This window comes from Acidovorax sp. LjRoot66 (assembly GCF_964253305.1).
Classification (GTDB): Bacteria; Pseudomonadota; Gammaproteobacteria; order Burkholderiales; family Burkholderiaceae_C; genus Acidovorax.
The window spans coordinates 607,069-664,429 of record NZ_CAXUQU020000001.1 but is presented as its reverse complement, the minus strand read 5'-3'; the positions used below and the strand labels follow the sequence as shown (position 1 = coordinate 664,429).

Below are 57,361 nucleotides of genomic sequence, written 5' to 3'. Positions count from 1 at the left end.
CACCACCTGGCTGCGCGTCTTGGGAGTTCCCACGGGCTTCGCCGACGGGTAAAGGCGAGGATTGATCTGGTTGAGCTTCATGCTGGTCTCTCCACCACCAAGCATGTCGCCGCTGGCAATGGCTTGGAAGAGCTCTGCACGGACCTGCTCACGCGTCTTGGGAGCGGAAGGATCCGAAGCGAATGCGGGTGCTGCGGCCAGAGAGAGTACGAGGAGTGCGGTCTTGAATTTCATGATGTGGTTCCTTTTGAAATGATTGAATGACGATTGAGTTGACTACTTAGGGCAGTTGGCGGGCATCCACCCAACCAGCTTCACCACCCATATCGCGCATGCCGTCGATGGTTACCGGGCGCTCGTTCGCGGCTTGCAGCTCCTGCATCACCTGAGCGCGTGATTTGTTAAGGGCCGGACCTTTGACCAGCGGATAGGTGGCTGGAAAGCCTCGACTGATCCAGTACAGCGAACCGTCTTTCTGCGCTGCCAGGACTTCGTTGCGAACGGCTTCGCGGCTCAGGTTGCCGCCCACGTGGCCAGGTGCGAACACTGCACCTTCTTCTTGGACCGGGCTCGTGTGGTACGCAGACGATGCGAACGAAGTGGTAGCGACTGCGGCCAGGCCGGCGACGATGATTGCGTTACGGACTTTCATGAGGATCTCCTGTGGCACTGGATGTCTCGATATGAGCCATCTAGGTGATGCGTTTTGTGCACCACGGAGACAAGTCTAAAAATCCGGCACCCACCACAACGTGACCGCCGCATTACAGTTTTGAAAGGTGGCGAGCCATCAGCCGACTTCCTGAGAGGGCGTACTGGCTTCAACGTGCAGCACACTCTACCGTTGGGTACATGTGATTTGCCCGCGCCCTGCGGGTTAGCACGCGTTGTGTGGCGAGTTGGCCGAGGAGCTCCACATGCGGCAATGCACTGGTCTCCGGCGCAGGCGTCTCAAATTACAAGGAACTTGCCCTTCGGCGCAAAGACCTCTGCATGTCGTGCGGTGAGGACGCAAGTGTGCTCATCGAACATTGCTTTCACTTACATCGCGGGCCTTGCTAGGCGCATCTGTAGGCGAAATAGTGCGAGGGCCTCAACGCGTGTCCAGCGAGCTGCAACCATCGCGGGTGCGTAGTCCGGCGCTATCAGCCAAGAGTCGACGTCAGGGCGCCTGCAAAGCCGCAGCCCGTCCGCGAACACCGCGAGCAACAAGCTTGGAAGCTTTTGTGACCAGCCAAAAGCACTCTGACCTCGTCGCAAAAGCGCAGACGCCATTACAATTTTGCGCATGCGCTCCCGCCTGCTTGCTCTTTTGCTCGTGCTTTTTCCAATGCAACTTTGCTTTGCTGCAGTCGGGCCATTTGGCGATCCTGTTGAGCCAGTCCCGTTGTCCGCCGCGGCGCTGAACTGTTGCGCTCATATGGAGTTGGGTCAGCATGAAGTCGACCAGCCTGTCCGAATAGGGAATGTGGTTAGCGACGTGGAATGCGGCACATGCCACTCACAGGGTGTTGAGGCGCTGCCGGCGCGACGTCCCTTTGCGGCGGCCACCACTCAGGAGCGCTTTGGCGTCGCCGCTGGCGAGCGCCTGTCACAGGCCCCGGCCAGCCGGCCCGAACGCCCTCAGTGGCGAGCCCTGTCCTGACCAGGGCATCGGTCACCAGACTCTCCGATCCCTGCCAAGGGTTTCAGCGCCGCGTGTGCTGAACTCGTCGCATGTTTTTGGGATTTCTTCATGATCACTGCCATCGGGCCGCGCGGCTCCGGAATCACTACGGGTGGTATCACTTCGTATAGTGCTTGCCGCTTTTTCCACTTGTTCAGGAGGTATCGATGAATCGGACCTCCTTGCTGCTACTTACGGCTTGGTTGGTAGCAATGGCAGCAACAGGCAGCGCATTGTTCATCGGCGAAGTGATGGGGATGGTCCCCTGCGTGCTGTGCTGGTACCAGCGCATTGCCATGTTCCCGCTAGCGCTAATCCTAGGTATGGCCTTGTACAGCGAAGACCGGCGTGGCGCCACTTATGCCCTGCCTCTTGCGCTAGCGGGCGCGGCTGTAGCCTGCTATCACAGCCTCTTAGTCGCACGCCTTGTGCCTAAAGCATGGGTTCCGTGCGGTGCAGGGGTCTCTTGCGCCGATCAGAGGCTCGACTTCTTCTATGGCATTGAACTGCCCTGGCTTTCGTTGGCGGCGTTCATTTTCATCGCCGTTTCACTCTCTCTATATCTGCGAAAGACAGTCAAATGATCCACCGTAAATACATCATTGCCCTCGTGTTGGGAGTTGCACTCGCCGCTTTCCTGATCGGAGCGAGCGTCTACCAAAGCCGCATTCACGCCAGTCAGAAGCAGCAAGCTGCCGCACACACCGAGCGAATGGTGCGCATGCATTCGCCGGTAATCGGCCCACGCGAGGCGCCGGTGACGATTGTTGAATTCTTCGACCCCGCCTGCGAAACCTGTCGCGCTTTCTATCCTGTCGTCAAAGAATTGATGCAGCGGTATCCTTCCCAGGTACGGCTGGTCATCCGGTATGCACCGTTCCACAAGGGCTCGGACGAGGTGGTCAAGCTACTGGAGGCCGCCCGGCGGCAGGACAAGTACGTCATGGTGCTTGAGTCACTGCTGGCAGCTCAGCCACAGTGGGCAGACCATGGAAATCCCAATCTGCAGTTGGCATACATGGCAGCTGAGCAGGTGGGGCTGGACATGACGAGGGCTAGGGCCGACATGGCAGCACCCACGCTGGACGCCGTACTGCAACAGGACGTGGAGGACCTTACCGCACTGCGAGTTGACAAAACCCCCACTTTCTTTGTGAATGGGCGGCCATTGCCCAGCTTTGGGGTCAAGCAGCTAGCTGACTTGATATCAGTGGAGGTGACCAAGGCTGCTAAGTGAGCTAAGGCATCGTTGGACAATGACAGGCCCCGCGGCCGCCCAGGTCGCGCCCGGGGGTGCGGTGCGCCGTCGCAACACCGCCGATGACAAATGCAACGGCAGCTATCGATGCGAAGGCCCGGACGGAGGTGAGAGAGCTAGGCATGGGGCGAGTCGCTAGCGTCAGGCGGAACTTGCTACTTCCGACTTTGAAGGTGCAGGACTGTCGTCTGCGGCACCCCCTTTGCCTTTGTAGGCAAGCAGTCGAAGCGCGTTCACTACAACAAGCAGTGTCGATCCCTCGTGGAAAAGAACTGCCGTCCCGATCTTCAGCCCGAAGATCGTTGCTGGGATGAGTACGGCAACAACGCCCAGGCTCACCCAAAGGTTCTGCTTGATGATGCGGCTCGTGCTGCGTGACAGCCCTACTGCGAACGGCAATTGAGCCAGGTCGTCGGCCATAAGGGCTACATCGGCGGTCTCAAGCGCAACATCTGATCCGGCTGCGCCCATAGCGATCCCGACAGTGGAGTTGGCCATAGCGGGTGCGTCGTTGACCCCATCACCCACCATTGCCACTTTGCCATGTGCTTTGCGCAAGTCCTTGATGGCATCGACCTTCTGTTCCGGCATGAGGTCACCACGAGCCTCGGTCAGTCCTACCGACTTGGCAACCGCGTCTGCGACCTGCTGGTTGTCTCCAGAGATCATGATCAGGCGCTCGATCCCAAGCTCTCGAAGTTCGGCCATCACTTGGGCCGCAACCGGGCGCGGCGTGTCCATCACGCCGATCACGCCCAGGAATCGCTGCCCTTTGCGGACAACCATGGTGGTCCTGCCGGAGGCCACCAGCGTCTCATTGGCCTTAACTACGTCGGCAGGCATTTCCGACTGGGGCAGTTCTGAGAAGAGTATTGGCTTGCCTATGTGGACAGCCTCACCGTCGACCTGTGCTTGAACACCCCGGCCAGTGATGCTTTTCACGTCAGACGCTATCAGCGGTGTCGCCTGGCCGCTCAATCGCTCGCGTGCACCTTTGACGATAGCTGATGCCAAGGGGTGATCGCTGTGTTCTTCCACTGCCAGGGCTACAAGCAGCAACTCATCTTCAGTCGCGCCATCAGCCGCCACTGCGTCCGTCAGCTTGGGTTTGCCTTCGGTCAAGGTCCCGGTCTTGTCGAAAGCAATAGAGGTGAGTGTTCCAAGGTTCTCCAGGGGACCGCCGCCTTTAACCAACACGCCTCCGCGCGCAGCCCTTGCTACGCCACTGAGCACGGCACTGGGCACCGAGATTGCGAGCGCGCACGGGCTCGCGGCGACAAGTACGGCCATGGCTCTGTAGAAGCTCGTAGCGAAAGATTCGTCGATCACGAGCCATGCGAACATCAGGAGACCCACGAGACCGAGAATCGAGGGAACAAAGATTCGCTCGAAGCGCTCGGTGAACTGTTGAGTCGGCGAGCGCTGAGCTTCAGCCTCGGTCACCATCTTTACTACCCGTGCCATCGTGGACTGGTCGGACTTGCGCGCTACCATCACGTCCATGGCGCCTGAGCCGTTGATGGTTCCGGCAAAGACGCGGTGCTCAGCAGGCACCTTCTCGAAGTTGGCGAGTGCCGCCTTCGCATCCTCCATTGGGCGCTTATCGACCGGGACGCTCTCACCTGTTACCGGCGCTTGATTAACGCTCGTGGTACCAACTACAACAATGCCGTCTGCAGGCAGGCGTTCATTGGGACGTACTACCACAATGTCGCCGATTTGAAGGTCTTTGAGGGGCACCTCCTTGGTGCTACCGTCGCGTCGAAGCATTGCGGTCTCAGGTGCGAGCTTGGCCAGCGCCTCTATAGCCCGCCGGGCACGCCCCATCGCATAGTGCTCCAACGAATGGCCGAAGCTGAACAGGAACAGCAGCAACGCGCCTTCGGCCCACTCTCCGAGCGCTGCGGCACCGGCGGCAGCTACCAGCATCAAGGTATCAATCTCGAAGCGACGAGCGCGGAGGTTCTCAACGGCCTCTTTGACCGTGTAGTAGCCACCGAAAACATAGGCCGCGACGTACAAGGCCGTCGGCACCCAATCTGGTGCGGTATCGCTGCGGCTGATCAGCCAACCCACGAGCAGGAGTGCACCCGACAACAACGAGAAGATGAGCTCGGATTTCTCGCCAAACAGTCCGCTCTTACTGTGGTCGTGGCCAGCGTGGCCACCGCCCTCTGTCTTCTCATGCGCGTGGTCGTCATGACCATTGCTTGAGTCCCCCTGAGGAGAGCCCTTGCGCTTTTCGCTGCCATGATCATGGCCATGATCGGCAGTTTGATTTGAGGATGCTGCAGGTTGGGTTCCGGCGTCATCGCTTTCCTGGCTACTGACCGCTACCTGCTTGAGGGAATTCATAGGCCCTTGCGGCACTACTTGGCCGCTCATTCCCAGAGAGTCGATCGCATCGAGCAACGTCCGATCCGTGACCTTTGATCGGTCGTACTCGACCCGAAGCGCACCTGAAGCCGCTACGTCGGCCTCCAGCACCCCAGACACTTTTCGCAGTTCGTCGGCTGCGCGACGTGCAGACCTGGCATGCAGGGGGCTACTGGTACGAAAGGTGAGATGCGCGTACTGAGAGGAAATCTCTGCGCCAACCGACTCTACGAGCTCGCGGACACGCCCGAAGGTGACCTGATTCGGATCGAAATGAACGCATAGTTGCGGTGAGTCGCCTTCGATGCCGACGATATGTGCCTCCTCAATACCCGGGCGCCCTGTAAGAGCGTCGGTCAGCAACACTACGCACCGGTCCTGGGCGCTGTCAACGCCTGGCAATATCAGCGGTAGATCAAGACGAAGCTTTTTGGGTGAACTCATTGCATTTGCCTTAGATGTTCTGGTTGGCCAACACGAGTGCAATCGTGAGACCTAAGTTTGAAAGTGGCTGACAGCCTCATGCCAGTCCGGCGGAGCCTAGGAAGCGTCAGCTGGACTCAGCGTTTTTGGAGAGGCTGAATTTGAGGCGGCAGCACGTCCTCCTGCGCCGCCAACGATTGAGCGAGTGGAGGATGGCTTGGACTTCCGGTTGGAAGCGTGCGCGCGGGAACAGTCGCCTTCGCACGGAATCTGCTGAGAGGCCTCAATGTTCTAGGTTCAACGAGCGACTGCAATTCACTCGCGGAACGCAGCGACCAGTGCGGAACGTAGCCCGCACCCAACTTTTGTCCGCGCCTTGTGCAAGCCCCACCGAGGGTGTCTTCCCCAGTTGGCCGATCGTGAATTTTGGAGAACATCCGACCCCCTTCGTTGTAAACAACAAACCGAATTGCTCGGCAAGGAGTCGTGATACGCGGAAATTTCTCGCGTTTGGTGACTGTCTCGCCGCTCTAGGCGGAGACAGTCCAGTTGGGACGTTCTATGGAGTAAGGGATGTATGCCGGTTGCCTTGCGCTCGACACCCCCCAAAGAGGATCACCGGGTTCTGGGCTCGACAAATTGGCCCACCACATCACGGGTGGAATGGATGCGAGATGGCAGTCAGGACAGTCGGGGTCTGCGCCGCCGAAGGCATTCTTCGCCTCCTTGTCTGATTCTGACGTCTTGCCAGACTTGCCCTGGTGTTTGTGCACGTGGTGACCGAAATGGCTTGCAGCGGACTGCTCTTCATGCTGGCAATAGCCCGTCGCGGCCCCCCAGACAAACTGGATCGGCAGCAGCACAAGCATGATGATGAAGAGGACGCGGCGCACGGTTGCAATAGTAGCAGGGCAGGTCTGCAGCTCGTCGTTCACAAAGACAACCCGAAACAATCGCAGGAATTGTGGCGCGCAGTGGACCAGACGGCACCTGCAGCCGCGCTCCATGCGCATATAGCAGCATGGCCATCTCCGAATGACCAAGTGCTATGCCGTCTCACAAGTCCTTGCGGTCTCCGAGCGCCCTCGCCCTTTGATCCAGCACATATCCCTGCCCGTGAGAGGTGTGAAGCAGTTTGGTCTGAAAAGGCTCATCCATTTTCTGTCTGAGCCTGCGTATTGCAGCGTTGATGAGGTTTCCCGCGCGCTCGAAGGGCATGCCCCAAACTTGCTCGAACAAAAATTTGCGTGACACCACCTCGCCGCCATGGCGTAGAAGAATCAGCAGCAGCGAGAACTCCTGGCGCGTGAGGTCGAGTCTGTGGCCTGCGCGCTCAACGCGCGTGCGCGACACATCCAGCACCAAGTCTCCAACTGAAAGCCGCAGCGGGTTTTCTGCAGCGCCAGGGCGGCTATACAGCTGCAGTGCGATGCGGGCGTTCAGTTCCGAAAATGTGATCGGCTTGAGCAGGTAGTCCGTTGCCCCATTCTTGAGACACAGTAGCTTTTTTTCCAGTTCTCCGCATGTGGTCACCACAATGATCGGAACTGGTGTCTTCTCGCGCATCTCGCGCAATAGTGCAACTCCATTTCGCCGAGAGATGTCCAACTCCAGAACGACCAGATCGTAGTCAGTTTTGGCAAGCTGATGGCACGCATCAATTCCATGCTCTGACGTAGAGACCTTGAAGCCCTTTTGGCCGAGGCCCCGCCTTATGCGATCAGACCAGTTGCGATCAGAATCCGCCACCAATATATTCATCTAGCGCTCCTGCAAACAGTGGGCTAAATAGGCCCTTCAAACGAGCGCCTGGTCCAAGATCGACTTTTGCCGCTGTGCCCATCGGGTACCGATACGTATCGCGTCTCGCTGAAGGGACGTCGCACGAGCAAAGACCAGATCCTCATCAATTCCAAGGCGTAGAAAGATCCGTCTTTGTTGCTGGGCACGGGCCTTCAGCGGGCCCTCCATAGACACTAGCTCGCTGTCGTCGCGCGCGAACATCGAGGCCGCAGCTTCGATGCATTCGAGTGCCCGACTCGACACCGCGGGGACGGCTCGCGGCTCGGAGAGGCTGATCTTGGATATGTAGTGATTCTTGCCAACCATGAGGCCCCAGGGCCGCGATGCATTGGAGGGATTGATCGAGAGCGCCTCCAGTTTCGTCAACCCAAATTCACGTGCGAGGCGAAGACGCATCGCAAGCAACGGGGCGCAATGCTCGACGTCCTGCAGGGCAGCCGAGACGTCGGACTCCTCGCCCTCGACGGGAAGGACCAGCGACTTGAGCAGGATCTTGGCCAGTGCATCCCCTTTCGAGGCCGCGTCAAACAATAGCGCTACGCCACGCTCCATCGCCACAATGTGATTGGCTTCTCGCAGCACCACCGCCCCCAAGCGCCTAGTGGCCTCCGGCAACCCTTGGCGTGCTGCTTTCTCAAGACAAAAGCGCGCCAGGGTGGGATTGCCGACGGAGCTGCGATAGTCCGAACAGATGCGAAAGAGGTCCAGCCACGCCTGCGGTATGCCGCTATCGCCTGAGCGAAGGAGCAGTGCTGCCGCCTTGCGCAGATTTGGGGCGGTTACCAGTTGACCGGGCTGCAGATGTGCACAGTTCAATGTCGCGAGTGCTCGCCCCAGCAGATAGCACGCGTATGCGTCTCCTTCGGCCGCACAGTGCTCAAGACTGGCTTCGACAATCTGCAGAGGTAGTCCCTTGATACATTCCCCACGCTTCTCCGCTTGGCGGATGACCTCAGTCACGATTTTGTGAACTGACGCGGGAATAGGCTCATGCAACCCGGACGCTTGTTGAAGAATTGCCCTTGCGCGACCGAAGTTGCCGTCAGCGAGAGCTTGACTGGCCTCGTGTGCGGCCAATTCAAAAACAGAAAATCCGTATATCTTTGCGATGACTTTCAGAGTTTCGAGAGGACTGCGCGACAAAACTGCTGCCATGCAGAGTTTCACACGGTCCCCGGCGGCCTCGTCGCATTTTTCAAGCAAAGTGAAGGCTTGGGAGGCGTCAGCTCGAATTAAGAGCCACGCAGCATATTTGAGCCGGGCCTCCTCATCAAATGCAGCAGCTGCCGCAACTAGGTCCATTTGTTGAAAAGATAGAATTTCCTCCAAGGTCAGCGATCTTGCCATTACCTTTGAAACGCGCTTTATTTCATGTGGCAGCAAGCTTTGCAAGTACTCCAGTCCTACTGGAATATCTTTGACAAAGCCTCCTGAGCCTAGTAGGTACGCCTCTCCCAGCTTCAGTCTTGCTTCTCCGTCTCCGTATTTAGCAAGTGATCTCAGTCGAATACTTTCGCGTCGCATATTGGCCCTTTCCCTTTGCTTATTGCCGCGCAGGCGGGCAGCTAATGGAAGAGGATCCTACGGGGTGATGAAAACATGGGCATGTCTGGAAGATTAAGTTTTTGTAATGTTGCCGAGATAAATCGGTTAGTGATGCAGCGGATGCTATTAATTTATGCCGTTGGTTGTTTCGAAGACGCACAATTTCATTCTTCACTGCAAATTCGCTTGCGCATACCCCATTGATCGTCGTCAACGCGAAATAATTTTGTGCTGGAACCTACGATTCCCTTCGATGCTTCAGTTGGCATCGATTCACAAATCAATAGATCAAGGAGTCGCAATGACTTTGAATCGGAAAATCGCCCTCGCGGTGCTGGCCACCTGCTCCGGCAGTGGCGCATTCGCACAGTCTTCGGTCACTCTCTTCGGAGTCGTAGACGTCAACACTCGCTACGTGAAAAACAGCGAGTTGCCGAGCAACATCACCATGAACAACAGTGGCCTGTCATCCGGCCGCTTCGGTTTCCGCGGTGTTGAGGACCTCGGTGGCGGCCTGAAAGCGGGCTTTTGGCTGGAGTCTGATGTAAACGCCGACACGGGCACCACCAGCGCTACTGGCAAGCTGTTTCAGCGGCGCTCAACCGTGAGCCTGCTGAGTTCCATGGGCGAAGTGCGCCTGGGTCGTGATTTCACACCCGCGTCTCAACTTGTGGTGCGCTATGACCCCTTTGGTGTGATCGGCCTGGCCGGATCGAACGTCACGAGCCGTGTGCCTGCTGCGTTCGCCTCATACTACCGTCATGACAATGCGGTCCAATACTTCACCCCCGTGTGGAGCGGATTGCAACTCGAAACCATGTACGCCCTCGACGAGAGCGCAACCACCAACGCGGGCCGCCACATGAGCGCCCGCCTGGTGTACGACAACGGCCCCCTGAGCCTGTCGGGCGTATACGGCACCACCACCGTGAATGCCGCTGGCGCGAAGCTCAAGCAAACCGGTCTCGGCGCTGCCTACGACTTCGGCATGGTTCGCTTGATGGGCTTCTACCAACGCGAAGAAGTGCCGTTCGGCACGTATGGCACTGCAGTAGCTGGCCCCGAGTCGCGCTTCCTCCTTGGCGTGACAGTGCCTGTCGGCCGCGACCAGGTTCGCGCTTCGTGGGTGCGCACTGACTCACGCGGTGGCACGGCCGCTTACAACGGCAGCGATGCGGACAAGTTCGCCATCGGCTATATCCACAACATGTCGGCCCGCACCGCGTTGTATGGCACGGTTGCATACGTGAACAACAAGGGCGGAGCCAACTTCAGCCTCGCTGGCGGCGCAACGGGCCTTGCTGCCGGTGGCAACTCCACCGGCGCTGAAGTCGGCATCCGACACAGCTTTTGATTCCAGGGTAGTTGGTTAGCGAGTTCATTTCATTTCAGCCCCTGGGTACTTGTACCCAGGGGCTTTTTTTGCACCGGCCCCGCATCGGCTCAGCGAGAAATCGTATCACGTCTGCTGCAAGTACAGTGAGTGCCTCAAAAGGAGATGCCATTGAAAAATTCCAAAAAACCGATTGGCGCCGTGCCGCCCGTCGAAGACCTCTCAGTCACCAACGCGAAACTCGAGGATGACGATGGCGATCTCACAGACATGCTGGGGGAGTTGAGAGTGTTGCTACCCACTGCTCAGTTGCTCTCCGCATTCCTCATTACGGTACCTTTCAGCTCTGGGTTCGCGACGGTCATCCCTTCGGAAAAGCATGTCTTCCTGGCCACCTTCGTTTTTTCCATCATGAGCCTGATCCTTTTGAGTGGCCCAGCTGTTCAGCACAGGCTGGCCCGACCCCTTACGAACAGGGCCAGATTCAAACGCCTTGCTACCCGTCAAATCGTGCTCGGATCAGCAACCCTGGCACTGGCGTTAGTTCTTGCCACGCAACTTGTGTTGTCAGCAGTTCTGGGCCATACGGTTGGCAATGCAGTGTCAGGCTTCATTGCAGCACTGATCGTGATCTTGTGGTGGATTTGCCCAAAGATTTGGAAGGCGAGTGGACGAATTTAAGCCGTTAGGGAAGGTCTGCACAAAGCGGTGCGCGACAAGATAGCAAGTTGATTTGAGCCAAGACAGGCTACCAGGGCTCAGATCCACAGGTCCTGGCGGTCCCTCAGCCCGCACCGGGCTTTGATTTGCGGGCAATCGCGCCGCATTTGCCCTTTTCAGGCGCACTCATGCCTGCCCACTCAACAGTTTGCTGCGCACCATCCACAGGTTGGACAGTGCAAACAGCGTGAACAGCTGGGCCGTGTTCTTCTTGAGCCCACGGTAGCGCACCTTGACATGGCCGAACTGGCGCTTGATCACCCTGAAGGGGTGCTCCACCTTGGCCCTGATGCTGGCCTTGACCCGCTCCAGTTCGTCGATCAGAACGTCCAGCGGATCGTCTTCTTTGAGCTGAGCGCGCTTGCCCGGGCGCATGGCGATGTGCCAACGCACGTCGGCCTTGGCATCGGGCCTCTTGGCTGCCCCCTGGTAGCCCGCATCACCGAAGGCATCGACCTCCTGGCCATGCAGCAGGCTGGCGGCCTCCACCACATCGTTGACGTTGCCCGCCGTGCCCCGCACGGTATGCACCAGCCCCGAGTCAGCATCGACTCCGATGTGGGCCTTCATGCCGAAGTACCACTGGTTGCCCTTCTTGCTCTGGTGCATCTCGGGGTCCCGCGCATGGTCTGGGTTCTTGGTGGAGCTGGGCGCAGCAATAAGCGTGGCATCGACCACCGTACCCGCGCGCAGCAACAGGCCCTTGGCCTCCAGCAGTTCGTTGATGGTCGCCAGGATCTGGGGCGCCAGCTTATGCTCTTCAAGCAGGTGGCGGAACCTCAGGATGGTGCTCTCGTCGGGCAGGCGGTCATCCCAGCCGCCCAGGCCTGCAAAGTCCCGAAACAGGGGCACGTCGTGCAGGGCCTCTTCCATGGCGGGATCGCTCAGGGTGAACCACTGCTGCATGAAATGGATGCGCAGCATGGCCTCAACGGCAAACGGTGGCCTTCCCCGCCGACCTTCCGGCATGTAGGGGGCAATCAACGCGACAAGATCACCCCAAGGAACGACGCGTTCCATCTCGCCCAGGAACTCGCGCTTGCGCGTGCGTTTGCTGGACGACCCCAATCCCAGGCTTTGCTGCTTCATGCTGATATCGTCTCAGCAGGCGAGGTTCGTGGCCAGCACAGGCTGCCGTGATTTATGCAGACCTTCCTTAGATGTCGGGCCCAGAACGCCTTCTTTTTGAAAACGGAGCAGTTGACCCACTTGAGCTGGAAAGACCGATGAATGTAGGCGCGCCTCCATTGCGCTATAAATGGCTTTTCAATCAGACCTGCCTTTGGAGACCTTTGAACCGTGCGGGCACCGATGAATCTGATCAGCTAAACCAATCTTGGACTATCAGCTCACCGACAAAAAGCACCTTGGGGTGCTCTATTTGAAGACTAAAAGCAGCAAGTTTTTCACCATGTGGAAAACTTCCCGCGGCCCATCGAATGTTGATAACCCGCTTACAAGACCCAAGGGCGCTGGGTGGGGCGACGGTGCTTCGTTGGAATTGAGCACAAGCTCAGTGCTCTTGGACAAGGATCAATGGTTCGAGTGCTCTTCTGCGCAAAGTAGAGCCATTCATTGCCAGGCCGCGCTCCTGGGTTCGGGCAGACCACAAATCCATCGGCAGGAACTGTCACTTCGCGGCCGTCGTGGCGCTGCCCGATCACCTGCCCGGCCACCACGGAGTCGAAGCTTTTCCACGGCCGGGCGAGGCAGTCACCGTCATGCTCGCGGTCGACCATATCCGCAGGGCGTAGGACCTGGAACTCAGAAGCCTGCGGCTTGGGCGCCAGCGATTGATGACATCTCTACCTACATTCAGACTGGCTTTAGCTTTGGGTGGCAAATCCCAGCCTTGGGAGGTGCTTGTGGGCCTCAAGGCGGCGCTAGCTGTAATCAGGCGACTGACGTACGCTTTGTAAGGCTGCCTTAAATTAAAGGGGTTGCACGAAGTGCAACCCCTTTAATCAACTACTTAGCAATGGCTACCCATTGTGAAAGCGCACCCAGATCAACCAACTGCCAGTTCGAATCTGGACCAAAATAAAACACTTTTGGCGTGCCATTTGCAGTTATTGCCAAGTTCGCCCCGTTATTGTATTTGCGAAAAAAATACCCTTCTCTCGAAACCACATAGGTAAATTCATCACCCTTACCAAGTATGGCAGGAAAGCTTTTCTCCGCCCAAAGCAGCACCTTCTCCGCATCTGCGCTAGCGTCAAACCCTTTAACGGAATAAGGTGTAATGGCTTTTGAATTTATGCATTGCCCGAGATTGCTGTCGAAATATGGAGCGCCTGAGTACCCAGGATAAAAAGCATTGTTTGTATAGCACTGCCCAGTGCCTAAACGACCGTTCTGATTATTGCCCCAGCATTGTATGTAAGAACCTTCTTCGATGACAGCGCACGCATGGTTTGCACCCGCGCTAACGGATCGCGCTGAATTAATCCCAATTACGTATTTCGATGGTCTTACTTCATTGCCAACTCCCAACTCACCATTGGCATTGGATCCCCAGCAGCTTATCTTATTGTTTGTCAACAGTGCGCACGTGAAGCCCTTACCAGCGGCCACTGAGGTTGCCGACTCGAGACCAGATATCTCAGTCAAGTTCGACCCAACTGACTGCTGGCTGCCAGCTTGCCCAAAATCATTTTTTCCCCAGCAAGCAACCACGCCATTCACCCGAACAAGGCATGTATGGCCATCATATGTAGAAACATCTACCGCGTCGTTTACTGCGGGGACTAACCGAAATTCATTAGGACTTGACGAGGCGCCAGGAAGCTGGCTGCCCGAACCGATGCAGCCCACCTGGCCGGCGAGTAAAACCACGCAAGTTACGTTCTTTCCAGCAGATATTTTTTTTGCGCCAGATAGTTCTGGAATTTTTGCGGCTTTCCCGCCTTGTATGCTGCCTACATCCACAGCGCCAAGTTGACCTTGCGATGCATCCCCCCAGCAAAATACGTCGCCGCTACTTACAAGCGAACACGCATGGCTTGACCCGGCGGTAATTTGTAATACATTAGTCAAACCCAAATAATCACTTTTAGTTTGGGTCGGATTAATAGCTCCCCAGCACCTCACCGTATTATCGTCAGCGAGGCTGCAAGAAAAATTCCGACCAACCCTTACATCTTTAGTCACAATCGAATCCAATCCCGAGACAGGGACTGGGTCTGGGCGATCTTGACGAGAACCGTCACCGATCTCCCCGTCAGCATTTAATCCCCAGCAGAACACCTTGCCGGCAGATGAAACGGCACACGTGTGTGTTTCACCCGCGCTAATCGTTACAGCCGACGCTGGAAGGGTTACGATGACGGCTAAAAGTGCCCCTAAAAATGCTTTTAAGCGATAGTGCAGCATTGTCTACCTCCCCAAAAAATCTGAATGTAAGCCATTAAAATACTTGGCGGTTGAAATGTTGCATTTTTTAAGTGATTGGCGTCACTCAATGTACCTAAGCGCAAGCTGCAGCACATCGGCAGAAAGAAAGCTTGAGCTTCCACCAAGACGCACGGCGTAATATACGAATCCGACCGCATCATCTTCACTCGAGATGACTGGCAGGCGACTCCCTACCTTTCACGGTATGGGCTACAAACTCGGCGGTGTCTTAGTGGTCCTGGTAGCCTCAAGAGAGCGACGGAGACAGGGAATATATCCAGGTTGCGCAACCGGACAAGGTGGCCATATCTTGCATTGGTGGCAACAACTATGGCGACTGCCCAGTGGCGGTCGACGTGCGCATTTCTGATTGTTCTCTACACATCCAGCCGGTGATCCCGGCCACACGTGATTTGATGCAGCGTCCATAGAATGGCCGTAGACCACGCAGAGAGGATGAGGACCAATGCATCACGACAATGTCACTTCTCGTTTCGACGCTCGGCTTTTCAAAGGGGCTGTTGCCATGACAGTGCAGGCATTGGTCGCAGCATTGACGCCATGTGCGGTACAGGCTACGGCTGCTCGGTGGCGGATACCAACCAAGTGACCTGCTGGGGCAGCCTAGCGTTGCCTACCCTGGGCACCATTCCAGTGAGGGACGTGCAGGTGGGCCGCGACTTCAGCTGCGCGAGGCTGAACGGCATCGTCAAATGCTGGGGCAACAATGACTTCTCCCAACTGGGCGAATCGGCCACCAACCCTGAAGGCCAATGGGCGCGCGGGCCTGAGCAGGCGCAGCAGATAGCTGTGGGGACATCCCGGATGCAGGGAGGAATATGGCAAACAGGAAAACGCGCTACCTCATAGATGGCCGGCTACCCGATGTCCGCGATCTGGAAATGACCACGAGAGCCGAACTGAGTGTCCAGCTCCGGCCGTTTAGGAGGCCACACGATGCTCCCAGACTTACCCGAATTTAAGGGCACATTCAGCGCAGCGCTTGTTCGCTATGTGAGCAAGCGCGCGCAGGCTCAACTCGGGGTTTTCGCCGAGGTGCCTCGACAGATCCTCCATGAAGGGCATGCAACCCGCATCGCTCGTGCTAATGGAGATATCGAGGACTCTCCTCTATTCGATGCGGGCGCCCAAGCCACGATATCCGAGGATGACATGGCCCGGCTCAGTCGCGAGGAGCGGCTGGAGCTGCTCAACTTCATAGCCGACAAGCTGGCGGAGGACATGGCTGGCAAGCTGTATGGCGCACTTTCTAAAACTCTAGACCGAGCTGGCCAGACGCTTGATAACCGCGGAAAGCCCTTCAACGCTGAGACGATCTTTGCTCTCTTCGAGCGGCTGGAGATTGACTTTGATCGGCATGGTCAACCTAATTACCCAACATTGTCCTTGGCGCCGGAGTTACAGGAATCGGCGAAACAAGCATTCGCTCAAATCGAGACCGATCCGAAGTTGAGGGAGCGCTTTGCAAACATGATTGGCGAGAAGAAAGCGAAATGGCGTGATAGAGAAGCTGCTAGAAAACTGGTTGGATAAGGCGAGCGAACGCAGCTACCAACCTGTGTTCGTTCAGATGTTGTCTGCGCAGGGCTATGAGGTCCTGCACAGCACGCGTCACTGCCTTCTTGAATTTGGGAAAGACATTCTGGCAATCGGGCCGGACGGTGTTGGCTGCGCTTTTCAGCTGAAAGGTGATCCAGGCAAGCGAATGCAGATCGCCGAGTTTCGATCTGGTATTCAATTCCAGCTTGTTCAGCTCATGAGCCAGGCACCGGCCTACCCAGGCTTTCCAGCAGGAACCTATCGATCCTATCTGGTCAGCAATGGTCAGTTCGAAGAGGAAGTTCAAACCGCAGTGCAGCAGATGAACAATACCTCCTTGCCTTCCAAAGTAGAACTTTGGAGCCGGGGCATGCTGCTCGAAATGTGCCGCACGAACGCACAACAATTGTGGCCTGGCGAGCTATCGGACACCCGAGCACTCTTAGAGCTTTACATGCTCAACCCGAGAGGAAAGCCGCCAATCAAGCTTCTCGATGGACTGCTCACCTCGGTCGTGAAACTCGATGCGCTTGAGCCTATTGGGCGACCGGAGTTCATCCGGACTGCCAGTAGTGCCGCGTGGCTCACGGGTCTCGCGATCTCCAGCTTCGCGGAGGAGCAGAATCACTACGCCGTTGCGATTGCATGGACCCAATGTTGTGTAGCACTGATTGCGGCGGCCGAGAAACACGCCTCCGGCGCATTGACCAGCATCGCATCGAGCTTCGAGCTAGCCAAAGCGGCGCTGCTGGATTCACTGACTGCTCTGTGGGACGAAGTAGAGGGAAGATCGCACCTGGGCCAAGGTGACCCGCTCGCAGATCTAGAGGTTTCGGGCTGGCGAATCTCGGTGCTCTTTGGCCTACTGTCGTGCCTTGCATTCGCGGACGAACAGTCACCCATCCTGAATGACGATCGCAGGACAAGGCTGCATAAATGGCTGACCACAAATTCTCACCATCCCGAGCTATGGGGTGAGGGTGCGATTGCGCAGATTGTCCCGTGGATTCTGTGGATTAGAAAGCATGATGCAACAAGCCGACCCGATCGGGAAATTCACGAGCTTGCCCGTGCCTTGTTTGCCTTGAACCAGCCTGACAGCAAGGGGGCATTGCTGTCACCGTACTACGATGGGGATGAAGTGCTCACTTATCGCTTCGGTTTACAGCAAAATCCCTTCGATGAGCTGGAGACGTTTGCAGGACGCGCCCATACCGCGGAGGTGGTCATTCATCTACTCGTGCGGACCAACTTGAAGCAGGCCTGCAAGAGCCTCTGGCCCGACTTCACGAGACTCAATCACCATCGCTTTCATGTGGAGAGCGCTACGGGCTATTGCAGGTTTCGATCATTGAAGGGGGTTGAGGAGACGAAAGTTTACCCCCCGGAATACAGCTGGAGCGAACTCAAAGAAGATGCATTGGGTGGCACAGAGCAGCACAAGGTCCCCACCGCGTTGGCCAAAAACCCTTGGCTGCTTGGGATGTGGTGGCAGGCTGCACCTCACCGCCTGAATGCCGACAGTGTCCGCCTCTTCTCAGATGAGGTGCTTCCTGGCTGGGGAAGTTGATTGCGACCAATCTCGCCGTTGCCCTCACAGCGGTAGTGGTCACCACCGCGGATTGACATGTCGATAACGTACAGCCAAACCTGAGGGTTTGCCTTGAACACGTGCGGCTGCACTTCTGGCCGGCAGCTCACCTTGACTGCCGGGCCCCCAGTAGCAACTTTGTTCGCTAGTCAGCCGGCAATTACCAGCTATCGACTTCTCAGAACATGCTTAGATCTAATGTTCCTACCTGAAGCATCAGGCGCGACTTAAACTCTTATCAGCTTGGTAACTTCAGCCAGCGCTACCGTGAAATGAGAGGTGAGCGCAAAAAACAAATGCTTGAGGCGCAAATTTCTTAATATTAGCCTTCATGACGCACCACTCCTTAAGGTTGATTGAGAATATCAGATTTTGATTGCGATGAAACTGCCGCTACATTTTGGCAAGCGGTTGGAAGCGCAACTGAAGATTCGGCTCGGTCCAAGTGATCGTGTGGCGCAGCGTGCGCGAGCGTCAGCGCCAGGCGCTGCTGGAGTCGCGCATGCTGGCCGTGAAGGGCATGTCGCAGCGCAACGGGGCGATGTGAAATTTTATTGCAGACCGGCTGGTGGACCGCACGCCTTGGCTGGGGCGGCTGGGGTCGGAGAGCAGGGATTTTCGATAACTATTTTCTTAAATGGCGTTGGTTGTGACGCACCAAGGCCATTATTCTGCCTCTTCCTCACTTCTTCAATCTCTTCTCCAACTCTCGGACAAGCGCTTTCAGCCGCTCAATTTCTGCCAAACTCTCTTTTTCTCTTCGAGATCTAGTATTGTGATGTTGAACGAGTGCGCTTGATTCATGGCCCGAAGTATACGGCCGGACTGAATTTGGATTTTTATGACCAACCTTCAAGGAAACAGAACGCATCACTGTTTCTGCGCTGGTATCTAATCCAAGACTTCGTCGATCTTCATACTCCTTCGTCGTCGCCGCCACAAGATATTTAGATCTAAAGGAATGTATAGAAAATCCTTTTGGAGCTCCACACACCCGCAATGCTTTAGAAACTATTGCCGTAATCGTGCGATCATCCAACGGACTACATGTTCTATCGGAAATGAAAACAGCGCCAGCAGTCTTCGACTCACTTAATCCTCGAATTCTAAGCACCGATGCCCTCTGATCCAATATAAACCTACAAATGTTCTGATGCAGATCAATTGGTATTTCGTAGTAATCACCGTAATCAAATTTTTGTCGGGCAGGCCGAAGCATTACCGTATCGTGACTGGTGTATTCGAAGTCCGAGCCGGTGAATTGAGAGATGGTTAGCGATTGTATCGAATTCCGCCTAAACCCCGTATATGAGGCAACATCTATGAGCAAGCTGTTCCTATGCTTAATATGTATAGAATGATTGGATTCAAAAAAGTGCGCATGCAGGGCATCAACAGTATCTTCAGTTGGAATGTATCTGGGAACCCTGTGTTTACTATTGCGTGTTTTCACCTCCAACAGAACCGGATAGCGATCAGAATATTTGTAATCCGCATTATTTTTCGACAATGAAGAAACACTACTACCCAGCAAGCAGCTATAAACGTGGCAACCAGCGGGACCTATCATGTGCCGGGCTGCCCTGCCATTCTCCTCCAGCCATTTCAACCAATCGTACACGCGTACCAGTTTTGCATTGACAGTCTTTCTCGCTTTGTCCGCAACAGCCGGACTTGGCGATTTTGAGTTTGGCAATCTTTCAAGCATGTAGTCGCGAAAATCCTCCAAAAACTTATCATTTAGATTTTCAAGCTGGACCTTTCTAGATGCCATGTACCCTAAGAATACCCTTAGATGGCCTATTTCTTGATGAATAGAAAGCCGCTTCAGCCCAAGTCTCTTAATGAGCATGTCCGCGTAGTCGACGACATCGTTCACAATTTCATGCTTACTGAAGTCGTACATAAGGACGCCAAACCCATCACCCAGCTCGACAATCGAAACTAAATATCTATTTTTCACAGCGATCGAATTCCTGTGATTTTTCTGACCGCCTGGGTCAAGCGCTTATTTTCGTCCCTTAAATTTTCCGTTTCAGACCGCAACTCTTCAGTGAATCGATGGTGTTCTTTTTCAAGAGATTTATACCTTTCCTCTGCCACATGCAAATTACGTAGAGCCTCTTCTTTTTGAAAGCGCGCCTTAACAAGCTCTCGCTCGCATATCTGCCGCATTTCCTTTTGCAAAGCGCCGCTTCTCCTTGCGGAAGCAAGATTTTCAGATTTCCGCCGATACTTTTTAGCGCCTGCGAAGTGCTGTTCAATATGAGTCATCGCGCCTTCCGCAGACAATTTTAGATCCGGATATCTCAATAGGGTCAAACGCGAATTTCGTGTTACTTGCAGCCCCTTAGAATCTCGTACCTCCCACATATTGAATTGTCGCGTCGTCCTCGGGAGGTCTTTCAAGCTACCTGGATCAGCACTTTTTTCAAATTCTTTTAGCGCACTCAACAGCAAATGCACTTTCTTCTCGATATTTATTTTCGCAGCGAGCTCGGTGTCCGCTGCAACTTTTGGCTTGACTCCAGGAACAGTATTCGTACGGTCGCCCTTTTTGCGCAGTCCGGCCTTTTTCATGTTGCGCCCCCAAGCCGCGCCTCATGAAATGAGATAACCTTTAACAGATCGACTAACTCCTCAGAAAATAACCTTTCTTTGAGCGTGCCTGCATGGCTGGTGATTAGTCCTTCTAGTGACTTCGCATCAGTTTTAAGGCTCTCTAGATGCACTTGAGCGGTATCTGAGTAAGCGCATCTGCCACATGTCGCTGGCGATGCGTTTTCCCGAGCGATTTCCCCACCTCCGGGACTACAAGCTGAATGCTTGCGGGAGTTGCCTGCCATGCAATTACCCCACGGGTAGGGGTTTGTTTCATGCCCTCGGGCTATTAGAGTGTCGGCCAGTATTTTCTTTTGTTGACTCGAATCGAGGGCCCCATATCTTAAAGCACCTCCAAGCTTGCGGTGAAAGCGCGCCACAAGCTTAGAGAATCCTCCAGAAAAGGTCCGAGCCGTATCTACAACCTCTGATACATATTTTCTCAGTTTTTCATCTCCAACTTCTTGGACGATCTCAAGCAGCTCCAAATGGAAAGATGCAGCTTTTGAATTCAGTGTTTTTTTTGGAGATGACCATTTTGCGATCGCAGTTCTCTCGTGTGGCGTGTCTGCGGTATCGCTGACATAATGCAGTGCTTGCGTTACATCTTGGTGTCCATATTTTTGAGACAGTGCCACAAGCTGTGCATTTTCATAGCGGTAGTGGTAAAGAAGCCCGTATCCTCTGCGAAACATGTGAGGTGTAACCCGAACTTGCTCTCCAGTTGCAGTCAGTATGAAATCGCTCATAGCAATGCGCGTAGTTCCATTCCCAAACGAGAACCATTTATTGAAATCATCACCAGTTGCAAGAAAATTTGGGATGAGAAACAGTTTTCGCTCTCTTCCTTTAGTTGGCTTTTCAGGTTCATCTGCAAGGAGCCATGCAATATTGGATATCTGCCCCAACACTTCCAATGCCATCCTAGTAACGTCGTTTATGTAATGCGGCCTATAGTCATTAATATGTTTTTCCATGTAGAACTCACATTCAAATATGCCGAAAATTTTGTCAACATTTTTAAGTGCGGAAGTGTGTAGGCCTATTGCCCGACCAATGATCTCGTCCTTCCTCCGGCCATTCATTGAGACAAGAACAATGAAGCAAGCAGCGTACAAATATGTAAGAATCAGATTTACTGAGCGCTCCTTTCCGGAGCAGTTCGCTTTGAGGTAATTTGTGATTCGATATCCGGTCTGCTTTTCCAGCAGAGCTCTCTCCGGAAGCTCTCGCAGTAAATCCAACCTATCGCCGCTATTTTGGTGATCAGTTTGAATTAAGCCTTGACCGGAAGCGATTAATTTTTGCTGCGCCTTACTAAGAGCCACGACAAATCTAACCACAATCGGAGAGATATCGTAAATCCACCAATATGCGTGCACAAGCAATTTAGCCCAAGTATCAGGATCCATATTAGTCGTTCGCGAACCCTGCCTCCCCTTATTCATAGAAAATTTATGGCGACTACCCCCTGGTAAATTGATAATTGCCTTTTGCAGATCTACTTGCGCGAGAACATCCAAAGCATTAAGTACTTGGTAAACAACAGAACGACTGGTCACTGGGCGGATTCCAAGTTTGTACCGCTTTATGTCTCCACTGTTTTGAAGACTTTTATCATCAGCCGCCTGCAGAATTATTGCTTTAGCGACATTTATATCATTCCCACCGATATTTGTTCCGAGAATTTCCAAGAAGCTTTTATGGACTGAAATCTTCTTCTTATTTCGCTCTCTATCCAGATAATCTTCAGCGGGGATGGGATTGGCGGACAGGATGCTGATAGCCCTAGCCTCGATTGCCAACACCTTCGTCCACCCCCCGCTGACAATATCAAGGTAGAAACGCTCCCACAATTGAGCCGGGACATCTCTAAGATTAAAAAATCCATTAACCCAAGCAAATTCCGCAACCTTGATGAAAATCTTAGACCACCTAAAAATCAGGGAATGAAATGACTTCCCCTCAGTAAGTTTATTCGCATAAATATCTATTCCACGGAGATACAGATCGAATAATAATTCATTGTCGACGATGCGAGAAGAGCGCCGATTTATTGCAGATGAAGGGAGCAGCCCAAACTCAATACCCGTACTTTTCCACGGCTCATCATTCGAGCGATGAAGCACATCACGCACAAAGACTTGGCGAGATTCATAATCAACTCGGATATTCGAATTAGATATTCTAAAGGCCACATCTTCTTGCCTGGCCGTCACCGGTTTAAGTTTTTCACGGTTTATCATTTACTCACCCTATTAATTAGATGCCTGTAGGGACCACGGGCAACCGCTCCGAAGAGCCCGAACGTAAAAAGCATGTTTGGTAGATGATTTTTCTCAAACGCAGCTGGATTTTCATCTAACAGTCTTTTCCAACTTCTCTCGTAATAACTCTTAGTTAGAACCAATTCTTCAATTCGGTCGCTGTCGATGTGGATCACCCTATTTTTACATCCACCGTCTTGGTGACAATGCTTAGCTGAGCAGATGCCAGAATTGAGCCATTCATCAGCGGGCGGGGATGCAGGCGCAACGCAAGATGAACCATCACCGATAGGGTAAGAAAGTATTGCTCGGTTGCTCTGCCCCCCTCCGGGATCTATCATGTACCGAATGGTGGCATCGAACCGCTTCTCAAATTCAAGCGAATTTGCAGAGTTGAGACGTCGGATGATGTCCTTATTGACGTAGTGAAAAGTTGTCCTGGAAATTGAATGCCCAGCTCGACTCTGGGCTAGAGCAAGATTTCCCTTGTTCACCGCGTCAACCGCCAAAACTTGGCCCCTCAACATTTCTGGAGAGAAATTCGGCAAGTCATATTTTTTGCAGAATAAACCCAAATTCCACTTGGCGACTCTTTTGAAAATTCCGTCTTTCGAAGCTCGCCGTCCAGTCCAAATTCCAGAATGCCTGACTCCGGCCTGATCCATAGCGCGTGCTCTCATAAATAATACCTCGAGGGCCAAGAGCACATCGTCATCCCCTTTCTCAATCAGTACCAAAGGCGTTTCATCACCTGGCCTTGTTTTAACCGACTGCAGTCTATGAGGAAAAGAACGCACGTCAACGGATTCGAATGACAGCTCTAAAACTGAAGAGAAATTCCATCCGGTCTTAATTTGAAGAATCAAAGAACAAGCAATAAGGATCTCGACTGCAGGTAGCTCCCGCGATCTGATCCAACCAACAAAGTCGTTGTCTGCGAAAGACGCCTCGCTAAGATTTTTTGCATGCTCATAAACCGCCGATGGAATCTTCACATCCCTAAAGACAGATATTTTCGGCCAGCGCCCGGAGCTGACCATAATTCGCAGCGCAATATATTCCTCTACCTCCTCGATTGTCCAAGTGATGTTTTTATTTCGACGATATGAAAGCGCCTTTGCTATGACCACCGACTCTCGCCCACTGATATCAATGGCGGAAATTCTATTTATCTCATCACAACATCTGCTGTACGTCCTAAGAATTTGCAGGGCAGATTGACGTACTCTAGATAGGTCGTTTTCAAGGATAAGAATGGTTTTAGCATGCAAATCCTTAATACTCTCATGCTGTAACGATCCCAAAGTAGGCCGACTATGATGAACAACGTCACTTAACAATGGGCGCCCAATCGGTTTGAAAGAGCATTTACTTTTGTAGAAACTTTTCAATTGCCTTAATCTAGCGTCAGATGAAACTGCAACAACAGCTTTCCCCACAAAGCTTCGAAAAGCAGAACTCTCTCGGTAAGATTGACTTGACCCATACTTTTTCAGAAGAAATGACTCAAACTCTGCGAAAAGTCCAACAACCATTTCGAGCGAAATTTCTGACGGCGTTGCCGAACATAGGGAAACCCAACTAGCCAAACCGCAAACGTCTTCAAAGGCAGCTTTCAACATTCCCAAGCTGCTTTGTGCAATCGGCTTTGCCTGCGTGGAGCGCGCTTTCGCTCGAAGCGCGTCCCACAACCACTGAGCACCGATGACACCGAGAACGTCGCCACGTCGAAGCACGATCTGGCCAGTGCGATCCACAGCATGCGCGCGGGTGAACCAGCAGAATACGACTTCAGTGCTTCGAGCTATGGTTGTTGGCTTCACGACAAGTAGCGGTATAACGATAAGCAGAGGCAAATGTCTACTGATCTCATTTCACATCTTACATACACATCGACGGTGAACCTCGCCCCGGCCGACCTTCCCAAGGACTCTGGCCGGTTTGACCTTCCCATTGCCCTGGGCATCCTGGCCGCCAGTGGGCAGATCGATGGCAGCCGCCTAGCCGGGTACGAGTTCGCCGGGGAGCTGTCTCTCTCGGGAGAACTGCGCCCGGTGCGCGGCGCGCTGGCCACCAGCCTGGCGCTGCAGTCGCAGCAGATCACCGTGCAACTGGTGCTGCCACCCGGCAGCGCCGAGGAGGCCGCCCTGGTACCGGCGGCCCAGGTGGTACGTGCCCGCCATCTGCTGGACGTGGTGCGCGCCTTTCTGCCGCCGGGCAGCCTGCCGCCCGATGCGGACGACGACGGCTTCACCCGCCTGCAGCCCACGCCCATGGTCACGGAACTCCAGGGCCCCGACATGGCCGATGTGAAGGGCCAGGCCGTGGCCAAGCGCGCGCTGGAGATTGCGGCGGCCGGAGGGCACAGTGCACTGATGGCCGGCCCTCCGGGGTCAGGCAAATCCATGCTGGCGCTGCGCTTTGCCGGCCTGCTGCCGGCGATGACGGTGCAGGAGGCCCTGGAGAGCGCCGCCATCTCCAGCCTGGCCGGGCGCTTCAGTCCAGAGCGCTGGGGCCTGCGCCCCACGGGCCAGCCGCACCACACGGCCAGCGCCGTCGCACTGGTGGGCGGGGGCTCGCCACCCCGGCCTGGCGAGATCTCGCTGGCGCACCATGGGGTTCTCTTTCTCGACGAACTGCCCGAATTCACGAGGGCCGCGCTGGAGGCGCTGCGCGAACCCCTGGAGACTGGCCACATCACCATCTCGCGGGCGGCGCAGCGTGCGGAATTTCCGGCACGGTTCCAGATGATCGCGGCGATGAACCCCTGCCCCTGCGGCTTTCTCGGCTCCACCCAGCGCGCCTGCCGCTGCACGCCCGACCAGGTCTCGCGCTACCAGGGCAAGCTCAGCGGACCGCTGCTCGACCGCATCGACCTGCATGTGGAGGTGCCTGCCGTGCCCTCGGAGCAGTTGCTCAAGACACCGCCTGGCGAATCCAGCGCCGCCATCCGCGAGCGCGTGGCGCAGGCCCGGGCCCGGGCGCTGGCACGCCAGGGCAAGACCAACCAGGCACTGCAGGGCCAGGAGATCGACGAACACCTGCACCTGGACGATGCAGCCGCCAAGTTCCTCAACACGGCAGGCGCGCGCCTGGGCTGGTCGGCGCGCAGCACGCACCGCGCGCTCAAGGTGGCGCGCACCATCGCCGACCTGGCCGGTGCCGAGGCTACCGCCGTCAGCCACGTGGCCGAAGCAGTTCAATACCGCCGTGTGCTGCGCAGCCCGGCCTGAGCCCCCGCCCATCGCTATAGTCTCGCCACTTCCAGCAGCATCACTCCATGGCCAGCGCTTCACTCCCAACCATCACCCCCACCGCCACCGACGTGGTCGACAACAGCTACCTGCGCACGCTGGTGGGCTACAACGCGCGCCGGGCCTCGCTGTCCATCATCGAGGTGTTCATGGAGCGCATGGCGGTCTATGGGCTCAAGGTGGTGGATTTCTCGGTGCTCTCGCTGGTGGCGCACAACCCCGGCATCACCTCGCGCCAACTGTGCGCCACGCTGGGCGTGCTGCCGCCCAACCTGGTGGGCCTGATCGCGGCGCTGGACCGGCGCGGCCTGATAGAGCGCCGCCCGCACCCGAGCGACGGGCGCGCCATGGGCCTGCACCTGACGCCCGCCGGCGAAGACCTGTGCGCCCAGGCCGAGCAGACTGCGGCCACGCTGGAGATCGACGCCACCGCGCGCCTGACCGCCACCGAGCGCAAGACGCTGATCCGGCTTCTGCAAAAAGTCTACGACTGACGGGCCCGCACCGGCCCGCCTGGATCAGATTGCCGCAGGCGTGGCCTTGGCCGCCTTGTCCAGCCCCAGCAGACGCACCGCATTGCCCTTGAGGATGCCGGGCATCACCTCGGGCTTGAAGCCGGCCTCCTGGAAGTCCTTCATCCAGCGCTCGGGCGTGATCAGCGGGTAATCGCTGCCGAACAGGATACGGTCCTTGAGCAGGGTGTTGGCGTACTGCACCAGCTGCTTGGGGAAGTATTTCGGGCTCCAGCCCGACAGGTCGATCCAGACGTTGGGCTTGTGCGTGGCGACCGAGAGCGCCTCGTCCTGCCAGGGGAAGCTCGGGTGCGCCATGACGATCTGCATGTCCGGGAAGTCGATGGCCACGTCATCCAGGTGCATGGGGTTGCTGTACTCCAGGCGCAGGCCGCCGCCGCAGCGCATGCCGCTGCCGATGCCGCTGTGGCCGGTGTGGAAGATGGCCGGCATGCCGTACTCGGCGATCACCTCGTAGATCGGCCAGGCCATCTGGTCGTAGGGGTGGTAGCCCTGCACGGTGGGGTGGAACTTGAAGCCTTTGACGCCATGCTCCTCGATCAGGCGGCGCGCCTCGCGCGCGCCCATCTTGCCCTTGTGCGGGTCGATGCTGGCAAAGGCCATCATCATGTCGCTGTTGGCCTTGGCGGCCTCGGCGATCTCCTCGTTGGGGATGCGCCGGCGGCCCATCTTGGACTCGGCGTCCACGGTGAACATCACCAGCCCGATCTTCTGCTCGCGGTAGTAGGCCACCGTCTCGGCGATGGTGGGTCGGCGGCCGTTCTTGAAGTATTTGTCGGCGGCGCGGTCGTATTCCTCGCCGTAGTTGTCGAACGGGTTCCAGCAGCTCACCTCGGCGTGCGTGTGGATGTCGATGGCAATCAGGTTCTCGTGGTCCATATCTGTCTCCTATGGTGGCCGGTCTTTCACGGTATCCCTGTCAGCATGCACCACGGCACCTGACGCAGATCAAGGGTAACTACTGATGAAAAACCGGTCTGGCTTGCTTGAATTGGTTATGAACTATAACCACAATTCACCTATCAAGAAAGCCACCATGACCCATCCAGACATCCATTTCGAGCTTGCCGGCGACGAGCAGGAAGTTGCCGTGATCCGCCTCACGCGCAGCGCCAAGCGCAATGCGCTGAACGACGGCCTGATCCTGGCCCTGCGCGACCTGTTCGAGAAAATGCCCGCCGGCGTGCGCGCTGCCGTGATCGACGGCGAAGGCCCGCACTTCTGCGCCGGGCTCGACCTGTCCGAGCTCAAGGAGCGCGATGCGGGCCAGGGCCTGTACCACTCGCGCATGTGGCACGCCGCGCTGGAGCGCGTGCAGTACGGCCCCGTGCCCGTGATTGCCGCGCTGCACGGCGCCGTGGTGGGCGGCGGGCTGGAGCTGGCGAGCGCCTGTCACATCCGCGTGGCCGATGAATCCACCTTCTACGCGCTGCCCGAGGGCTCGCGCGGCATCTTCGTGGGCGGCGGCGGCGCCGTGCGCATCCCCAAACTGATCGGCGCTGCGCGCATGGCGGACATGATGCTCACCGGCCGCGTCTACAACGCGCAGGACGGCGAAAAGGTCGGCTTTGCCCAGTACCTGGTGCCCGAAGGCCAGGCCTTCGACAAGGCACTGGAGCTGGCCAAGCGCGTGGCGCAGAACGCGCCGCTGACCAACTACGCGCTGATGCACGCCCTGCCGCGCATTGCCGAGCAACCGGCCGACCAAGGCTTCTTCACCGAAGCCATGATGGCCGCGATTGCCCAGAGCGCACCCGAGGCCAAGTCGCGCCTGGCGGACTTCCTGGAAGGCCGCGCCGCCAAAGTGCGCAAAGACTGAGCCCCGCATTTCCACACCGCCGGACCTCCACCCATGAGCGATCTCTCCACCCCCCTGGCCCCGCCGCGCTACCGCCCGGTGCCCTTTGGCGTCACCCGCGTCAACCTGCGCGAGGGCGCACCCGGCGTGCGCTACCTGCAAGCCGACCTGCCCCTGGGCGCATACGCGCGCCGGGTCACGGACTACCTGGTGCACTGGGCGGAGGTAGAGCCCGAGCGCAGCTTTCTCGCGCGCCGGGTGCAGCAGGCCGACGGCAGCACCGGCGACTGGCAGCACGTGACGTATGCCCAGGCGCTGGACGCCGCGCGCAGCATCGGCCAGGCGCTGCTGGACCGGGGGCTGAACGCCGAACGCCCGGTGGTGGTGCTCAGCGAAAACAGCCTGGAGCATGCGCTGATGGCACTGGGCTGCATGTATGCGGGCGTGCCTTACTGCCCCGTGTCGCCCGCCTACGCCACCGTGAGCCAGGACTACGACAAGCTGCGCCACGTGCTGGACACGCTGACGCCCGGCCTGGTGTTTGCGGCCGATGGCACACGCTTTGGCCGGGCCATCGAGGCCACCGTGGCGGCGGACGTGGAAGTGGTGCTCGCCCAGGGCGCCATCGCCGGCCGCAAGGCCAGCACCTTCCAGAGCCTGCGCAACACCGTGGCCACGCCGGCCGTGGATGCGGCCATGCATGCCACGGGGCCGGGCACCATCGTGAAGTTCCTGTTCACCAGCGGCTCCACCAAGATGCCCAAGCCGGTGATCAACACCCAGCGCATGTGGTGCGCCAACTTGCAGCAGATCACCCTGTCGCTGCCGGTGCTGGCCGAAGCCCCGCCCATCCTGGTGGACTGGCTGCCGTGGAACCACACCTTCGGCAGCAACCACAACTTCGGGATCACGCTGCAGCACGGCGGCACGCTTTACATCGATGACGGCAAGCCCACGGCAGCGCTGATCGGCGAGACCCTGCGCAACCTGCGCGAGATCGCGCCCACGGTGTACTTCAACGTGCCCACCGGCTTCGAGATGATCGCCGACGCGATGAAGACCGATGCCGTGCTGCGCCGCACCTTGCTGTCGCGGGTGCGCATGTTCTTCTACTCGGGCGCCGGACTGGCCCAGCCTATCTGGGACAGCCTGCATGCCACGCAGGAGGCCGAGCTCGGCGAGCGCATCGTCATGTCCACGGGCCTGGGGATGACCGAGTCGGCCCCCTCGGCCATGTTCTGCAACAGCCCCGACGTGCGCTCCGGCCACATCGGCGCGCCCGTGCCGGGCATGACGCTGAAGCTGGTGGACGTGGACGGCAAGACCGAGGTGCGCTACCGCGGCCCCAACGTGACGCCCGGCTACTGGCGCTCGGACGCCGCCACGCGCGAGGCCTTCGACGACGAGGGCTACCTGTGCACCGGCGATGCCGTGCTGTGGATCGACGACAACGACATCCACCGCGGCCTGCGCTTCGACGGGCGCATCGCCGAAGACTTCAAGCTCTCCACCGGCACCTTCGTGAGCGTGGGCCCGATGCGCGCCAAGATCGTCGTGGCCGGCGCCCCGTACATCCAGGACGCGGTGCTCACCGGACTGAACCGCAAGGAAGTGGGCGCCCTGCTGTTCCTCTCACCCGCCTGCCGTGAGGTGAGCGGGCTGGATGCCGACGCCCCCTGGGCCGAGGTCATCGCCAGCACCGGGGTGCGCCAGCGCATCCAGGCCGTCATCGACCACCTGGCGCGCGAATCCACGGGCAGCGCCAGCCGCGTGGCGCGCGCACTGCTGATGGCCGAGCCGCCCTCGCTCGACAAGGGCGAGATCACCGACAAGGGCTCCATCAACCAGCGCGCCGTGCTCAAGCACCGCGACGCCCTGGTGCAGGCCCTGCATGACGGCAACGCCCCCGACACCATCGTGCCCGCGGCCTGAAACGCACTACCCAAGGAGCCATCCATGCAGATCCAAGGACAGACCGCCCTCGTGACCGGCGCCGCATCGGGCCTGGGCGAAGCCACCGCACGCGAGCTGGCCCGCCTGGGCGCCAAGGTCGCGGTGCTCGACGTGAACACCGCCCTCGCCACCCAGGTGGCCGAGAGCATCAACGCACAGCATGGCGCCGGAACGGCCGTGGCCTGCACCTGCGACATCACCCAGACCGAGAGCGTGGCCGCCGCCCTGGCCCAAGCCGAGGCGGCCCTGGGCCCGGCCCGCATCCTCATGAACGTGGCCGGCATCGGCAGCGCCAAGCGTGTGGTGCAGCGCGACGGCAGCGCAGCGCCGCTCGAAGACTTCGCGCGCGTGGTGGGCATCAACCTCATCGGCAGCTACAACATCAGCCGGCTGTTCGCAGCCGCCTGCGCCAAGCTGGCGCCGCTCGACAGCGGCGAACGCGGGGTAATGATGTTCACCGCGTCGGTGGCGGCCTTCGACGGCCAGGTGGGCCAGCAGGCCTACAGCGCGTCCAAGGGCGGCCTGGTGGGCATGACGCTGCCCATGGCGCGCGACCTGGCGCAGCACGGTATCCGCGTGTGCACCGTGGCCCCGGGCCTGTTCGCCACGCCGCTGATGAAGGAGCTGCCCGAAGCCGTGCAGCAGTCGCTGGCCGCGAGCATTCCCTTCCCGCCGCGCCTGGGCAAGCCCGAGGAGTTTGCCGAGCTGGCGGCCCACATCGTGACCAACGGACACCTCAACGGGGAGGTGATCCGGCTCGACGGTGCCCTGCGCATGGCACCCAGATAGCGCCCCCGTTCCCTGCCCCGTCAACACACCATACCTATACCGGAGACAACCATGACGACGACACGACGCCACTTTGTTCACACCCTGGGCAGCGCCGCAGCCCTCGCAGCGCTTTATCCCCTGTCCTCCTTCGCGCAGGCGCTGGACCAGGTCAAGATCATGTACGGCTTTCCGGCCGGCAGCGCGGGCGACAGCGTGGCCCGCCGCGTGGCCGAGAAGCTGGGCGGCACGGCCTACAGCAAGAACCCGGGCTTCGTCGAGAACAAGCCCGGCGCCGGTGGCCGCATCGCGGTGGAAACGCTGAAGAACTCGCCCGCCGATGGCTCGGTGCTCACCCTGGCACCGGTATCGGCCCTGTCGGTGTACCCGCACATCTACCCCAAGCTCAGCTACAAGCCCGACGACGTGGTGCCCGTCTCCATCGGCGCGATCATGCACCACGGCCTGGCCGTGGGCCCGGCCGTGCCGGCCGAGGTGAAGACGCTCAAGGACTTCCTGGCCTGGGCCAAGGCGAATCCGGACAAGGCCAGCTACGGCTCGCCCGGCGCGGGCTCCATGCCCCACCTGCTGGGCGCGCTGCTGGGCATCCGTGCGGCAGTGGAGCTCAAGCACGTTCCCTACCGTGGCACCGTGCCCAGCATCACCGACCTGGTGGGCGGCCAGATCGCTGCCGCCATGAACCCCAGCGGCGACTACCTGCAGTACATGAAGACCGGCCGCGTGCGCGTGCTGGCCACCTCGGGCAAGAAGCGCTCGCCCTACCTGCCCGATGTGCCCACCTTCATCGAACTGGGCTACCCCGACGTGACGTCCGAGGAATGGTTCGGCTTCTACGCCCCGGCCAAGACGCCCGCCGCCACGCTGGCCAGTGCCAATGCCGCCATCACCGGCGCGCTCAAGGACAAGACCGTGATCGACGCACTGGGCGTCGTTGGCCTGGTGGCCCACGGCAGCACGCAGCAGGAGATGCTGGCCGACCAGAAGGCCGAGTTCGAGCGCTGGGGCCCGCTGGTCAAACAGATCGGGTTCACTTCAGAGTCCTGATCTCCGCGACAGCCCTGCCGCTACCGGCCCGAGCGGGCCGGTAGCGGCCCCTTGTTTCCCTTTCCACGGCCCACACGATGCAAGCCCAGACCGCCCTTGGCGACATCACCCACCTGCTGCATGAGGTGCTCCAGGCGCCTTCGCAGTGGCAGGCGCTGGCGCCGTTTGCCGACACCGATGTCGGGCTGGCGGCGCAGGTGCTGGAGGAGGCCGCGAAGTTCGTCGACAGCGCCATCGCCCCGCTGCAGCGCACCGGCGACGAAGAGGGCTGCCACTTCAAGGCCGGCAGCGTCACCACTCCCGCCGGCTTTCGCGCGGCCTACCAGGCCTTCTGGCAGGCCGGCTGGCCCTCGCTGGCCTGCGCGCCCGAAGACGGTGGCCAGGGCCTGCCCGCGGTGCTCGAATGCGTGCTGTTCGAATGGCTGGCTGGTGCCAACCATGGCTGGACCATGGCACCCGGCCTGCTGCACGGCGCCTACGAGTGCCTGCGCCACCATGGCAGCGAGGCCTTGAAGGCGCAGTACCTGCCGAAGATCGCCAGCGGCGAGTGGCTGGCCACCATGTGCCTGACCGAGGCCCATGCGGGCAGCGACCTGGGCCTGGTGCGCACGCGCGGCGTGCCCCAGCCTGATGGCAGCGTGCGCGTCAACGGCAGCAAGATCTTCATCTCGGGCGGCGAGCACGACCTGACCGACAACATCGTGCACCTGGTGCTGGCGCGCCTGCCCGATGCACCGGCGGGCCCCAAGGGGCTGTCGCTGTTCCTCGTGCCCAAGGTCTTGCCGAGCGGCGAGCGCAATGCCGTGGTGTGCGAACGCATCGAAGAGAAGATGGGCCTGCACGGCAGCCCCACCTGCGTGATGCGCTTCGACGACGCCACGGGCTGGCTGTTGGGCGAGCCCCACAAGGGCCTGGCCGCCATGTTCGTGATGATGAACGCCGCGCGCCTGCACGTGGGCCTGCAGGGCCTGGGCCTGCTCGAGGCGGCCTGGCAGAAGGCCAGCGCCTATGCGCACGAGCGCCGGCAGATGCGCGCTCCCAGGCCCATGGGCACAACGGCATCGCCGGGCCCTGATCCGATTGCCGAACACCCGGCCATGCGCCGCATCCTGCAGACACAGCGCGCCTGGATCGACGGCGGGCGCGTGCTGGCCTACCACACGGCCCTGCAGCTCGACGTGGCGCGCCACCACCCCGACGCGACCGAGCGCGCCGTGGCCCAGCGCTGGTGCGCGCTGGTCACGCCCGTGCTCAAGGCCGCGCTGACCGACCAGGCCTTCCACGGCGCGAGCGCCTGCCTGCAGGTCTTCGGCGGCCACGGCTACGTGCGCGAATGGGGCATCGAGCAGATCGTGCGCGATGCGCGCGTGGCCATGATCTACGAGGGCACCAACGAGATCCAGGCCATCGACCTGCTGGTGCGCAAGGTGCTGGCCGATGGCGGCCAGGGCCTGTGTGCACTGCTCGCGTCCCTGCGTGCCGGCCTGCCCCCCGACGAAGCCGCCAACACCCGGCGCAATGCCCTGGCCGACACCACGCGCGCGCTGGCCGCCGCAGCCGCCACCCACCCCGAGCTACCCTACTGGGTGGCGGACGACTACCTGCGGGCCGTGGCCCTGGTGCTGCTGGAGTGGGCCTGGGCGCGTGTCGCAGCGGCACCCGCCAGCCACGTGCCACGCTGGACCGAACCGGCGCAGGCATGCAAGACCTGGGTGCTGCCCGAATTCGACATGCGCCTGGCCATCATTCGCCAGCGCCTGTCCACCGCTGCAGCCGACGTTCACCGACGTACCGCGCCCGCCATGGCTGCCGCCTGACGGTCCGCGCCTTTTCTCTCTTTGCTTTCCCCATCCCACAGCGCTTCGAGGCCGCGCTGCGGGTCTGCCTGCCTGCGCCTTGAGACAACACACGAGGAGACAACACCATGAAGACGAACAAGGGTATCTGGAGAATGCACCGTGGCCTGGGCCGCCCCCTGGCACTGGCCGCCCTGCCCGCCGCGGTATCACTGCTGCTGGCCGGCTGCGGCGGATCCGACGGCGGGCTGCGGCAGCTCTCGGCGGCCTCGCCAGGCACGCTGCAGTCCTGCGCCAACCTGGCCACCACGCTGGCCCTGCCCAATACGCGCATCGCCTCCGCCGTGCCCGTGGCCGAGGGCGAGCTCAAGGCCACCGGCGTGAACACCCCCATCCCGGCGCACTGCCTGGTCAAAGGGGCGATGAACCAGCGCACCAGCACGGTCGATGGCGCGAGCTATGCCATCGGCTTCGAGATGCGCATGCCCGTGGCCTGGAACGGCCGCTTCCTCTACCAGGCCAACGGCGGGCTCGATGGCAGCGTGGTCACGGCCCTGGGCGCGACCAGCGGCGCGGCACCCGTCGCGCCGGCGCTGAGCCAGGGCTTCGCGGTGCTCAGCTCCGACGCGGGCCACAGCGCGCCCACGCCCTTCTTCGGCGTGGACCCGCAGGCCCGGCTGGACTATGGCTACCAGGCCGTGGGCAGCCTCACGCCCATGGCCAAGGACCTCATCAAGAGCGCCTACGGCAAGGCGCCCGACCGCTCGTACTTTGCGGGCTGCTCCAACGGCGGGCGCCACGCCATGGTGGCCGCCTCGCGCTATGCGGACCAGTACGACGGCATCCTGGCCGGGAACCCGGGCTTTCACCTGCCCAAGGCCGCCACCACGCAGCTGTGGAAGGCCCAGCAGTACGCCAAGGTCTCCACCCCGGACGCCAGCGGCCAGCCCGACCTGAACACTTCGGTGACCGCAGCCGAGTACAGGCTGCTGGGTAGCCGCATCCTCGCCAAGTGCGATGCGCTGGACGGTGTCACCGACGGACAGGTGAACGACGTGGCGGCCTGCCAGGGCGCCTTCAACCTGCAAACCGACGTGCCCAGTTGCAGCGCCGGTGCCGCGCGGGACGGGACCTGCCTGACGCCAGCGCAGAAGAACGTGCTGGCCGACATCTTCGCCGGCCCGAAGAACAGCAAGGGCGAGGCGCTGTACACCGGCACCTGGTTCGACCCGGGCGTGGGCGGCGTCAACTTCGCACAGTGGCACCTGGGCTCGCCCGCCACGCGCGATGCCGGCGCCGTGGCCTTCATCTTCACTTCGCCGCCCTCCTCCGTGGCGGCCTTCGGTGCCACCACGGGCCTGCAGTACGCGCTGAACTTCAGCATGGAGACCGACTACCCGAAGATGTTCGCCACCAGCGCGCTCTACCCCGAGTCGCCCTGGTCCTTCATGACGCCACCCAACGAGGCCGATCTGGGCGCCTTGAAGGAACGCGGTGCCAAGATGATGGTCTACCACGGTGTGGCCGACGGCGTGTTCTCGCCCGTGGACACCGCCAACTGGATGGACCGGCTGCAGGCCAACCACAAGGGCGATGCCGCCAGCTTTGCACGCCTGTACATGGTGCCCGGCATGAACCACTGCTCGGGTGGCCCCGCCACCGACCAGTTCGACATGCTGGCGCCGCTGGTGCAGTGGGTGGAACAGGGCAAGGCGCCCGATACCGTGCTGGCCCAGGCCCGCGGCGCCGGTGCCAATGTGGTCAACACCGAATTGCCCGCCAGTTGGTCGGCCAACCGCACCCGCCCGCTGTGCGTCTACCCCAAGGTGGCGCGCTACAACGGCACGGGAGATGTGGAGAGCGCTAGCAGCTTCAGCTGCCGGTGATGTAACTTGCCAATAGCCGGGCTATTGGCAAGCCGTGCGACAAGGCAGGCACCGCATGCCGGGGCCAGCCCGAAGGGAAAGCCTGCAGCGCGGGGGTGAAATGAATGATGACACGCCCTGGCGCCCTCAGACCAGCATGAAGCGGTGGATGCTCCGCCCCTGTGAGTCCACCGCCACGGTCACCGGAAAGTCCACCACCTCGAACTCATGGATGGCCTCCATGCCCAGGTCGGCGAAGGCCAGCACGCGTGCCTTGCGGATGGAGCGCGACAGCAGGTAGGCCGCGCCGCCCGTCGCCGCCAGGTAGGCACCCCCATGACGGCGAATGGAGGCAATGGCCTCGGGCCCGCGCTCGGCCTTGCCCACCATGGCCAGCAACCCGGTCTGCGCCAGCAGCGGCTCCACGAAGCGGTCCATGCGCGTGGCGGTGGTCGGGCCGGCCGGGCCCACGGCTTCGCCCGCCACGGCATCCACCGGGCCCACGTAGTAGATGGTGCGGCCGCGCAGGTCCACCGGCAACGGCTCGCCACGCTGCAGCAGGTCCACCAAGCGCTTGTGCGCCGCGTCGCGCGCGGTGAGCAGGGTGCCCGTGAGCAACAGGGTCTGGCCGACCTTCCATTGGCCGACCTCGGCGCGGTCCAGCGCATCGAGGTCCACGCGCACCGCGTCTTGCACCACGAAGCTATCGGGAATGCCGTCCCACGCATCGAGCGACAGCTCCGGCAGGGGTGCCGGCCCCGTGCCATCGAGCGTGAGGCGCAGGTAGCGCGTGGCGGCGCAGTTGGGGATCAGCGCCACGGGAATCGTGGCCGCATGGCAGGGCGCGGTGCGTACCTTCACGTCGAGCACGGCCGACAGGCCGCCGAGCCCCTGGGCGCCGATGCCCAGGGCATTGCTGCGCGCATGCAAGTCCAGGCGCAGTGCCTCCTCGGGCGTGGCCGCGCCGCGCGTGCGCAGTTCGTCGATGTCGATGGCATCGAACAGGGACCGCTTGGCCAGCAGCATGGCCTGCTCGGGGCTGCCGCCGATACCGATGCCCAGCACCCCTGGTGGGCACCAGCCGGCGCCCATGCCTGGCAGCTGCGCCAGCACCCAGTCGGCCACGCTGTCACTCGGGTTCAGGGTGGCAAAGCGCGCCTTGACGTCGCCGCCGCCGCCCTTGGCCACCACCAGCAGCTCCAGCGCATCGCCCTCCACGAGTTCGCAATGCACGATGGCGGGCGTGTTGTCGCGCGTGTTGGTGCGTGCGCCCAGCGGGTCGGCCACCATGGTGGCGCGCAGCGGGTTCGTAGGGTCGCCATAGGCGGTGCGCACCGCGTCGTCGACCACGGCCTGCAGGCTGCGCAGCGGCGCACCGTCGTGCCGGATGAAAGCCACGCCGGCACCCAGGCGCAGGAACACCTGGGCCACGCCCGTGTCCTGGCACAGCGGGCGGCGGCCCAGCGCCGCCATGCGGCTGTTGACCAGCAACTGGCCCATGGCCGCGCGCGCCGGGGCATGGGTTTCGGCCGCATGGGCGCGCCGCAGTGCGCGCACGAAGTCGGGCGGATGCCGGTGGCTGATGAACTGCAGCGCCTGGGCGATGCTGGTGGCCAGGTCTTCCTGCGCGATGCGGGTCATGGCTCAGTCGATCTGGATCTTGGCGTCGGTCGCCACCTTGCGCCATTTCTCCACCTCGGCTGCCGTGTGTTTGGCAAAGGCCTCGGGCGCGTACTGCGCCTCGGGCAGCAGGTGGATGCCCTGCGCCACCATGCGCGCCGTCCAGGGCTTGTCGGCCAGGGCCTTGAGGTAGGCCTGGTGCAGCTTTTGCACCATGTCCTTGGGCACACCCTTGGGTGCGTACAGGCCGTACCAGGTGGCGGCCTCGAAGCCGGGCAGGGTCTTGTCGGCCAGCGGCGCGACGTTGGGGTACTGCTGCGGCATGGGCGTGAGCGAGGTCAGCGCAATCGCATTGAGCCGCCCGCCCGTGACCTGGGGCAGCGCCGTGTTGCTCTGGTCGAACATGGCCTCCACCTGCCCGCCCACCAGGTCGTTCATGGCCGGGGCCGCGCCCTTGTACGAGATAGACGTGACCTCGATGCCGGCGCGCGACTCGAACAGCGCTGCGATCAGGTGCGAGGTGGAGCCCACGCCAGCATTGCCGAAGTTGATCTTGCGCGGGTTGGCCTTGGCCGCTGCAATCAGCTCGCCCGCCGTCTTGTAGGGCGAGCTCTTGGGCACCAGCAGCACCAGCGGCGTGTCGGGAAAGCGGAACACCGCGTCGAAGTCCTTCACCGGGTCGTAGGCCAGCTTTTTGTAGAGCGAAGGCGCCGCGCCCATGTAGCCCATGTGGCCGACCAGGAAGGTGTAGCCGTCGGGTGCCGACTTGGCAGCCTTGGCCGCGCCGATGGTGCCGCCCGCGCCGGCCGCATTCTCGATCACGATGGACTGACCGATCTGGCGCCCCACCTTGTCGGCGATGTCGCGCGCCATGGCGTCGGTGGGGCCGCCCGCAGCGAACGGCACCACCCAGGTGAGTGGCTTGGCGGGCCAGGCCTGCGCGTGGGCGAAGGTGGCGGCGCACAGCAATGCGGCGGCGGCACCAAGGGTCTTGGCGGTGTTCATGGATTGGTCTCCTGCAATGGTTGTGGGATGGAACGGAAAGCGCAAGCGGGGAATCAGGCGGGGCTCAGTGGTCGAGCGCCGCCGAGGCGGCCAGGGCGCGGTCCACCATGGCGGGCGCCAGGCCCAGGTAGTTGGCGGGGTCGGTGAGTCGGTCGATGGTGGCGCGGTCGACGTGGCGCATGACCTCGGGCAGCGCGGCCAGCGCCTCGGCCAGCGTGCCGCCATGTTCGTTGACGGTGCGGCAGGCGTCGTAGACCACGTCGTGCGCCTGCTGGCGGCCCATGGCCGGGGCCAGGCCCATCATCACGGCCTCGGCCACGATCAGGCCCCGGCTGATGCCGAGGTTGCCGCGCATGCGCGCCTCGTCCACGATCAGGCCGCCGAGCGCGAACTTGGCCTGGTGCAGCGCGCCGGCGGTGAGGATGAAGCTCTCGGGCAGCGCCAGCCACTCGGCATGCCAGGGGCCGGTGGCACGCTCGAAGTCCTGCACCATGGCATCGACCATCAGCCCCGCGTGCTGGCGCACGGCCTTGGAGGCCGCCAGCATCAACTCGCTGGAGATCGGGTTGCGCTTTTGCGGCATGGTGCTGCTAGCGCCCCGGCCCTTCACGAAGGGCTCGTAGACCTCGCCGAACTCGGTGGAGGCCATGATCATGATGTCCAGCGCGATCTTGCCCAGCGAGCCGGTGACCAGGGCCAGCAGATTGACGGCCTCGGCGAAGCCGTCGCGCGCCACATGCCAGGTGGTCAGGGGCACGGCCAGGCCCAGTTCGTCGGCCAGCGCGGCCTGCACTTCGAAGCCCTTGTCACCCAGCGATGCCAGCGTGCCGGCAGCCCCGGCGAACTGCACCACCAGCACGCGCTTGCGCAGTTCGGCCAGGCGCTCCTGGTGGCGGTCGAACATGGCCAGCCAGATGGCCACCTTGTAGCCGAAGGTCACGGGCAGCGCCTGCTGCAGGTGGGTGCGGCCGGCCATGGGCGTGTCACGGTGCTTCGCGGCCAGCGCGGCGAGGATGCCGCGCAGCGCGCGGATGTCGGCCTCCACCAGCGCCAGCCCGTCGCGCAGTTGCAGCACGTTGGCCGTGTCCATGATGTCCTGGGTGGTGGCGCCCCAGTGCACGTAGCGCCCGGCCTCGCCGCACATCTCTACCAACTGGTGCACCAGCGGCAGGATGGGGTAGCCGACGATGTCGGTCTCGTGGCGCATGTGGTCGAAGTCCACGCGGTCCAGTCGCGAGTCGCGCGCGATGGCCTCGGCCGCCTCGGCCGGGATCACGCCGCAGCGCGCCTCGGCCCGCGCCAGCGCCACCTCCACCTCGATGTAGCGGGCGATCAGGGTGTGGTCGGAGAACACCTCGCGCATGCGCGGCGTGCCAAAGGCATCGCGGAACAACACCGAGTCGAGCACCGTGCTGGCGGGGGAAAACAGGAGAGAGGACATGGCAGGCCGGATATGTTGATAAAATACGAACATATTTAAATGTCCGAACAAATGAACTGTAAATATGTTCGAACAAAACTCGATTTGGGGTTTTCCCTGAGCAGGAGCCTGTCCGCATGACCGCCGCCAAAAACACCGACCTCGCCCGCGACCTGTCCGAGGGCATTGCCTCGGGCCGCTTCGCCGTGGGCACGTTGCTGCCCACCGAGTTCGAGCTGTGCGACCAGTACGGCCTGAGCCGCTATGCCGTGCGCAAGGCGCTGGACGAACTGCAGGAGCTGGGCCTGATCTCGCGGCGCAAGAACGTGGGTACGCGCGTGGAGGCCATGCGCCCGCGCGCCGGCTTCACGCAATCCATCGCCACGGTGGAAGAACTGGCGCGCTTCGGTGCCGAACATGTGCGCACGGTGCAGTCGATCAACGACGTTGTGGCGGACCTGGCGCTCGCCAAGCACCTGGCCTGCCCCGGCGGCACGCGCTGGCTGCACATCGCCTGCCTGCGCATGGAAGGAGGCAGCACACGGGCACGCCCGATCTGCTGGCTGGACCTGTACATCGACCCGGCGTATTCCGACATCGGCCCCATCGTGCGTGATGCGCCCGAGACGCTGGCCAGCTCCATCATCGAGGAGCGCTACGGCCGGCGCATCGCCCGCATCCGCCAGGACATCGAGGCCGTGCTGGTGCCACGCGAGCATGCCGAGGCCCTGCGTGCCGAGGCCGGCGCGCCCGCCCTGAAGATCACGCGCCACTACATCGACCCGGCCGACCAGGTGTTCGAGATCTCGGTCTCGCTGCACCCGGCGGACCGGTTCAAGTTTTCGATGGAAATGAACCGCACAAGGGAATGACGGCACCGCTGCAAGCCTGCTGACAAACCGCTGTCAGCAGCAGGTCATCACCATCGGGGCTTCTTCACACACACAAGGAGTCCTTCATGAAAAACGCCATCAGCTGGTTCGAAATCCCCACCACCCAACTGGACCGTGCCCAGGCTTTCTACGAGGCCGTGCTGGGCCAGGCCATGCGCCGCGAGTCCATGGGCCCGAGCGAAGGCGCGGTGTTCTCGTATGACCCGGAATCCGACGGAGCGGGTGGTGCGCTGATGATGGGGCCGACCGCGCCGCAGCTGGCAGCAGGCGCTGGCACCCTCGTCTACCTCGATGCTTCGCCTTCGCTCGATGCGGCCCTGGAGCGGGTGGTGGCGCAAGGCGGCAAGGTAGCCCTGCCGCGCCAGGCACTGCCGCCGGGCATGGGCTTCTTCGCGCACATCCATGACCTGGATGGCAACCGCGTCGGTCTGCACGCCGAGGCCTGAGGAGCATGGGTATGGCAGCAGCAAGCGCCTTGGCTCAACCGACCCTGTGGGCCGACGCACCACAGCCCGCCATGGCCGCGCCACGCGGCAACTGGATCGCCGTGGCCAGCGCCAACCACGCGCGCCGCGGCTGCGTCGAGCCCGAAGCCGGCTACATGCAGCTGTGCCACGGCAAGGTCGCCCCGCTGCGGCGTGTGAAGCCCGGCGACAGGGTCGCGTACTACGCGCCCACGGTCACCATGGGCGGCAGCGACAAGCTGCAGGCCTTCGTCTCGCTGGGGCTGGTGAAGCCCGGCGAGCCCTATGCCTTCGACATGGGCGGCGGGTTCGTGCCGTTTCGCAAGGGCGTGGACTACGTGCCGGCCCGCGAGGCGGCCATCGCACCGCTGCTCGATCACTTCGAGTTCGTGCAGGACCGCGCGCGCTGGGGCTATGCGTTCCGTTTCGGGCTGTTCGCCATCAGCGACCACGACATGCGGCTGATTGCCGATGCCATGGGTGCCGACGCGGATTCATTGCATTTCTGAACGCTATGGATGGGCCGGACCGGCGCGCACACGTGCCAGCGCGGCCGGCACATCGTTCCATGCGGGGCGGCCTGGCGCATAGCGCTGGCGCATATAGCCCGCGAGCTCTGCGATCTGCGCATCGCTGAGCGCGTCGCCAAAGCCGGGCATGAAGCCCAGTTCGCGCGAAGCCGGTTCGCGGATGCCGTGGACGATGACCTGCAGCAGGTTGTCCGGCCGGTCGCTGTGCAGGTTGCTGTTGAGCGCCAGCGGCACGTTCACGCCCAGGAGCTTGGGGCCGTTGCCGTCATGGTGGCAGGCGGCGCAGGCGCCGTCGAACAGGCGCTGCGCCTGGCCGGGCTGGGGCGCCAGTGCGGCCGCCTGTGCCACAGCGGCCTGCGCCTTCGTCAATGCTTCGGCAGCAGGCTCCGGGGTCGCGTTGAACGAGGCCAGGTACGTAGCCATGGCGCGGATGTCCTCGTCGGGCAGCTTCGCCAGCTCCTGCACCACGGGCGTCATGGGGCCGGAGGCACTGCCGTGCTCCGGGCTGTGGCCCTTGCGCAGGTAGCTGTACAGCGCGTCGGCGCTCCAGGGCACGGGCGCCTTCGACAGCCCGGTGAGGGCGGGCGCCTCCCAGCCATCGACCAGCGCGCCCGAAAGGAATGCCGCGCCGCCCATCTCCGCACCCAGCGCATTGCGCGGTGTGTGGCAGGCGCCACAGTGGCCCACGCCCTGCACCAGGTAGGCGCCGCGGTTCCATTCGGGCGGGCGCGCGGGGTCGGGCTTCCAGGGCGTGGCGTCGTGGAACAGCGCGTTCCAGCCCGCCATGAGCGGGCGCACGCTGAACGGAAAGGCCAGCTGCGTGGCCGGCACTTCGGAGCGCACCGGCGGCTGGGCCATGAGCCAGGCGTACAGCGCGGTCAGGTCGTCGTCGTCCATCTTCGCGAAGGATGTGTAGGGAAAGGCCGGGTACAGGTGCTTGCCGTCGCGCGAGATGCCCTCGCGCATGGCGCGCTGGAAGGCGCTGAAGGACCACAGGCCCAGGCCGGTCTGCGCGTCGGGCGTGAGGTTGGTGGTGGTGACGGTCCCGAAGGGCGTGTCCATGGCGCGCCCACCGGCATTCGGCGTTCCGCCCGGGGCCGTGTGGCAAACCACGCAGTCGCCGGCAGCCGCCACCAGGCGCCCACGTTCTATGGTGGCGGCGTTGTAGACCGAAGCACCTGCCGTCTGTGCGACCGGTGCGATGGCCGGGCGCCAGCCCAGCAGCGCCGCCCCCATGGCCAGGCCGCCGGCAGCCAGGGCCAATGCACGCGCCCAGTGGCTGCGCCGGCGCGGCCAGGTGGCCGTGGCGGGAACGGCCGGGGCGGGCAGCTCCAGTGTGGGCAGCACGTCGGCCGGCTCTGCCGGCGACCCTGCAGGGGCGGCACCGCCCTGCCCAGCTGCTGCGCCCAGCGGGTTGAGCCCCGCGCGCACCACCTCGGGCGTGAAGGGCGGCGCGCGAAAGCGCACGCCCGTGGCGTCGAAGATGGCGTTGGCAATGGCCGCCGTGCCGGGCACCGACGAGGACTCGCCCGAGCCCAGCGGCGCCTCGTCCTGCCGGGGCATGTGCATGACCTCGATGACCGGCACCTCGCGAAAGCTCAGGATGGGGTAGCTGCCCCACTCGCGTGTGTCCACCGCCTGCGTGACCGGGTCGAAGCGCACCTGCTCCTTGAGGGCCCGGCTGGTGGTCTGCACCACGTTGCCATGCACCTGGTGCTGCACCCCTGCGGGGTTGACCATCATGCCCGCATCGTGACCCACGACGACGCGGCGCACATGCACCTCGCCGGTCTTCTTGTTCACATCCACATCGGCCACCCAGGCGGCCCAGGCCGCGCCAAAGCCCGGCCACTTGCTGTGGATGTAGCGCGCGTAGGCAAAGCCCTGGCCCTGGACCCAATCGCCGTCGGTGCCCTGCAGGTCCGCGGGGCCGGGCACGCGCGGGCCGGTGTGGGGCAGCCAGCCAGCCTTCTCGGCCGTGGCCTTCACGAGTTCTGCCGCGCGCGGGTCGCTCAAGAGCTGCAGACGAAACTCGACCGGGTCCACGCCAGCCGCGGTGGCCAACTCGTCCACATAGGATTCATGCGCGAACGAATTGGGCAGGGCCGAGACGCCGCGCAGCCACGAGGCACGCACGATGGGCGCCATGTCGTTCACGGCCACGCGCAGGTTGTCGAAGTCGTAGGGCGGGCGCGCCGTGCGGTCGCCCATCTCGTAGGCCTGGGCCAGCGGCTCGATGGTGCGCGTGAGCAGCAGCGCCAGCGTGGGCGCGCCGTTGGACGGGTAGGATGTCTCGAAATCGTAGGCGGCCACCGAGCCATTGGCATTGAGCCCGCCGCGCACCTGCATGAGCTGGGCCGTGCCCTTGGGCTCCCACAGGTGCTCCTGCTCGCGCGTGAGCTGCACGCGCACGGGAGCCCCCACGGCACGCGACAGCAGCGCGGCATCGGCGGCCACGTCGTCGGCGCCGTTGCGGCCGTAGCAGCCGGCCGCCTCCATGCGCACCAGATCGATGTCCACATCGGCCATGCCCATCAGGCGCGCCAGGTCGGCGCGCAGCACATGGGGGTTCTGCGTGCCGGCCCAGACGGCCATGCGGGCACGGCCCGAGGCCTCGTCCTGGCGCCACTCGGCCACCGCGCACGAGGGCCCGATGGAGCCGTGCAGTTGGTAGGGCCAGACATAGGTGCGCGGCAGGGACTGCGCGGCGCCGGCCAGCGCGGCGTCCACGTCGCCCTCGTCCACCAGGCGGCGTTGCGTGGAGGGGTTGGCGCGTATGGCCTGTGCCAGGGCGTCCGGGCTGTCCTGCCGGGGAAATCCCGGCCAGGGCTTCCAGTGCACGCGCAGCGCACGCATCGCCTCCTCGGCCTGTTCCTCGCGCTCGGCGACGATGCCCACGAAGTCGCGCACCACCACCACCGCGCGGATGCCCGGGATGTGCGCGATGGACGACTGGTCCACCGATTCGAGCGTGTTGCCGATGAAATCGCCATGGTCGGCACCCGCATAGGGCGGGCGCACCACGCGGCCGTGCAGCATGCCGGGCACGCGCATGTCGTGCACGAAGACCAGCTCGCCGCTGACCTTGGCGGGTATGTCCACGCGCGGCACCGACTGGCCGACCACGGTGTAGTCGGCCGCGGGCTTGGTGGGCGTGGCCTCGGCCAGCTCCAGCACGGTGTGCGCGCCGGCCAGCAGCTCGCCATAGGCCACCTGGCGGCCTGGGTCGGCCGCCACCTGCACCACGCCGGCCTGCACCTGCAGCGCATCAGGCGCCACGCCCAGGCGCTCGGCGGCCTGGGCCACCAGCCAGTGGCGCGCCTGCGCTGCGGCGGTGCGCAGGGGCTTGGCGTGTATCTGGATCGAGGCGCTGGCAATGGTCGCGCCCTGGTTGGGCGCGCGCGTGGTATCGCCCAGCACCATGTTCACGCGCTCAAGGGGAACGTCCAGCTCCTCGGCCACGATCTGCGCGAGCGCCGTGCGGATGCCGGTGCCCAGGTCGACGTGGCCATTGAGGGCGGTCACGCTGCCATCGTCCCACACGGCCAGCAGGATCTCCACGCCCTCGGCCGGGTTGCCGGCCACCAGCGCGGGCTGGCCCTTCACAGGCGGGGGTGCGGGCGGCGGGTTGCGCACGACCAGCAGCACCCCCTGTGCGGCATGGAAGTCAGCGCGCGTGAGCGGGCTGTGCGCGCGCAGCGCTACAGGGGGCGCGCTCATGCGGCCACCCCGCGCACCAGCACCGCCGCGCGCTGCACGGCGCGGATGATCTCCACATGCGTGCCGCAGCGGCACAGGTTGCCCGAGAGCTCGCGGCGGATGGCGGCCACGTCGGGATCGGGGTTGCGTTCAAGCAGGGCCACCGCCATCATCACCATGCCGTTGAGGCAGTAGCCGCACTGGGCCGCCTGCTCGTCCACGAAGGCCTGCTGTACCGGATGCAGCCCTCCCTCACAGCTTGCACCATGGCAGCGCGCGGGCAGGCCCTCCAGCGTCGTCACCTCCCGCCCCGCCACGCCGTGCGCAGGGATCACGCAGGCGCGTGCCGCCACCCCGTCCACCAGCACCGTGCAGGCGCCGCACTGGCCCAGGCCGCAGCCGTACTTGGGGCCGTTGAGCGAGAGGTCGTTGCGCAGCACATGCAGCAGCGTGGCGCCCGCGCCCGGGGCACCTGCTGGCAGCTCACATGGCTGGCCATTGACGGAAAGGGTGAGAACGGTGGCTGGGGTCTGCATGGATCCTGAATGAAACGTCAGCGGCGCAGGCTGCCGGTGCGGGTGTACATCTCCAGGTCCACGAAGTTGGACCCATTGTGGTTGTTCGGACCGTACTGCACCGGGAAATCGCCGAACTTGGTGGTACCCATGTCTTCCATGGCCTTGATGAAGGCCTCGCGCGTGAGGTTGCGCCCCGCGCGCCTGAGGCCTTCGACGAACACGCGCGCGGCGATATAGCCTTCGAGCATGGTGTAGCTGTCGATCTTGGCACCGGCATCGGTGCGGTCCTTGCGGTAGTCGACCACGATGGGCAGGCGGCTGGCCTGCGGCGAGGGCACGATGCTGGCCGTGACCAGGCCCTCGATGCCGCCGTTCAGGCGCTGGGCCGAGCCCGGCGCATCGGTGATGCCCACCGAGATGGTGTACAGCGGCGCGGCGCCGCCACCGGCACGGTAGTCGCGCAGGAACACCTCGACCATCTTGCCGGCCATGATCATCACCACCGCGCCGGGCTGGGCCTTGGTGAGCTGGGCCACCTGGGCCTTGGCGTCGGTGGCGGCAATCTCCAGAGGCACCGACTCGACCACCTTGACCTTCAGGCCCTGGGCGATCTGCAGGCAGGTCTCAAGGTTGGACTTGCCGAACGCGCTGTTCTGGTAGGCGACCGCGATGTTGGTGATGCCCAGCGTGGCCAAGTGGCCCACGATCTTGCGCAGCTCGGTCTCGTAGCTGGCGCGCACGTGGAACAGGTAGCGGTTGTGCGTGGTGCGAAACGAGGTGGTGCCCACCAGCGGCGCGAACATGGGCACGCCGGCCTTCTCGGCCAGCGGCATGGCGGCGATCAGGTTGCCCGTGGCCACGTAGCCGATCAGGGCGAATACCTTCTCCTCGTCGATCAGGCGCGCCGTGTTCTCGGCGGTCTTCTTGGGCTCGTAGGCGTCGTCGAGCGAGACGAGTTCGAGCTTGCGCTCGAACACCCCGCCGGCCTTGTTGGTGCGGTCGAAGTACAGGGAGATGCCGGCCTTGTAGTCCACGCCGAAGTCCTTGGCGGGCCCGGTGAAAACAGCGGACTGCCCCACTTTGATGCTCTTGTCCGTCACCCCGGTCTCTGCCGCCATGGCCGTCGTCGCCGAACTGCCCAGGGCCGTCGCCGCCATGGCCATCAGCACGGCCCTGCGGTCGGTGCGCCCATCCCTCATCCCACGGTACTTCATGAAACGCTCCTTACATCAAAGGTGGCAGTTTCCCCGCAACACGAGGGACTGTGCAACCATTTACAGGGGGTGTTGCGAAACCGTCAAAGACGGATTCCCACGCTGCCGGCCAGGCGGCAGCCACCGATGGTTTGCAAGTCCCGTGCCCATGGCTCAGGCGACGTCGAGGTCGCTCGACTGGATGCGCTTGACGCCTTTGGCCTTCATCTGCTTCCAGGCCGCCTCCAGCGAGCCGTTGAGGTCGATGGCGCGGCAGGCGTCTTCCACCACATAGGTTTCGAAGCCCAGGCGCTTGGCGTCCAGGGCCGTCCAGGCCACGCAGAAGTCGGTGGCCAGGCCGGTCACGAACACCGTCTTGATGCCGCGCTGCTTGAGGTAGCCCGCGAGGCCTGTGGAGGTCTTGCGATCCGCCTCCTCGAAGGCCGAGTAGCTGTCCACATGCTCGTGGAAGCCCTTGCGCAGGATCACCTGGGCCTGGGGCAGTTTCAAATCCTTGTGCAGGGCCGCATCGTCGGTGCCGCGCACGCAGTGGTCGGGCCACAGCACCTGCTGGCCGTAGCTGAGCTTGGTGGTCTCGAAGGGCTTCTTGCCGGCATGCGTGCTGGCGAACGAGGCATGGCCCGGCGTGTGCCAGTCCTGCGTCACGACCACGTTCTCGAACGCGGTGGCGATGCGGTTGATGACCGGCACCACCTCGTCGCCCTTGGCCACGGGCAGCGTGCCACCGGGCACGAAGCAGTTCTGCACGTCCACGACGATCAGCGCTGCGCGTTCGCCGGGCTTGATCTTGCCCGCTGCAAAGGCCAGGGGCATGCCGGCCCCCGCGAGGGTGAGGGCGGCGGCGGATTGGAGGAAGAAACGGCGCTGGGCAGGGATCATCATGGCGGACACTCCGGTTGGGAACGCACTGGCAGATCGGTACGGGCCCAACAGGCCCGCGCCGGGAAAATCCTTCAAACGCTCAGGTAGGACCTGCGCACCTCGTCGTTGGCGGCCAGCTCGGCCATGGACGCCTGGTAGCGGATCTGGCCCTTTTCGAGCACGTAGGCACGGTCGGACACGAGCTCGGCGAAATGCATGTTCTGTTCGGACAGCAGAATGCTCACGCCCTGGGCCTTGAGCTCCAGGATCATCTGCGCCATCTGCTCGACGATGACCGGGGCCACGCCTTCGGAGGGTTCGTCGAGCAGCACCAGGTAGGGGTTGCCCATCAGCGTGCGGGCCACGGTCAGCATCTGCTGCTCGCCGCCGCTCATGCGGCCGCCGGGGCGCTGGGGCATCTCGCCCAGGTTCGGGAACAGCTTGAACAGGGCCTCGGGCGTCCACAGCGGCGCCGCCGTGCCGTCGGGCCAGTGGCGCGCGGGCTGGCGGCCCACGGCCAGGTTCTCCATCACCGTGAGGTCGGTGAACACGCGGCGGTCCTCGGGCACGAAGCCCAGGCCCAGGCGGGCCGCATCGTGCGGGTCGCTTTTCGACAGGTCCTTGCCCATGAAGCGGATCTGGCCCTTGCGTTTGGCCAGCATGCCCATCAGCGTCTTGAGCGTGGTGGACTTGCCCGCGCCGTTGCGGCCCATCAGCGCCACGACCTCGCCGCGGCGCACGTTGAGGTCCACGTCGTACAGGATCTGCGCAGCGCCGTACCAGGCCTGCAGGCCTTTGGCCTCCAGCAACACGTCCTTGGAATCAATCGTCGTCGTCATCATGCGGTCTCCGCAGGCGCAGCAGCAATCGCTGCACCAGCCGTCTTTTTCTCGAAGGTCTTGCCGGTGCCGAAGTACACCTCCTGCACCTTGGGGTGGTCGCGCAGCTCCAGGGGCTTGCCCTCGGCGATCAGGCGCCCGCGCGCCAGCACGATCATGCGGTCGGCGTAGGCGAACACCACGTCCATGCTGTGCTCGGTGAACAGCACGGCCATGCCGCGGTCGATCACGAGTTGCTTGGTGAGCGCCATGAGCTCGTTGCGCTCCTTGGGCGCCATGCCGGCCGTGGGTTCGTCCATGAGCAGCAGCTTGGGCGCGTTGGCCATGGCGATGGCCAGCTCCACGCGCTTCACGTCGCCATAGGCCAGCACGCTGCAGGGGCGGTCGGCCTGGGCCTTCATGCCCACCTGCTCAAGCAGGGCCAGGGCCTCATCACGCTTGTGCTCCGAGGCCTTGCGGAACATCGAGAACAGGCGGCTGTCGTTGGAGATCAGCGCCATCTGCACGTTTTCCACCACGGTCAGCGAGGAGAAGGTCTCGGCGATCTGGAAGGTGCGGCCCACGCCCATGCGCCAGATATCGCGCGGCTTGCGGCCCACCAGCTCCTGGCCGTTGAGCTGGATCGAGCCCACGTCGGCCGGCAATTGGCCGTTGACCATGTTGAAGGTGGTGGACTTGCCGGCGCCGTTGGGGCCGATCAGGGCCAGCAGCTCGCCGGCCGCCAGCTCGAAGTGGATGCCGTCGACGGCCTTGACCCCACCGAAGGACTTGCCCAGACCGGTGACTTTGAGCAGGCTCATGCTGCCTCCTTGGCTTCGCGCTTGTTGTCGAAGAGTTGCTTGATGGCCCCCGCGATGCCCTGCGGGAACAGCAGCACCAGGATCAGGATGATGGCGCCCAGCATGGCGCGCCAGTAGTCGGTGTTGCGTGCCACCGTGTCGTGCAGCCAGGTGAAAGTGACCGCACCCACCACCGGGCCGGCCAGCGTCTGGATACCGCCCAGCAGCACCATCACCAGGCCGTCGACCGACTTGCCCACGTGCAGCGCCTCGGGCGAGATGCTGCCCTTGGAGAAGGCGAACAGCGCACCGCCCAGGCCCGCAAACAGGCCGGCGATGACGAAGGCCGTCCACTGCATGCGCTTGACGTCGATGCCGATGGCATCGGCGCGCAGCACCGAGTCGCGCCCGGCGCGCAGCGCATAGCCAAAGGGCGAGAACAGCACCCGGCGCAGGGCCAGCACGCCACCCACCACCAGGGCCAGCGTGAGGAAGTAGTAGTTGCGCTTGTCCGACAGCCACTCGGCAGGCCACACGCCCGTGAGGCCGTTGCTGCCGCCCGTGAAGCCGTCCCACTGGTAGCAGATGGCCCAGGTGATCTGCGCAAAGGCCAGCGTCAGCATGGCCAGGTACACGCCCGACAGGCGCACGCAGAACCAGCCGTAGATCAGCGCACCGGCCGCAGCGGCCAGGGGGGCCAGCAACAGGGCCGCTTCCATGGGGATGCCCGCCGAGCGCACCAGCAGCGCCGCCGCATAGGCACCCAGGCCGAAGTAGGCCGCGTGGCCGAACGAATGCATGCCCGCCGGCCCCATGATGAAGTGCAGGCTGGCGGCGAACAGGGCTGCGATCAAAAGGTCGATCATCAGCACGGTGAGATAGGGCGAGCCTGTGGTGACGAAGGGCAGCAGCACCAGCGCGGCGACCAGCACGGCCGCACCGACCTTGTACCAGGGCGGCGAGGCGCGCAGCGGCGCTTCGGGAATACCGGTGTTGCGGCTGGCTGCCTGTGGCTTGCCCATCAGACCCCAGGGGCGCACCACGAGCACGACCGCCATCACCAGGAACTCGACCACCAGCGTGAGCTTGGAGAACGAGACGCTGTAGCCGAAGATTTCGACCACGCCGAGCCAGATGCAGATGGCCTTGATCTCGGCGATCAGCAGCGCGGCCACGTAGGCGCCCGGGATGGAGCCCATGCCACCCACCACCACCACCACGAAGGCGGCGCCGATGGTGTTCAGGTCCATCTCCAGCGTGGCCGGTTCGCGCGGCAGCTGCAGCGCACCGCCCAGGCCCGCCAGCAGGGCGCCCAGGGCGAACACCGCTGTGAACAGCCAGGCCTGGTTCACGCCCAGGGCGCTGACCATCTCGCGGTCCTGCGTGGCGGCACGCACCAGCGTGCCCCAGCGGGTGCGGGTGAGCAAGAGCCACAGCAGGCCCAGCACCACCGGGCCGACGACGATCAGGAACAGGTCGTACGAGGGGAATTGCCGCCCCAGGATGCTGACCGAGCCCGACAGGCCCGGCGCACGCGGGCCGAGCAGTTCCTCGGGGCCCCAGATCCACAGCGCGGCGTCCTTGATCACCAGCACCAGCGCAAAGGTCGCCAGCAGCTGGAACAGCTCGGGTGCCTTGTAGATGCGGCGCAGCAGCACCACCTCCACCAGGGCACCGAGCGCGCCGACCACCACGGCCGACAGCAGCAGCGCAGGCCAGAAGCCCAGGCCTGTGCCCAGCTTGGCCACCATGGAGTAGGCGACGTAGATGCCCACCATGAAGAACGAGCCATGCGCAAAGTTCACGATGCGCGTGACGCCGAAGATCAGCGATAGCCCGGCGCCCACGAGGAACAGCGAGGAGGCCCCCGCCAGTCCATTGAGCAGCTGAACGATAAAACTCGATAAACTCATTCCAGATCCTTCGGGGTCACGGCAAAGGTGGGGGTCTGTTAGCACTGATTTCAGGGTCGCGAAGGCCATTGCCGGCGGGCCAATCTAGGCGCGTGACGTAGCGTGTGCTCTTGCACATGCCAGGAGCGCAACGACGAGTGGCGCGCCGGCAAGGGCCTTCCCTTCGGGTTGCCCGGCCTGGGGGCCGTCTGCGGCGTTGCCCGCGCTTGCAAGGTTCCTACCTTGCTGCACGCGGGCGCCTTGCATCCAGCCCCCAGGCCGGGCAACGCGATCCCTGAAATCAGTGCTAACAGACCCCATCCCTCGGGCATGTCATCTGCCCGTTTTGTGCTTGTGGGATTGCAATATGGCTGCAGCGGCCAGCGGGCGCAAGGGCCCGCCGGAACCGCCGTCAGCCGGGGACCGGTGCTCAGTCGGCCGGGCGCATCTTCTTGACTTCGTCGTTCGTGGGCTGCACCTTGGCGCCGTCCACGTAGCGGTAGTCGACCATCACGCCCTTGCCACCCTCGTTCTTGGTGCGGCCCACGTAGCCGCCCATGGTGGACTGGTTGTCCTCGGGGCGGTAGGTGATGCGGCCGAACGGTGTGGGCACCTGCAGGCCCTTGAACGCGACAACGAGCTTTTCGGTGTCGGTGGAGCCGGCCTTCTTGATGCCTTCGGCCAGCGACTTGATGGCGCTGTAGCCGACCACCGAGCCCAGGCGCGGGTAGTCGTTGAACTTGCCTTGGTAAGCCGTTTGGAAGGCCTTGTGCTCGGGCGTCTGCAGGCCGTACCAGGGGTAGCCGGTCACGATCCAGCCGTTGGGGGCTTCGTCCTTGAGCGGGTCCATGTACTCGGGTTCGCCGGTCAGCAGGCTGACCACTTCACGGTCCTTGAACAGGCCACGCGTGTTGCCTTCGCGCACGAACTTGGACAGGTCGGCGCCGAACAGCACGTTGAAGATCGCGTCGGGCTTGGCATCGGCCAGGGCCTGCACCACGCTGCCCGAGTCGACCTTGCCCAGCGGGGGCGCCTGCTCGACGACGAATTCCACGTCCGGCTGCGCGGCCTTGAGCAGTTGCTTGAAGGTGGCCACGGCCGACTGGCCGTATTCGTAGTTGGGGTAGACCAGCGCCCAGCGCTTCTTCTTGAGGGCCACGGCCTCGGGCACCATCATCGACACCTGCATGTAGGTGGAGGGGCGCAGGCGGTAGGTGTAGCGGTTGCCGTTCTGCCAGACGATCTTGTCGGTCAGCGGCTCGCCGGCCAGGAAGAAGAACTTCTTTTGCTTGGCGAAGTCGGTCAGCGCCAGGCCCACGTGCGATAGGAAGGAGCCGGTGAGCACATCCACCTTCTCGCGCGAGACCAGTTCCTCAGCGGCGCGCACGGCATCGCCGGGGTTGCCGTTGTCGTCGCGGATCACGAGCTGGACCTTCTTGCCCAGCAGGCCGCCTGCGGCGTTGATCTCGTCCACTGCCAGCTCCATACCCTTCTTGTAGGGCTCCAGGAAGGCAGGCTGGGCCTTGTAGCTGTTGATCTCACCGATCTTGATGACATCCTGGGCCATCGCGGGAGCGATTGTGGCGGCCAGCGCGGCAGCGGCCGTAGCACGCATGAGGGTCTTAAGCATCGTCATGGAAACACTCCTGATGGATTGGATGGGAGAGAAACAGCGGTGGCGAACAGTATGGGGGAGACAGCGGGTCACGGGTGTGGCGGTGCGCTCAGCGCAGGCCGTCCTGGCCCTGGATTTCTGCGGTGGTGAGGCCGCCGATGCGCGGCAGCGGGCGGCCACCGGCCGTGACCACCACGGCCACCAAGATCTCGTTGGCACGTGGCGCATCGGCCACACGGGCCTCCATGGCATCGAAGTGGCTGCGCACGTAGGCGGCGTCCTTGTGGCCCAGCGGCACGTCGATGGCAGCGCCCAGGCCGCCGATCTTCTTGCTTGAAGGCACCAGGGCTGCGCCCTTTTCCACCGCCAGGCGCAGCGGGGCGCCGAGCTTGGGGTGCAGGATGGCCGCAGCATGCTCGAGCTCGCCGCCTTCGCCCACGATGGCGGCCTTGCCATAGCTTTCCGCCTGGCCGGGCGCAATGCCCAGGGCCTGTACGCAGCGCTCGCCCAGCAGGCCGCCGAGCTCTTCGCCGATGGCGATCAGCTCGTCGAGGTTTTCCACGTAGCGGCCCGCAAACGGGTTCTCGATGACGGCCATGGCCAGGGCCTTGCGCACGGGCGGGTTCACCTCGCGGCCCATTTCCACGCGCACTTCGTCGGTCTGGACGATGATTTTCCGGATCTTGGCTGGCATGTGTGTGCTCCTTGGTCTCTCGTAGTCGTTATGGTTGGCGTGGGTTCAGCGCAGGCCGTTCCACTGGCTGATGTCGGCAGCCTTGAGCCCGCCCACCCGTGCATGGATGCGCGCGCCGGTGGTCATGGCCAGGATGAAGACGATCTCGTCGGACAGCGGTGCGCCGGGCACGCGCACCTCGATGGCATCGAAATGGCTGCGCACGTAGCTGGCGTTGATGTGCGTAAGCGGCACGTCGAGCGCGGCGCCCGGGCCGCCCACCTTCTTGGTCGAGGGCACGATGGACAGCGCGTTGGCAGGCTGCCCGGTCTTTTCCTCGGCCTGGCCCTTGGCGTAGGCATTGCGGTCGCCCTTCCAGCCCAGCAGTTCACGCATGGCATAGCCGCCCGGCACATGCCACAGCGCGCCGTGCTCCAGCTCACCGGCGGCGCCGATGATGGCGCCCTTGCCATAGGTCGCGATGCGCTCGGCCGGCACGTTCATGGCCTTGAGCAGGCGCTGCGCCATATCGAGGCCCACCTCCTGCAGCGCATCCATCATGGGCAGGATGTCCGCCTCGTAGCGGCCGGCATAGGGATTGGTGAGCACGGCGCCGATGGCACCACGCAGCAGCGGTGCACCGGTTTCGGGTCCGAATTCGTGCCGGATTTCCTCAAGGTGGGTGAAAACGCGTCGGATCTGGATCATGGGATGGCCTGTGCAATTCATTAAGCAAATACTGAACCAACTTCAAAAACGGCGCCGATTTTCCGGGGGGCGGCCTGCTCCAGCACCGGGCGTTCGGACGGCGTCGCCATCCATTGCCCCTGGCATGAGAGCAGCGCGCACCACAGGTGGCCGCGGGACTGCAATTCTTGCGCTTTTTCAAGACCAGCCTGCAGGGCCTGGCGCACCAGGGCGGCCGGCAGCGCTGGCACGTCCACCGTGACGAGGATGGCGCCCAGGTCGCTGTCGTCCTTGACTTCGCAGGCGGGCCTGCGCGCAATGCGTGCATCCTGCAGGTTCACCGCATTGGCCACCACCGTGGCCGCGGCGTCGGCCTGGGCTGCCGTTGCCGCCAGAATGGTGACGCTGTCGGCAATGCCCAGCGAATGGCTGCGCCCGCGCCAGCCGCTGGTTGCCACGCCGCGCACCGGCATGGTGCTCGTGAGGCGAAAGGCGCCGTCGAGCAGCAGCCCGCCCTGCAGCTGCGCCGCATCGAGCCCCGCAATGTCGGCATACACCCCGACGCTGGCCGATTCGCCCGGCGCCAGGTGCAGCGCGATATCGCCGCCATTGTTCACCCAGGCGCGCTGCACGCACTCCACCGCGTAGCAGGCCAACAGCTCCTGCGCCACCGAACCGGCCACTGCGGCCATGGGCGTGATGAAGTCCTGGCGAAACGGCTGGCAGGCGCTCCACATGCGGCGCGCCACCGGGCCCTGCAGCGGGCAGTCGCCAGCGCCCACCGGCGCACGCAGCGCGGGCAGCTCACGCACCAACTCCTGCAGCAGGCCCTGAAAGCGCACCCAGGCGCGCGCATGCGCCGCAGCCACGGCGAGCGCATCGCCCTCGGCCTGCACGATCACGTCCATGGGGCCGTGTTGCAGGTGCCAGCGGCCGGCGGACAGCAGTTGTCGGGTGGCTTGCATGGAGGCCCCTCAGCCCAACAGCGGCGGCTGGCCCAGGGGCCAGGGGTTGGCCGATGGCAGGGTCAGCCACGAGAACGATTGCGGCGCACCATCGTTGTGCCAGGCGCCGCGTTCGAGCACTTCGCGCAGGCTGCGCACCTGGTCCATGTGGCCACCGAGCAACTCGTAGTCACTGCGGCGCATGCTGAATTCGATGGGCGCCACGATGGCCGGCGTGGGCACAGTGCCAAAGCTGTTGTCGGGCATACGCAGCACGTCGGCCATCACCGTGATGCCGCCACCGGGCCAGACATAGGCCGGCGCACCGCCACAGGTCACGTTGACCAGCGCATTCTTGATAGAGCGAGTAAGCAGCACCGGGTTCTCGGTGACGCCCGCACGCAGGCTGCCGCCCGCACCGCCCAGGAACAGCACCGAAGTCATCGAGGGTTCGCAGTTCTCGCCGATGCGGTCCACGATGCGGCGCACCTCGGCGGGCATCTCGGCCTCCACCGGATTCAGCGATTCGTCGAGCACGTACCAGCTGGCGTGTTCGCCCGTGGTCGAGGTCATCAAGAGGCGCAGGCCGGGCCAGGCCACCGCGTCGTCCCAGGTCTCGATGATGGACAGCGGGTCGGCGATGTCGGTGCCGCCCCAGCCCGTGCCGGGGTTGGCCACCTGGAAGTAGCGGCCCGGCGTGGACTTGCGCCCGCGCATCTTGATGCCCGAGGATTTCATGTCCAGGCAGCGGCCGGCCTGGTGCTCGGTGAGCACGCCGGTGATGTGGTCGTCCACCACCACCACCTCGTCGGCCTGGCCGAAGAACTGGCGCGCAAAGATGCCGATGGCGGCCGAGCCGCAGCCCACGCGCATGCGCTGCTCGGCCACCCCGTTGACGATGGGCGCATGCCCGGCCTGGATCACGAGCTGCGAGCCGCCGTCGATGGTGAGCTCCACCGCCTGCTTGTTGCCCAGCATCTGCATCATCTCGTTGGCGATGCGCCCTTCCTTCTTGCTGCCGCCCGTCAGGTGGTGCACGCCGCCCAGCGAGAGCATCTGCGAGCCGTACTCGGCCGTGGTGACATGGCCCACCACCTCGCCCTTGCAGCGCACGTTGGCCTGCTCGGGGCCGAGGAAGCGGTCGGTGTCGATCTTCACCTTGAAGCTGCAGTAGCTGAAGATGCCCTCGGTGACCACGGTGACCATGTCCACGCCATCGACCTTGGAGCCGACGATGAAGGGCGCGGGCTTGTAGTCGGGGTAGGTGGTGGAAGAGCCGACGCCGGTGACGAAGACCTCTTCGGTCAGCAGCAGGTCGCCGCTCCAGGCGGGCTGCTCAGCCGGCGCCTCCTGGCCGTCGGCACCCGCGTCGGCAGCACGGCCCGCAAAAGGCACCAGCACCGCCTCGCCTTCCGCCATGGTCTTGCGCAGCAGCACCACGGGATCGACCCGCACCAGCACGCCGGCCTGGTTGGCGTAGCGGTCGCAGGCGCCGCTGCGGCCTTCGGAGATCTGGCACAGCACGGGGCAGGCGTTGCACTCCACCTTGGCCGTGTTCATGCGTTCATTGCGCGGCCGGGCGCGCTCGAGCACCTGCGGCAGCTCGGGTGCGTCCATGCCTGGAAGGCCATCGGTCTTGGTGTGTTCAGTCATCGTGGCAACCCATTCCTCGCACCGTTTTCTGTGCTTGTACGTTCATGGCGTTTTGTGTAGCATTCACTTAACTTAAATGTTGTGATCACTACATTTGAGGCGAATGTAGCGCAATCGTTCGCAGTCCGCAATAGTGTTTGCGCGCCCCCTGAAATGGTGCACAAGGAGCCCCAAAATGACGCACGTAGTCACAGACGCATGCATTCGGTGCAAGTACACCGATTGCGTGGATGTATGCCCGGTCGATTGCTTCAAGGAGGGACCGGAATACCTGGTGATCGACCCCGACGAATGCATCGACTGCGCGGTCTGCATCCCCGAATGCCCAGCCAATGCCATCTATGCCGAGGACGACCTCCCGGCAGGCATGGAAATCTTTATCCAGTTCAACAAAAAGCTGGCCCCCGGCCTGCCCACAATCACCAAAAGAAAACCGCCTTTGCCAGATGCGGAACAATGGAGGGTTGTGAGCCACAAGCTTTCCGGC

At 62.5% G+C, this 57,361-nt stretch carries 46 protein-coding genes and 1 pseudogene (2 of these 47 running past the window's edge); 18 read left to right on the top strand and 29 right to left on the bottom strand.

The features are described 5' to 3' along the window. The 3 genes from ACSQ3Y_RS03090 to ACSQ3Y_RS03080 all read right to left on the bottom strand — a co-directional run. Positions 1-234 carry the start of a DUF4148 domain-containing protein gene (locus ACSQ3Y_RS03090; protein ID WP_055402095.1) on the bottom strand. Its footprint begins 288 nt before the window's first position, so 234 of the gene's 522 nt are visible here — the first part of the coding sequence; its start codon is at positions 232-234; its stop codon lies beyond the left edge, outside the window. Between the two features lie 46 nt (positions 235-280). Next, positions 281-652 carry a hypothetical protein gene (locus ACSQ3Y_RS03085; protein WP_436176407.1) on the bottom strand — a complete coding sequence of 124 codons (372 nt, stop codon included), beginning with the start codon at positions 650-652 and terminating at the stop codon, positions 281-283. Positions 653-1,162: 510 nt separating this feature from the next. Continuing rightward, positions 1,163-1,438, bottom strand: coding sequence for a hypothetical protein (locus ACSQ3Y_RS03080; RefSeq protein WP_436176406.1), 276 nt, complete (start codon positions 1,436-1,438; stop codon positions 1,163-1,165). 395 nt (positions 1,439-1,833) lie between these two features. Between ACSQ3Y_RS03080 and ACSQ3Y_RS03075 the strand changes: the two genes are divergently transcribed. After that, entirely contained in the window at positions 1,834-2,250 is a 417-nt protein-coding gene (locus ACSQ3Y_RS03075) for a disulfide bond formation protein B (protein WP_436176405.1), read from the top strand. Next, a complete protein-coding gene (locus ACSQ3Y_RS03070; protein ID WP_436176404.1) occupies positions 2,247-2,903 on the top strand; it encodes a DsbA family protein in 657 nt (218 codons plus the stop codon). Before ACSQ3Y_RS03075 ends, ACSQ3Y_RS03070 begins: the two co-directional genes overlap by 4 nt. 162 nt (positions 2,904-3,065) lie before the next feature. On the opposite strand, the gene ACSQ3Y_RS03065 is transcribed toward ACSQ3Y_RS03070, so the two are convergent. From ACSQ3Y_RS03065 to ACSQ3Y_RS03050, 4 genes are all read right to left on the bottom strand, one after another. After that, positions 3,066-5,744, bottom strand: coding sequence for a heavy metal translocating P-type ATPase (locus ACSQ3Y_RS03065; protein ID WP_436176403.1), 2,679 nt, complete (start codon positions 5,742-5,744; stop codon positions 3,066-3,068). Between the two features lie 509 nt (positions 5,745-6,253). Then, the gene (locus ACSQ3Y_RS03060; protein WP_436176402.1) at positions 6,254-6,658 is read right to left on the bottom strand and encodes a hypothetical protein; all 405 of its coding nucleotides are present in this window, start codon (positions 6,656-6,658) and stop codon (positions 6,254-6,256) included. 121 nt (positions 6,659-6,779) lie between these two features. Continuing rightward, positions 6,780-7,484 (bottom strand): winged helix-turn-helix domain-containing protein, encoded by a 705-nt coding sequence (locus ACSQ3Y_RS03055; RefSeq protein ID WP_436176401.1) that lies wholly within the window; start codon positions 7,482-7,484, stop codon positions 6,780-6,782. Between the two features lie 36 nt (positions 7,485-7,520). Next, positions 7,521-8,918, bottom strand: coding sequence for a tetratricopeptide repeat protein (locus ACSQ3Y_RS03050; protein WP_436176400.1), 1,398 nt, complete (start codon positions 8,916-8,918; stop codon positions 7,521-7,523). A gap of 454 nt (positions 8,919-9,372) precedes the next feature. Here ACSQ3Y_RS03050 and ACSQ3Y_RS03045 point away from each other — a divergent pair, with 454 nt between their 5' ends. Beyond that, complete coding sequence (locus ACSQ3Y_RS03045) at positions 9,373-10,425, top strand: porin (RefSeq protein WP_436176399.1); 1,053 nt, start codon at positions 9,373-9,375, stop codon at positions 10,423-10,425. A gap of 150 nt (positions 10,426-10,575) precedes the next feature. Then, positions 10,576-11,085, top strand: a complete 510-nt coding sequence (locus ACSQ3Y_RS03040) for a DUF6328 family protein (protein ID WP_436176398.1) — start codon at positions 10,576-10,578, stop codon at positions 11,083-11,085. A 165-nt stretch (positions 11,086-11,250) separates the two neighbouring features. On the opposite strand, the gene ACSQ3Y_RS03035 is transcribed toward ACSQ3Y_RS03040, so the two are convergent. Both ACSQ3Y_RS03035 and ACSQ3Y_RS03030 read right to left on the bottom strand, forming a co-directional pair. Beyond that, entirely contained in the window at positions 11,251-12,213 is a 963-nt protein-coding gene (locus ACSQ3Y_RS03035) for an IS5 family transposase (protein WP_436176397.1), read from the bottom strand. A gap of 879 nt (positions 12,214-13,092) precedes the next feature. Then, positions 13,093-14,496 (bottom strand): RCC1 domain-containing protein, encoded by a 1,404-nt coding sequence (locus ACSQ3Y_RS03030; protein ID WP_436176396.1) that lies wholly within the window; start codon positions 14,494-14,496, stop codon positions 13,093-13,095. A gap of 978 nt (positions 14,497-15,474) precedes the next feature. Here ACSQ3Y_RS03030 and ACSQ3Y_RS03025 point away from each other — a divergent pair. Both ACSQ3Y_RS03025 and ACSQ3Y_RS03020 read left to right on the top strand, forming a co-directional pair. After that, a complete protein-coding gene (locus ACSQ3Y_RS03025) occupies positions 15,475-16,071 on the top strand; it encodes a hypothetical protein (RefSeq protein ID WP_436176395.1) in 597 nt (198 codons plus the stop codon). After that, complete coding sequence (locus ACSQ3Y_RS03020) at positions 16,037-17,647, top strand: hypothetical protein (protein WP_436176394.1); 1,611 nt, start codon at positions 16,037-16,039, stop codon at positions 17,645-17,647. The genes ACSQ3Y_RS03025 and ACSQ3Y_RS03020 overlap by 35 nt, the downstream gene beginning before the upstream one ends. A 703-nt stretch (positions 17,648-18,350) precedes the next feature. Here ACSQ3Y_RS03020 and ACSQ3Y_RS03015 read toward each other — a convergent pair. Genes ACSQ3Y_RS03015 through ACSQ3Y_RS03000 form a run of 4 tightly spaced genes read right to left on the bottom strand, consistent with a single transcriptional unit; the run spans position 18,351 to position 24,359 of the window. After that, positions 18,351-19,631 (bottom strand): hypothetical protein, encoded by a 1,281-nt coding sequence (locus tag ACSQ3Y_RS03015; RefSeq protein WP_436176393.1) that lies wholly within the window; start codon positions 19,629-19,631, stop codon positions 18,351-18,353. Then, on the bottom strand, positions 19,628-20,248 hold the full coding sequence (locus ACSQ3Y_RS03010) for a hypothetical protein (protein ID WP_436176392.1): 621 nt from the start codon (positions 20,246-20,248) through the stop codon (positions 19,628-19,630). Before ACSQ3Y_RS03010 ends, ACSQ3Y_RS03015 begins: the two co-directional genes overlap by 4 nt. After that, positions 20,245-22,515: a hypothetical protein gene (locus ACSQ3Y_RS03005; RefSeq protein ID WP_436176391.1), complete on the bottom strand. Its 2,271-nt coding sequence runs from the start codon at positions 22,513-22,515 to the stop codon at positions 20,245-20,247. Before ACSQ3Y_RS03005 ends, ACSQ3Y_RS03010 begins: the two co-directional genes overlap by 4 nt. After that, positions 22,512-24,359, bottom strand: a complete 1,848-nt coding sequence (locus ACSQ3Y_RS03000) for a hypothetical protein (protein WP_436176390.1) — start codon at positions 24,357-24,359, stop codon at positions 22,512-22,514. The genes ACSQ3Y_RS03005 and ACSQ3Y_RS03000 overlap by 4 nt, the downstream gene beginning before the upstream one ends. Before the next feature lie 72 nt (positions 24,360-24,431). Between ACSQ3Y_RS03000 and ACSQ3Y_RS02995 the strand changes: the two are divergent. Further along, positions 24,432-25,769 (top strand): annotated as a pseudogene (locus ACSQ3Y_RS02995) (YifB family Mg chelatase-like AAA ATPase); the annotation flags it as partial. Positions 25,770-25,816: 47 nt separating this feature from the next. After that, positions 25,817-26,284, top strand: a complete 468-nt coding sequence (locus ACSQ3Y_RS02990; RefSeq protein WP_057202695.1) for a MarR family winged helix-turn-helix transcriptional regulator — start codon at positions 25,817-25,819, stop codon at positions 26,282-26,284. A gap of 24 nt (positions 26,285-26,308) precedes the next feature. On the opposite strand, the gene ACSQ3Y_RS02985 is transcribed toward ACSQ3Y_RS02990, so the two are convergent. After that, a complete protein-coding gene (locus tag ACSQ3Y_RS02985; RefSeq protein ID WP_057202696.1) occupies positions 26,309-27,202 on the bottom strand; it encodes an amidohydrolase family protein in 894 nt (297 codons plus the stop codon). Between the two features lie 157 nt (positions 27,203-27,359). Here ACSQ3Y_RS02985 and ACSQ3Y_RS02980 point away from each other — a divergent pair, with 157 nt between their 5' ends. From ACSQ3Y_RS02980 to ACSQ3Y_RS02955, 6 genes are all read left to right on the top strand, one after another. After that, positions 27,360-28,142, top strand: coding sequence for a crotonase/enoyl-CoA hydratase family protein (locus tag ACSQ3Y_RS02980; RefSeq protein ID WP_057202697.1), 783 nt, complete (start codon positions 27,360-27,362; stop codon positions 28,140-28,142). Positions 28,143-28,175: 33 nt separating this feature from the next. After that, a complete protein-coding gene (locus ACSQ3Y_RS02975; RefSeq protein WP_436176389.1) occupies positions 28,176-30,053 on the top strand; it encodes a feruloyl-CoA synthase in 1,878 nt (625 codons plus the stop codon). Between the two features lie 24 nt (positions 30,054-30,077). Further along, the gene (locus tag ACSQ3Y_RS02970) at positions 30,078-30,863 is read left to right on the top strand and encodes an SDR family NAD(P)-dependent oxidoreductase (protein WP_436176388.1); all 786 of its coding nucleotides are present in this window, start codon (positions 30,078-30,080) and stop codon (positions 30,861-30,863) included. A 51-nt stretch (positions 30,864-30,914) separates the two neighbouring features. Further along, on the top strand, positions 30,915-31,907 hold the full coding sequence (locus ACSQ3Y_RS02965) for a Bug family tripartite tricarboxylate transporter substrate binding protein (RefSeq protein WP_436176387.1): 993 nt from the start codon (positions 30,915-30,917) through the stop codon (positions 31,905-31,907). 77 nt (positions 31,908-31,984) lie between these two features. Further along, positions 31,985-33,724 (top strand): acyl-CoA dehydrogenase family protein, encoded by a 1,740-nt coding sequence (locus ACSQ3Y_RS02960; RefSeq protein WP_436176386.1) that lies wholly within the window; start codon positions 31,985-31,987, stop codon positions 33,722-33,724. A 107-nt stretch (positions 33,725-33,831) separates the two neighbouring features. Further along, complete coding sequence (locus tag ACSQ3Y_RS02955; RefSeq protein ID WP_436176385.1) at positions 33,832-35,589, top strand: tannase/feruloyl esterase family alpha/beta hydrolase; 1,758 nt, start codon at positions 33,832-33,834, stop codon at positions 35,587-35,589. A gap of 126 nt (positions 35,590-35,715) precedes the next feature. On the opposite strand, the gene ACSQ3Y_RS02950 is transcribed toward ACSQ3Y_RS02955, so the two are convergent. From ACSQ3Y_RS02950 to pcaB, 3 genes are all read right to left on the bottom strand, one after another. Next, entirely contained in the window at positions 35,716-37,209 is a 1,494-nt protein-coding gene (locus ACSQ3Y_RS02950; protein ID WP_436176384.1) for a fumarate hydratase, read from the bottom strand. A gap of 3 nt (positions 37,210-37,212) precedes the next feature. Then, positions 37,213-38,193 (bottom strand): Bug family tripartite tricarboxylate transporter substrate binding protein, encoded by a 981-nt coding sequence (locus ACSQ3Y_RS02945; RefSeq protein WP_436176383.1) that lies wholly within the window; start codon positions 38,191-38,193, stop codon positions 37,213-37,215. Between the two features lie 64 nt (positions 38,194-38,257). Next, on the bottom strand, positions 38,258-39,634 hold the full coding sequence (pcaB, locus tag ACSQ3Y_RS02940; RefSeq protein ID WP_436176382.1) for a 3-carboxy-cis,cis-muconate cycloisomerase: 1,377 nt from the start codon (positions 39,632-39,634) through the stop codon (positions 38,258-38,260). 116 nt (positions 39,635-39,750) lie between these two features. Between pcaB and ACSQ3Y_RS02935 the strand changes: the two genes are divergently transcribed. The 3 genes from ACSQ3Y_RS02935 to ACSQ3Y_RS02925 all read left to right on the top strand — a co-directional run bounded on the left by ACSQ3Y_RS02935 (position 39,751) and on the right by ACSQ3Y_RS02925 (position 41,479). Further along, positions 39,751-40,485, top strand: a complete 735-nt coding sequence (locus ACSQ3Y_RS02935) for a GntR family transcriptional regulator (protein WP_436176381.1) — start codon at positions 39,751-39,753, stop codon at positions 40,483-40,485. Positions 40,486-40,571: 86 nt separating this feature from the next. Next, on the top strand, positions 40,572-40,952 hold the full coding sequence (locus tag ACSQ3Y_RS02930; protein WP_057266725.1) for a VOC family protein: 381 nt from the start codon (positions 40,572-40,574) through the stop codon (positions 40,950-40,952). 11 nt (positions 40,953-40,963) lie between these two features. Then, positions 40,964-41,479: an EVE domain-containing protein gene (locus tag ACSQ3Y_RS02925; RefSeq protein ID WP_436176380.1), complete on the top strand. Its 516-nt coding sequence runs from the start codon at positions 40,964-40,966 to the stop codon at positions 41,477-41,479. A gap of 3 nt (positions 41,480-41,482) precedes the next feature. Here the strand turns inward: ACSQ3Y_RS02925 and ACSQ3Y_RS02920 are convergent, their stop codons facing one another. From ACSQ3Y_RS02920 to ACSQ3Y_RS02865, 12 genes are all read right to left on the bottom strand, one after another. Beyond that, the gene (locus ACSQ3Y_RS02920) at positions 41,483-45,220 is read right to left on the bottom strand and encodes a molybdopterin cofactor-binding domain-containing protein (protein WP_436176379.1); all 3,738 of its coding nucleotides are present in this window, start codon (positions 45,218-45,220) and stop codon (positions 41,483-41,485) included. Continuing rightward, positions 45,217-45,735 carry a (2Fe-2S)-binding protein gene (locus tag ACSQ3Y_RS02915; protein ID WP_436176378.1) on the bottom strand — a complete coding sequence of 173 codons (519 nt, stop codon included), beginning with the start codon at positions 45,733-45,735 and terminating at the stop codon, positions 45,217-45,219. The genes ACSQ3Y_RS02920 and ACSQ3Y_RS02915 overlap by 4 nt, the downstream gene beginning before the upstream one ends. A gap of 17 nt (positions 45,736-45,752) precedes the next feature. Then, positions 45,753-46,931, bottom strand: coding sequence for an ABC transporter substrate-binding protein (locus ACSQ3Y_RS02910; protein WP_200963937.1), 1,179 nt, complete (start codon positions 46,929-46,931; stop codon positions 45,753-45,755). Positions 46,932-47,084: 153 nt separating this feature from the next. After that, the gene (pncA, locus tag ACSQ3Y_RS02905; protein ID WP_057202740.1) at positions 47,085-47,810 is read right to left on the bottom strand and encodes a bifunctional nicotinamidase/pyrazinamidase; all 726 of its coding nucleotides are present in this window, start codon (positions 47,808-47,810) and stop codon (positions 47,085-47,087) included. 74 nt (positions 47,811-47,884) lie between these two features. Then, a complete protein-coding gene (locus ACSQ3Y_RS02900; RefSeq protein WP_428002832.1) occupies positions 47,885-48,631 on the bottom strand; it encodes an ABC transporter ATP-binding protein in 747 nt (248 codons plus the stop codon). Continuing rightward, positions 48,631-49,431, bottom strand: a complete 801-nt coding sequence (locus ACSQ3Y_RS02895) for an ABC transporter ATP-binding protein (RefSeq protein WP_057202710.1) — start codon at positions 49,429-49,431, stop codon at positions 48,631-48,633. Before ACSQ3Y_RS02895 ends, ACSQ3Y_RS02900 begins: the two co-directional genes overlap by 1 nt. After that, the gene (locus tag ACSQ3Y_RS02890; RefSeq protein ID WP_436176377.1) at positions 49,428-51,323 is read right to left on the bottom strand and encodes an ABC transporter permease; all 1,896 of its coding nucleotides are present in this window, start codon (positions 51,321-51,323) and stop codon (positions 49,428-49,430) included. Before ACSQ3Y_RS02890 ends, ACSQ3Y_RS02895 begins: the two co-directional genes overlap by 4 nt. A gap of 409 nt (positions 51,324-51,732) precedes the next feature. Next, complete coding sequence (locus ACSQ3Y_RS02885) at positions 51,733-52,932, bottom strand: ABC transporter substrate-binding protein (RefSeq protein WP_235514503.1); 1,200 nt, start codon at positions 52,930-52,932, stop codon at positions 51,733-51,735. Positions 52,933-53,026: 94 nt separating this feature from the next. Next, complete coding sequence (locus ACSQ3Y_RS02880; protein ID WP_436176376.1) at positions 53,027-53,611, bottom strand: amino acid synthesis family protein; 585 nt, start codon at positions 53,609-53,611, stop codon at positions 53,027-53,029. A 45-nt stretch (positions 53,612-53,656) separates the two neighbouring features. After that, entirely contained in the window at positions 53,657-54,298 is a 642-nt protein-coding gene (locus ACSQ3Y_RS02875) for an amino acid synthesis family protein (protein ID WP_428002836.1), read from the bottom strand. 20 nt (positions 54,299-54,318) lie between these two features. Further along, on the bottom strand, positions 54,319-55,242 hold the full coding sequence (locus tag ACSQ3Y_RS02870; protein ID WP_428002837.1) for a UPF0280 family protein: 924 nt from the start codon (positions 55,240-55,242) through the stop codon (positions 54,319-54,321). Positions 55,243-55,251: 9 nt separating this feature from the next. Continuing rightward, the gene (locus ACSQ3Y_RS02865) at positions 55,252-56,874 is read right to left on the bottom strand and encodes a 6-hydroxynicotinate reductase (protein WP_436176375.1); all 1,623 of its coding nucleotides are present in this window, start codon (positions 56,872-56,874) and stop codon (positions 55,252-55,254) included. Between the two features lie 175 nt (positions 56,875-57,049). Here ACSQ3Y_RS02865 and fdxA point away from each other — a divergent pair, with 175 nt between their 5' ends. Then, positions 57,050-57,361, top strand: partial view of a ferredoxin FdxA gene (gene fdxA, locus ACSQ3Y_RS02860; RefSeq protein WP_057202717.1) — the 5' portion only. The gene runs 18 nt beyond the window's last position; the window shows 312 of its 330 coding nt (coding positions 1-312); its start codon is at positions 57,050-57,052; its stop codon lies beyond the right edge, outside the window.

What these genes read in the sequence shown, in the direction of transcription:
- ACSQ3Y_RS02960 (WP_436176386.1), top strand. Translation starts at nt 31,985, where the DNA reads ATGCAAGCCCAGACCGCCCTTGGCGACATCACCCACCTGCTGCATGAG.
- ACSQ3Y_RS02865 (WP_436176375.1), bottom strand. Translation starts at nt 56,874, where the DNA reads ATGACTGAACACACCAAGACCGATGGCCTTCCAGGCATGGACGCACCC.
- ACSQ3Y_RS03010 (WP_436176392.1), bottom strand. Translation starts at nt 20,248, where the DNA reads ATGAAAAAGGCCGGACTGCGCAAAAAGGGCGACCGTACGAATACTGTT.
- pncA (WP_057202740.1), bottom strand. Translation starts at nt 47,810, where the DNA reads ATGATCCCTGCCCAGCGCCGTTTCTTCCTCCAATCCGCCGCCGCCCTC.
- ACSQ3Y_RS02925 (WP_436176380.1), top strand. Translation starts at nt 40,964, where the DNA reads ATGGCAGCAGCAAGCGCCTTGGCTCAACCGACCCTGTGGGCCGACGCA.
- ACSQ3Y_RS02915 (WP_436176378.1), bottom strand. Translation starts at nt 45,735, where the DNA reads ATGCAGACCCCAGCCACCGTTCTCACCCTTTCCGTCAATGGCCAGCCA.
- ACSQ3Y_RS02920 (WP_436176379.1), bottom strand. Translation starts at nt 45,220, where the DNA reads ATGAGCGCGCCCCCTGTAGCGCTGCGCGCGCACAGCCCGCTCACGCGC.
- ACSQ3Y_RS03005 (WP_436176391.1), bottom strand. Translation starts at nt 22,515, where the DNA reads ATGATAAACCGTGAAAAACTTAAACCGGTGACGGCCAGGCAAGAAGAT.
- ACSQ3Y_RS02895 (WP_057202710.1), bottom strand. Translation starts at nt 49,431, where the DNA reads ATGAGCCTGCTCAAAGTCACCGGTCTGGGCAAGTCCTTCGGTGGGGTC.
- ACSQ3Y_RS02890 (WP_436176377.1), bottom strand. Translation starts at nt 51,323, where the DNA reads ATGAGTTTATCGAGTTTTATCGTTCAGCTGCTCAATGGACTGGCGGGG.
- ACSQ3Y_RS02900 (WP_428002832.1), bottom strand. Translation starts at nt 48,631, where the DNA reads ATGACGACGACGATTGATTCCAAGGACGTGTTGCTGGAGGCCAAAGGC.
- ACSQ3Y_RS03075 (WP_436176405.1), top strand. Translation starts at nt 1,834, where the DNA reads ATGAATCGGACCTCCTTGCTGCTACTTACGGCTTGGTTGGTAGCAATG.
- ACSQ3Y_RS03080 (WP_436176406.1), bottom strand. Translation starts at nt 1,438, where the DNA reads ATGCTGACCCAACTCCATATGAGCGCAACAGTTCAGCGCCGCGGCGGA.
- ACSQ3Y_RS02870 (WP_428002837.1), bottom strand. Translation starts at nt 55,242, where the DNA reads ATGCAAGCCACCCGACAACTGCTGTCCGCCGGCCGCTGGCACCTGCAA.
- ACSQ3Y_RS02975 (WP_436176389.1), top strand. Translation starts at nt 28,176, where the DNA reads ATGAGCGATCTCTCCACCCCCCTGGCCCCGCCGCGCTACCGCCCGGTG.
- pcaB (WP_436176382.1), bottom strand. Translation starts at nt 39,634, where the DNA reads ATGTCCTCTCTCCTGTTTTCCCCCGCCAGCACGGTGCTCGACTCGGTG.
- ACSQ3Y_RS02885 (WP_235514503.1), bottom strand. Translation starts at nt 52,932, where the DNA reads ATGCTTAAGACCCTCATGCGTGCTACGGCCGCTGCCGCGCTGGCCGCC.
- ACSQ3Y_RS03045 (WP_436176399.1), top strand. Translation starts at nt 9,373, where the DNA reads ATGACTTTGAATCGGAAAATCGCCCTCGCGGTGCTGGCCACCTGCTCC.
- ACSQ3Y_RS02980 (WP_057202697.1), top strand. Translation starts at nt 27,360, where the DNA reads ATGACCCATCCAGACATCCATTTCGAGCTTGCCGGCGACGAGCAGGAA.
- ACSQ3Y_RS03030 (WP_436176396.1), bottom strand. Translation starts at nt 14,496, where the DNA reads ATGCTGCACTATCGCTTAAAAGCATTTTTAGGGGCACTTTTAGCCGTC.
- ACSQ3Y_RS03085 (WP_436176407.1), bottom strand. Translation starts at nt 652, where the DNA reads ATGAAAGTCCGTAACGCAATCATCGTCGCCGGCCTGGCCGCAGTCGCT.
- ACSQ3Y_RS03065 (WP_436176403.1), bottom strand. Translation starts at nt 5,744, where the DNA reads ATGAGTTCACCCAAAAAGCTTCGTCTTGATCTACCGCTGATATTGCCA.
- ACSQ3Y_RS02910 (WP_200963937.1), bottom strand. Translation starts at nt 46,931, where the DNA reads ATGAAGTACCGTGGGATGAGGGATGGGCGCACCGACCGCAGGGCCGTG.
- ACSQ3Y_RS02965 (WP_436176387.1), top strand. Translation starts at nt 30,915, where the DNA reads ATGACGACGACACGACGCCACTTTGTTCACACCCTGGGCAGCGCCGCA.
- ACSQ3Y_RS02955 (WP_436176385.1), top strand. Translation starts at nt 33,832, where the DNA reads ATGAAGACGAACAAGGGTATCTGGAGAATGCACCGTGGCCTGGGCCGC.
- ACSQ3Y_RS02990 (WP_057202695.1), top strand. Translation starts at nt 25,817, where the DNA reads ATGGCCAGCGCTTCACTCCCAACCATCACCCCCACCGCCACCGACGTG.
- ACSQ3Y_RS02950 (WP_436176384.1), bottom strand. Translation starts at nt 37,209, where the DNA reads ATGACCCGCATCGCGCAGGAAGACCTGGCCACCAGCATCGCCCAGGCG.
- ACSQ3Y_RS03055 (WP_436176401.1), bottom strand. Translation starts at nt 7,484, where the DNA reads ATGAATATATTGGTGGCGGATTCTGATCGCAACTGGTCTGATCGCATA.
- ACSQ3Y_RS03035 (WP_436176397.1), bottom strand. Translation starts at nt 12,213, where the DNA reads ATGAAGCAGCAAAGCCTGGGATTGGGGTCGTCCAGCAAACGCACGCGC.
- ACSQ3Y_RS02970 (WP_436176388.1), top strand. Translation starts at nt 30,078, where the DNA reads ATGCAGATCCAAGGACAGACCGCCCTCGTGACCGGCGCCGCATCGGGC.
- ACSQ3Y_RS02935 (WP_436176381.1), top strand. Translation starts at nt 39,751, where the DNA reads ATGACCGCCGCCAAAAACACCGACCTCGCCCGCGACCTGTCCGAGGGC.
- ACSQ3Y_RS02930 (WP_057266725.1), top strand. Translation starts at nt 40,572, where the DNA reads ATGAAAAACGCCATCAGCTGGTTCGAAATCCCCACCACCCAACTGGAC.
- ACSQ3Y_RS03070 (WP_436176404.1), top strand. Translation starts at nt 2,247, where the DNA reads ATGATCCACCGTAAATACATCATTGCCCTCGTGTTGGGAGTTGCACTC.
- ACSQ3Y_RS02875 (WP_428002836.1), bottom strand. Translation starts at nt 54,298, where the DNA reads ATGATCCAGATCCGACGCGTTTTCACCCACCTTGAGGAAATCCGGCAC.
- ACSQ3Y_RS02945 (WP_436176383.1), bottom strand. Translation starts at nt 38,193, where the DNA reads ATGAACACCGCCAAGACCCTTGGTGCCGCCGCCGCATTGCTGTGCGCC.
- ACSQ3Y_RS02880 (WP_436176376.1), bottom strand. Translation starts at nt 53,611, where the DNA reads ATGCCAGCCAAGATCCGGAAAATCATCGTCCAGACCGACGAAGTGCGC.
- ACSQ3Y_RS03025 (WP_436176395.1), top strand. Translation starts at nt 15,475, where the DNA reads ATGCTCCCAGACTTACCCGAATTTAAGGGCACATTCAGCGCAGCGCTT.
- ACSQ3Y_RS02985 (WP_057202696.1), bottom strand. Translation starts at nt 27,202, where the DNA reads ATGGACCACGAGAACCTGATTGCCATCGACATCCACACGCACGCCGAG.